General features: G+C 66.2%; 49 protein-coding genes (1 of these 49 running past the window's edge). 21 read left to right on the top strand and 28 right to left on the bottom strand.

Going from position 1 to position 57,671, the window contains the following annotated elements; genetic code table 11:
- On the top strand, positions 1-2,333 hold the 3' portion of the coding sequence (locus ACP7BY_RS12170; protein WP_137902835.1) for a flagellar hook-length control protein FliK. It extends 499 nt beyond the left edge of the window; only the last 2,333 of its 2,832 coding nucleotides appear in the window; its start codon lies off the left edge, out of view; its stop codon occupies positions 2,331-2,333.
- A gap of 12 nt (positions 2,334-2,345) precedes the next feature.
- Positions 2,346-3,023, top strand: a complete 678-nt coding sequence (locus tag ACP7BY_RS12165; protein ID WP_033967354.1) for a flagellar hook assembly protein FlgD — start codon at positions 2,346-2,348, stop codon at positions 3,021-3,023.
- Between the two features lie 183 nt (positions 3,024-3,206).
- On the opposite strand, the gene ACP7BY_RS12160 is transcribed toward ACP7BY_RS12165, so the two are convergent.
- Together ACP7BY_RS12160 and ACP7BY_RS12155 are read right to left on the bottom strand one after the other, a co-directional pair.
- Positions 3,207-3,548: a hypothetical protein gene (locus ACP7BY_RS12160; protein ID WP_052192563.1), complete on the bottom strand. Its 342-nt coding sequence runs from the start codon at positions 3,546-3,548 to the stop codon at positions 3,207-3,209.
- Positions 3,549-3,768: 220 nt separating this feature from the next.
- Complete coding sequence (locus ACP7BY_RS12155) at positions 3,769-5,094, bottom strand: MFS transporter (RefSeq protein ID WP_033967353.1); 1,326 nt, start codon at positions 5,092-5,094, stop codon at positions 3,769-3,771.
- 118 nt (positions 5,095-5,212) lie between these two features.
- Here ACP7BY_RS12155 and cyoA point away from each other — a divergent pair, with 118 nt between their 5' ends.
- From cyoA to ACP7BY_RS12120, 7 genes are read left to right on the top strand one after another with little or no spacing between them, the layout of a single operon-like run.
- Entirely contained in the window at positions 5,213-6,298 is a 1,086-nt protein-coding gene (gene cyoA, locus ACP7BY_RS12150; RefSeq protein WP_171010529.1) for a ubiquinol oxidase subunit II, read from the top strand.
- A 1-nt stretch (position 6,299) separates the two neighbouring features.
- Positions 6,300-8,324 carry a cytochrome o ubiquinol oxidase subunit I gene (gene cyoB / locus ACP7BY_RS12145; protein ID WP_137902834.1) on the top strand — a complete coding sequence of 675 codons (2,025 nt, stop codon included), beginning with the start codon at positions 6,300-6,302 and terminating at the stop codon, positions 8,322-8,324.
- Complete coding sequence (gene cyoC / locus ACP7BY_RS12140; protein WP_052192562.1) at positions 8,321-8,962, top strand: cytochrome o ubiquinol oxidase subunit III; 642 nt, start codon at positions 8,321-8,323, stop codon at positions 8,960-8,962. The genes cyoB and cyoC overlap by 4 nt, the downstream gene beginning before the upstream one ends.
- Positions 8,959-9,366, top strand: coding sequence for a cytochrome o ubiquinol oxidase subunit IV (gene cyoD / locus ACP7BY_RS12135; protein WP_033967352.1), 408 nt, complete (start codon positions 8,959-8,961; stop codon positions 9,364-9,366). Before cyoC ends, cyoD begins: the two co-directional genes overlap by 4 nt.
- Complete coding sequence (locus ACP7BY_RS12130) at positions 9,363-10,055, top strand: SURF1 family protein (RefSeq protein WP_137902833.1); 693 nt, start codon at positions 9,363-9,365, stop codon at positions 10,053-10,055. Before cyoD ends, ACP7BY_RS12130 begins: the two co-directional genes overlap by 4 nt.
- Positions 10,052-11,332, top strand: a complete 1,281-nt coding sequence (locus tag ACP7BY_RS12125; RefSeq protein ID WP_033967351.1) for an ATP-binding protein — start codon at positions 10,052-10,054, stop codon at positions 11,330-11,332. The genes ACP7BY_RS12130 and ACP7BY_RS12125 overlap by 4 nt, the downstream gene beginning before the upstream one ends.
- Positions 11,329-11,868 carry a response regulator transcription factor gene (locus tag ACP7BY_RS12120; RefSeq protein ID WP_033967350.1) on the top strand — a complete coding sequence of 180 codons (540 nt, stop codon included), beginning with the start codon at positions 11,329-11,331 and terminating at the stop codon, positions 11,866-11,868. Before ACP7BY_RS12125 ends, ACP7BY_RS12120 begins: the two co-directional genes overlap by 4 nt.
- 21 nt (positions 11,869-11,889) lie before the next feature.
- On the opposite strand, the gene ACP7BY_RS12115 is transcribed toward ACP7BY_RS12120, so the two are convergent.
- Positions 11,890-12,255 carry a YciI family protein gene (locus ACP7BY_RS12115; protein WP_033967349.1) on the bottom strand — a complete coding sequence of 122 codons (366 nt, stop codon included), beginning with the start codon at positions 12,253-12,255 and terminating at the stop codon, positions 11,890-11,892.
- Between the two features lie 240 nt (positions 12,256-12,495).
- On the opposite strand from ACP7BY_RS12115, the gene ACP7BY_RS12110 reads away from it, so the two are divergent.
- On the top strand, positions 12,496-14,010 hold the full coding sequence (locus tag ACP7BY_RS12110) for an acetyl-CoA hydrolase/transferase family protein (protein ID WP_033967348.1): 1,515 nt from the start codon (positions 12,496-12,498) through the stop codon (positions 14,008-14,010).
- A gap of 156 nt (positions 14,011-14,166) precedes the next feature.
- Here ACP7BY_RS12110 and mmsB read toward each other — a convergent pair whose 3' ends face one another.
- The 7 genes from mmsB to ACP7BY_RS12075 form a co-directional block, all read right to left on the bottom strand.
- A complete protein-coding gene (gene mmsB / locus ACP7BY_RS12105; RefSeq protein WP_033967347.1) occupies positions 14,167-15,045 on the bottom strand; it encodes a 3-hydroxyisobutyrate dehydrogenase in 879 nt (292 codons plus the stop codon).
- 137 nt (positions 15,046-15,182) lie between these two features.
- Positions 15,183-15,956 carry an enoyl-CoA hydratase gene (locus tag ACP7BY_RS12100; RefSeq protein ID WP_033967346.1) on the bottom strand — a complete coding sequence of 258 codons (774 nt, stop codon included), beginning with the start codon at positions 15,954-15,956 and terminating at the stop codon, positions 15,183-15,185.
- Between the two features lie 112 nt (positions 15,957-16,068).
- Positions 16,069-17,112, bottom strand: a complete 1,044-nt coding sequence (locus ACP7BY_RS12095; RefSeq protein ID WP_137902832.1) for an enoyl-CoA hydratase/isomerase family protein — start codon at positions 17,110-17,112, stop codon at positions 16,069-16,071.
- A gap of 72 nt (positions 17,113-17,184) precedes the next feature.
- Positions 17,185-18,330 (bottom strand): acyl-CoA dehydrogenase family protein, encoded by a 1,146-nt coding sequence (locus ACP7BY_RS12090; RefSeq protein WP_137902831.1) that lies wholly within the window; start codon positions 18,328-18,330, stop codon positions 17,185-17,187.
- Positions 18,327-19,418, bottom strand: coding sequence for a polysaccharide deacetylase family protein (locus ACP7BY_RS12085; protein WP_137902830.1), 1,092 nt, complete (start codon positions 19,416-19,418; stop codon positions 18,327-18,329). The genes ACP7BY_RS12090 and ACP7BY_RS12085 overlap by 4 nt, the downstream gene beginning before the upstream one ends.
- 114 nt (positions 19,419-19,532) lie before the next feature.
- The gene (locus ACP7BY_RS12080; RefSeq protein WP_197057906.1) at positions 19,533-19,985 is read right to left on the bottom strand and encodes a hypothetical protein; all 453 of its coding nucleotides are present in this window, start codon (positions 19,983-19,985) and stop codon (positions 19,533-19,535) included.
- A 20-nt stretch (positions 19,986-20,005) separates the two neighbouring features.
- Complete coding sequence (locus ACP7BY_RS12075; RefSeq protein WP_033967344.1) at positions 20,006-21,505, bottom strand: CoA-acylating methylmalonate-semialdehyde dehydrogenase; 1,500 nt, start codon at positions 21,503-21,505, stop codon at positions 20,006-20,008.
- Positions 21,506-21,604: 99 nt separating this feature from the next.
- Here ACP7BY_RS12075 and ACP7BY_RS12070 point away from each other — a divergent pair, with 99 nt between their 5' ends.
- Entirely contained in the window at positions 21,605-22,477 is an 873-nt protein-coding gene (locus tag ACP7BY_RS12070) for a LysR family transcriptional regulator (protein ID WP_033967356.1), read from the top strand.
- A 219-nt stretch (positions 22,478-22,696) separates the two neighbouring features.
- On the opposite strand, the gene ACP7BY_RS12065 is transcribed toward ACP7BY_RS12070, so the two are convergent.
- Together ACP7BY_RS12065 and ACP7BY_RS12060 are read right to left on the bottom strand one after the other, a co-directional pair.
- A complete protein-coding gene (locus tag ACP7BY_RS12065) occupies positions 22,697-23,365 on the bottom strand; it encodes an NAD(P)H-dependent oxidoreductase (protein WP_033967343.1) in 669 nt (222 codons plus the stop codon).
- 200 nt (positions 23,366-23,565) lie between these two features.
- On the bottom strand, positions 23,566-24,675 hold the full coding sequence (locus ACP7BY_RS12060; protein WP_209515954.1) for an Acg family FMN-binding oxidoreductase: 1,110 nt from the start codon (positions 24,673-24,675) through the stop codon (positions 23,566-23,568).
- A 246-nt stretch (positions 24,676-24,921) separates the two neighbouring features.
- On the opposite strand from ACP7BY_RS12060, the gene ACP7BY_RS12055 reads away from it, so the two are divergent.
- From ACP7BY_RS12055 to ACP7BY_RS12045, 3 genes are all read left to right on the top strand, one after another.
- The gene (locus ACP7BY_RS12055) at positions 24,922-26,229 is read left to right on the top strand and encodes a hypothetical protein (protein ID WP_033967339.1); all 1,308 of its coding nucleotides are present in this window, start codon (positions 24,922-24,924) and stop codon (positions 26,227-26,229) included.
- Positions 26,230-26,415: 186 nt separating this feature from the next.
- On the top strand, positions 26,416-28,827 hold the full coding sequence (locus tag ACP7BY_RS12050; RefSeq protein WP_033967338.1) for a phosphoketolase family protein: 2,412 nt from the start codon (positions 26,416-26,418) through the stop codon (positions 28,825-28,827).
- Positions 28,815-29,828: an acetate/propionate family kinase gene (locus ACP7BY_RS12045; protein ID WP_033967337.1), complete on the top strand. Its 1,014-nt coding sequence runs from the start codon at positions 28,815-28,817 to the stop codon at positions 29,826-29,828. Before ACP7BY_RS12050 ends, ACP7BY_RS12045 begins: the two co-directional genes overlap by 13 nt.
- A 30-nt stretch (positions 29,829-29,858) precedes the next feature.
- On the opposite strand, the gene ACP7BY_RS12040 is transcribed toward ACP7BY_RS12045, so the two are convergent.
- Positions 29,859-30,497 carry a response regulator transcription factor gene (locus ACP7BY_RS12040; RefSeq protein ID WP_033967336.1) on the bottom strand — a complete coding sequence of 213 codons (639 nt, stop codon included), beginning with the start codon at positions 30,495-30,497 and terminating at the stop codon, positions 29,859-29,861.
- A gap of 76 nt (positions 30,498-30,573) precedes the next feature.
- On the opposite strand from ACP7BY_RS12040, the gene ACP7BY_RS12035 reads away from it, so the two are divergent.
- Positions 30,574-30,762, top strand: coding sequence for a hypothetical protein (locus ACP7BY_RS12035; RefSeq protein WP_197057905.1), 189 nt, complete (start codon positions 30,574-30,576; stop codon positions 30,760-30,762).
- A 202-nt stretch (positions 30,763-30,964) separates the two neighbouring features.
- On the opposite strand, the gene ACP7BY_RS12030 is transcribed toward ACP7BY_RS12035, so the two are convergent.
- The gene (locus ACP7BY_RS12030) at positions 30,965-31,507 is read right to left on the bottom strand and encodes a GNAT family N-acetyltransferase (protein WP_033967340.1); all 543 of its coding nucleotides are present in this window, start codon (positions 31,505-31,507) and stop codon (positions 30,965-30,967) included.
- 179 nt (positions 31,508-31,686) lie between these two features.
- Between ACP7BY_RS12030 and ACP7BY_RS12025 the strand changes: the two genes are divergently transcribed.
- Positions 31,687-32,931, top strand: a complete 1,245-nt coding sequence (locus tag ACP7BY_RS12025) for an NAD(P)/FAD-dependent oxidoreductase (protein WP_033967334.1) — start codon at positions 31,687-31,689, stop codon at positions 32,929-32,931.
- 129 nt (positions 32,932-33,060) lie between these two features.
- On the opposite strand, the gene hisC is transcribed toward ACP7BY_RS12025, so the two are convergent.
- The 5 genes from hisC to ACP7BY_RS12000 form a co-directional block, all read right to left on the bottom strand.
- The gene (gene hisC, locus ACP7BY_RS12020) at positions 33,061-34,155 is read right to left on the bottom strand and encodes a histidinol-phosphate transaminase (RefSeq protein ID WP_137903349.1); all 1,095 of its coding nucleotides are present in this window, start codon (positions 34,153-34,155) and stop codon (positions 33,061-33,063) included.
- A 64-nt stretch (positions 34,156-34,219) separates the two neighbouring features.
- Entirely contained in the window at positions 34,220-35,938 is a 1,719-nt protein-coding gene (locus ACP7BY_RS12015; protein ID WP_033967333.1) for a DEAD/DEAH box helicase, read from the bottom strand.
- A 301-nt stretch (positions 35,939-36,239) separates the two neighbouring features.
- Positions 36,240-37,421: an NAD(P)/FAD-dependent oxidoreductase gene (locus ACP7BY_RS12010; RefSeq protein WP_033967400.1), complete on the bottom strand. Its 1,182-nt coding sequence runs from the start codon at positions 37,419-37,421 to the stop codon at positions 36,240-36,242.
- On the bottom strand, positions 37,418-38,986 hold the full coding sequence (locus tag ACP7BY_RS12005; RefSeq protein WP_137903357.1) for a sensor histidine kinase: 1,569 nt from the start codon (positions 38,984-38,986) through the stop codon (positions 37,418-37,420). The genes ACP7BY_RS12010 and ACP7BY_RS12005 overlap by 4 nt, the downstream gene beginning before the upstream one ends.
- Positions 38,983-39,666: a response regulator transcription factor gene (locus ACP7BY_RS12000; RefSeq protein WP_033966921.1), complete on the bottom strand. Its 684-nt coding sequence runs from the start codon at positions 39,664-39,666 to the stop codon at positions 38,983-38,985. Before ACP7BY_RS12000 ends, ACP7BY_RS12005 begins: the two co-directional genes overlap by 4 nt.
- Before the next feature lie 136 nt (positions 39,667-39,802).
- Between ACP7BY_RS12000 and ACP7BY_RS11995 the strand changes: the two genes are divergently transcribed.
- Positions 39,803-40,999 (top strand): acetyl-CoA C-acyltransferase, encoded by a 1,197-nt coding sequence (locus ACP7BY_RS11995; RefSeq protein ID WP_137903358.1) that lies wholly within the window; start codon positions 39,803-39,805, stop codon positions 40,997-40,999.
- Positions 41,000-41,008: 9 nt separating this feature from the next.
- Here ACP7BY_RS11995 and ACP7BY_RS11990 read toward each other — a convergent pair whose 3' ends face one another.
- The 7 genes from ACP7BY_RS11990 to ACP7BY_RS11960 form a co-directional block, all read right to left on the bottom strand.
- Positions 41,009-41,560 (bottom strand): rRNA large subunit pseudouridine synthase E, encoded by a 552-nt coding sequence (locus tag ACP7BY_RS11990; protein ID WP_033966923.1) that lies wholly within the window; start codon positions 41,558-41,560, stop codon positions 41,009-41,011.
- A gap of 88 nt (positions 41,561-41,648) precedes the next feature.
- Complete coding sequence (locus ACP7BY_RS11985) at positions 41,649-42,845, bottom strand: bifunctional alpha/beta hydrolase/OsmC family protein (RefSeq protein ID WP_137903359.1); 1,197 nt, start codon at positions 42,843-42,845, stop codon at positions 41,649-41,651.
- A gap of 117 nt (positions 42,846-42,962) precedes the next feature.
- The gene (locus tag ACP7BY_RS11980) at positions 42,963-43,775 is read right to left on the bottom strand and encodes an EF-hand domain-containing protein (RefSeq protein ID WP_209515957.1); all 813 of its coding nucleotides are present in this window, start codon (positions 43,773-43,775) and stop codon (positions 42,963-42,965) included.
- Positions 43,776-43,846: 71 nt separating this feature from the next.
- Complete coding sequence (locus ACP7BY_RS11975) at positions 43,847-44,668, bottom strand: protein phosphatase 2C domain-containing protein (RefSeq protein WP_137903366.1); 822 nt, start codon at positions 44,666-44,668, stop codon at positions 43,847-43,849.
- Between the two features lie 32 nt (positions 44,669-44,700).
- Positions 44,701-46,050, bottom strand: coding sequence for a dihydrolipoamide acetyltransferase family protein (locus ACP7BY_RS11970; RefSeq protein ID WP_137903365.1), 1,350 nt, complete (start codon positions 46,048-46,050; stop codon positions 44,701-44,703).
- Entirely contained in the window at positions 46,050-47,057 is a 1,008-nt protein-coding gene (locus ACP7BY_RS11965) for an alpha-ketoacid dehydrogenase subunit beta (RefSeq protein WP_033967321.1), read from the bottom strand. The genes ACP7BY_RS11970 and ACP7BY_RS11965 overlap by 1 nt, the downstream gene beginning before the upstream one ends.
- A gap of 208 nt (positions 47,058-47,265) precedes the next feature.
- Positions 47,266-48,564, bottom strand: a complete 1,299-nt coding sequence (locus ACP7BY_RS11960) for a 3-methyl-2-oxobutanoate dehydrogenase (2-methylpropanoyl-transferring) subunit alpha (RefSeq protein ID WP_137903364.1) — start codon at positions 48,562-48,564, stop codon at positions 47,266-47,268.
- Positions 48,565-48,834: 270 nt separating this feature from the next.
- Between ACP7BY_RS11960 and ACP7BY_RS11955 the strand changes: the two genes are divergently transcribed.
- Genes ACP7BY_RS11955 through ACP7BY_RS11945 form a run of 3 tightly spaced genes read left to right on the top strand, consistent with a single transcriptional unit; the run spans position 48,835 to position 54,756 of the window.
- Positions 48,835-49,554: an ImuA family protein gene (locus ACP7BY_RS11955; protein ID WP_126845601.1), complete on the top strand. Its 720-nt coding sequence runs from the start codon at positions 48,835-48,837 to the stop codon at positions 49,552-49,554.
- Positions 49,472-51,403, top strand: a complete 1,932-nt coding sequence (locus ACP7BY_RS11950; protein WP_209515960.1) for a Y-family DNA polymerase — start codon at positions 49,472-49,474, stop codon at positions 51,401-51,403. Before ACP7BY_RS11955 ends, ACP7BY_RS11950 begins: the two co-directional genes overlap by 83 nt.
- On the top strand, positions 51,400-54,756 hold the full coding sequence (locus tag ACP7BY_RS11945; protein ID WP_137903355.1) for an error-prone DNA polymerase: 3,357 nt from the start codon (positions 51,400-51,402) through the stop codon (positions 54,754-54,756). The genes ACP7BY_RS11950 and ACP7BY_RS11945 overlap by 4 nt, the downstream gene beginning before the upstream one ends.
- Positions 54,757-54,766: 10 nt before the next feature.
- On the opposite strand, the gene ACP7BY_RS11940 is transcribed toward ACP7BY_RS11945, so the two are convergent.
- Positions 54,767-55,768: a fumarylacetoacetate hydrolase family protein gene (locus tag ACP7BY_RS11940; protein ID WP_033967318.1), complete on the bottom strand. Its 1,002-nt coding sequence runs from the start codon at positions 55,766-55,768 to the stop codon at positions 54,767-54,769.
- Between the two features lie 133 nt (positions 55,769-55,901).
- Here ACP7BY_RS11940 and ACP7BY_RS11935 point away from each other — a divergent pair, with 133 nt between their 5' ends.
- Positions 55,902-57,056: an acyl-CoA dehydrogenase family protein gene (locus tag ACP7BY_RS11935; RefSeq protein ID WP_033967317.1), complete on the top strand. Its 1,155-nt coding sequence runs from the start codon at positions 55,902-55,904 to the stop codon at positions 57,054-57,056.
- A 248-nt stretch (positions 57,057-57,304) separates the two neighbouring features.
- Here ACP7BY_RS11935 and ACP7BY_RS11930 read toward each other — a convergent pair.
- Positions 57,305-57,671: hypothetical protein (locus tag ACP7BY_RS11930; RefSeq protein WP_426288150.1), on the bottom strand; the 367-nt coding region annotated here is incomplete at its 5' end.

The raw sequence follows: 57,671 nt of genomic DNA, 5'->3' as shown, positions 1-57,671 counted from the left end.
ATATTCTTGTCGCCGGGCCCGGACCCGACGCTTTGCCCGCTGTCCGGGCAGGGACGACGGCCGCGCTTCCCTCTTCGCCGGGGAGCGCTGCCGACGGCGTCGTGGCCACCGCGCCGCTACCAGAACCGCCCCTGTCCATCCCGGACGCGCCAGACATCACCGCGGCGGTGCCGGCAAACGCATCCCGTGATACGATCGCAGCGAATCCCGCTCCCTCGAACGTTGCGGCTGCCCCCGCCGCGACGAGCGTCGCCACATCCGCCGCGCCGGAAGTCAATCCGCCCGTCGTCACCGCTCCCGCCGGTCTTTCGGCCCCCGCAGCGGCTTCGCGCGCGCTGCGCACCGCCACGCCTGCACCGGCACCTGCCGTATCCGGCGGGGAAGTCCGTCTTCCCGACGCAACACCATGGTCGTCACCTGGGCCAACAATGGCCGAAGCGAGCCCCGCAATCGACCTCGCGCGCACCGCTGCCCCCATGCCCTCAGCCGCCCCGAGCATGGTTGCGCAGGCGACACTCGCATTACAACAGGCACCGACACCAGCGCCGGGCGACGCGCGGACACCTTCCGCACCAGCGACCAACGCAACCGCTGCGCCCCCACGGGCAAGCAAAGCCAAGGGCAGCGTGGCGGACGATGCGGCGCTGGACCGGGAGATGGCAACGGCTCCCGCACCGGTGCCCCTAGCAGCGACAATCGTGCCTGCCATGCCCGCTTTACCCGACCCAATGCCGGTGCCAGCGGCCCCCGTCGCAGGTGTGGAGGCATCCGCCGTACCGGTGGCACCCGTTGATGTGGCCACGCAAGGCTCAATCCCGGCCGCCACCGCACCGGCGATGCTTGCATCGTCGACGGCTGCCAGTGCCGCACCGACCGTAACTGCCCCTCCTGCCGCCTCGGCCGCGTCCAGCGGGCAGACCGACGGAGCGCAGCGCCGGTTCACGCAGGACACGGACCTGAAATCGGCCATCGCTGCATCAGCGACATTGCCGAAGACGCAGGACACCGCACCGCCGTCAGCGCAACGTCCGATTGCCCCCGTTCCGGTCGAGGCGTCGCCAGCAGCGCCCGCAGCGCCACCATCCGGGCCCGTTGCCGAGACATCGCCACAGCCTGTCGCTGCGGTCGAGCCGCCCGCAGGACCTGCCGCGACACCAGCGGACGGCCCGCCGGTGCACGCGCGACGCGATCCCGCCGACGTCAACGCGGAGACGCTGCCTGCACGCGACGGCACCCTACTGTCCCCGGTACATCCACAAGCGATGGCGGCGGATAGTCTCAGCGGGATTGCGCCCCCGACAGCGCCGCAAGCCACTGTACAAGCCACCGCAGTCCCCGCTCCGGCAGCTACCGCCACCGCGCAGGACGGGAGTAATTCCGCGATCGTTCAGCCGCAGGCAATCGCTGCGACCGGGCTACCCGCAAGACGCCCCGTCGCACCAGCGGACCGCCCGACGGTGCACGCGCGACGTGATCCTGCCGACGCCGACGGGGAGACGCCTCCTGCGCGCGACGGCACCCTACTGTCCTCGGTACATCCGCAAGCGATGGCGGCGGATAGTCTCAGCGGGCTTGCGCCCCCGGCAGCGCCGCAAGCCACCGTGCAAAACGCCACCGGGCCCGCTCCAACAGGGGTCGCCGCCGCCGCCGCGCCGGACGGGAACATTTCCGCGATCGTCCAGCCAAACGATGCCGGGCTCGGCGCGCCACAAAGCCCGGCGACCGCCAGCGCCCCGACCCCGACGCAGCCGACACCTCCGGCGCTCGCCCCCGATGCGCCGCAAACCGTGCGCAACGGCGACGCTCCGCAAGGCATGGCCCCCAGCGCGGCTGCGGCGGCGATGGTCACCGCTGCGCCCGGAGCCGCCCGCAACCCAATCGCCGCCACCGGCCCCCGCACCCTGATATCCGCCCAACCGGGCCGGATCGGTCGCGAGACCGGCGTCGCGATCGCGCATCGCATCGGCGCGGGTGGGGACGAGATGACGCTGCACCTCAGCCCCGCCAGCCTCGGCCGGATCGAGGTCAAGATCGCGTTTGAGGACGGCAGCCTGCGCGCCACGCTGCGCGCCGATAATCCCGCCGCGCTCGACCTGCTCCGCCGGGACAGCACCGATCTGTCGCGCGCGCTCGATCAGGCGGGGGTCCGCTCGGACTCGGGCAGCCTTACCTTTCAGGGGCGCGGGGCCGATGGCCAACCGGCGGGGTCGCGCCAACACTCGCCCTTCGCCGCGTTCTCGCAGCGCGGACAACCGACCGATTCCCCGACCACTCCGATCCCCGATTCCTATCAGCCGCTGCGCACCAGCGGACGTGTCGACTTTCTAGCATAAGGCACCACAGCGATGACCACGACGACCGCCACTGGCACCACCACCCCGAGCGCCGCTACGACGGCGAGCACCGCCGCGCCGACGACGGGAATCAAAGCCGACTTCAACATGTTCCTGAAGCTGCTCACCACGCAGATGCAGAATCAGGACCCGCTGAGCCCGATGGACACCTCGCAATATACCCAGCAGCTCGTGCAATATTCGCAGGTCGAGCAATCGGTGCAGCAGAACACGACGCTGAACTCGATTCTCAGCAACCTGAGCAACCAGGGCCTGACCCAGGCATCCGGCATGATCGGACGCAGTGTGACCCTCAATTCGGATGTCGCCGGCCTGGCCGCCGGAACGCCCGCGGCGTGGAGCTATTCTGCGGCCCGTCCCGTTTCCACGCTGACGTCTTCGATCACCGATGCGTCGGGAAAGGTCGTCATGACCAGTACGATGACGCCCAACGCGCAAGGCACAATGGCGTGGGATGGCACCCTCGCCGATGGATCGACCGCCCCCGCAGGCAGCTACACCCTGGCGCTCACGGCAAGCGACGCGGCGGGCAATTCCGTGCCGGTTACCATTCATGCGCAAGGCACTGTACAGGAAGTTAGCTCAGCAAACGGCGCGTTGACCCTCAAGGTAAACGGCGCAGCCTACACCACGGATAAATTGATCGGCGTTGCGGCGACAGCCAATTGAGTAAAATAAGCTGTAAATTATATTTGAAGAAGGTTGAATATATACTATATTAAAAGAGAGATCTGCCCGCGTCAGCCCCCAATGACTCCGGCAGATCTCACCCGTTTGGTACAGTTATCTGAAAAATTTTGTTGAAAATGAAAAACGTGCTTATGGCTGAGCGCGTTTTTTGCTGTGTGAGATCTAGCGGGCTGCGGACAGCCCTGTCCAAGGAAGCGATGATTCGATCACGCCGCGCGGCAAGGCAGGATCGATCGCGAAATCTTCGACCGAGCAGCCCTTCAAATCGGCCGGTAAGGCGAGCATCGCCAGACAATCGGCGATCGCGGGATCGTCACAGGGGCCAATCGTATCGACCACGTCTTCGAACGTCGCGCCCGGAGCCATCAGGCCTCGGCTCAAGGCCGCGTTCCACAAAGCCCGGGCATTGATCACATCGACGGCAATGCTGATGCGGTATCGATGCCCCTGGCTGACACCGGCATTGCTATAGGTTGACATGGCTTGATGGTCGCTCAGATCCACGCGTACTTCTCCCCCCGAACGCGATCGCCACGAACCCGCAGCGAACGATCACGATCTAGCAAGGGCGAGCGATCGACCGAATTGAGGGCAACCCCTTAGGTTGGAAACCCGGTATTTCCCTCGAAGCGATTCTGTTCTATTATAAGACGGTTCGCGTTCCGGGTAACGGAAGTGGCGCTTAAGAATGTCGGGGTGCTCCGGGCGACGCCCGGACCGGAGCTCAGGCCCGACCCGCCAGTTCCTTGTTCAACCACAAGGCCGCCAGCGTCGCGAGTGCGCCCGACAGCAGATAGCCACCGGCTGCTGCCAGCCCGAAGTGCGACGACAGGAACAGGCCGACCAGCGGCGCAAAACCGGCACCGACCAGCCACGCCAGATCCGACGTCAACGCAGCGCCAGTGTATCTGAAATCGCCCGAGAAATTGGCTGCCACTGCGCCCGACGATTGGCCAAACGACACGCCGAGCAAGACGAAGCCGAGCGCCATGAACAGCACTTCGCCAATCTCGCCCGCGCCCAGCAATTGCGGCGCGAACCCGGAGAACACCGCGATCGCCACCGCAGATGCCCCGAGCAGCGAGCGCCGCCCGAACCGATCCGCCAGATAGCCTGAGGCGACGATCGCAAGCACGCCGATCATGCCGCCCAGCACTTCGATTACCAGGAAGCGCTCGGGGCCGCCGCTGGTGTAGAGGAACACCCAGGACAACGGGAATACCGAGACCATGTGGAACAGCGCGAAGCTCGCCAGCGGCGCGAACGCGCCGATCACGATCGTGCGCCCCTGCCCGCGCACCGTTTCCAGCACCGGAGCCGGTTGCAGCGCGCGGCTTTCGAACATTTCCTGATAGGCAGCGGTGCTGACGATACGCAGCCGCGCGAACAGCGCCACGACGTTGATCGCGAACGCGACGAAGAACGGATAACGCCAGCCCCAGTCGAGGAAGTCCGCCGCCGACAGGCTGCTTGTCAGATAGGCAAACAGCGCCGCCGCCACCATAAGGCCCAGCGGCGCGCCAAGCTGCGGGATCATCGCATACCAGCCACGCCGATTCTCTGGCACGTTGAGCGCCAGCAGCGAGGGCAAACCGTCCCACGCGCCGCCGAGCGCAACGCCCTGGCCGATGCGGAACAGGCCGAGCAGGATCGCGGCATAAACGCCGACCTGCGCGTAGCCGGGCAGGAAGCCGATCGCCACGGTCGACCCGCCGAGCAGGAACAAGGCGATGGTCAGCTTCGTGCCGCGCCCAAAGGCGCGGTCGATCGCGAGGAACAGGAACGACCCGATCGGGCGTGCCACAAAGGCGAGCGCGAACAGCGCGAAGGAATAGAGCGTCCCCGTCAGACGGTCGACATAGGGGAAGACCAGCGTCGGAAACACCAGCACCGAGGCGATCGCATAGACGAAGAAGTCGAAAAACTCCGACGTGCGGCCAATGACGACGCCAATCGCAATCTCGCCCGAGGTGATTTCGCCGTGCTCGGCATTGATTCGGCCGGCATCGGCTTCGATCGCGCGCGAGGTTGGCGTGGTGGCTGCAGTCATCGGTGTTCGAACTCCCGGCATGATCGCCGAACGCCCCCTCTAAGCGTGCTGCACTGCAGCGGGGATTGGACAAAGTGTCCAATGGGAGGCCCCCTGTCCCCCGCGTATCTGCGCCCGCATGACCCGAACCCCCTTACTCCGCCCCTTGGCGCTGCTCGCGCCTGCCTTGCTCGGTGGGTGCAGCGCCGTCGTGCTGGACCCGGCGGGCGATCTTGCAGTGCAGCAAGGCAACCTCGTGATTTTCTCGACGGTGCTGATGTTGCTCATCATCGTTCCGGTGATGGCGCTGATCGCGTTGTTCGCCTGGCGCTATCGCGCAACCAATAAGGACGCGCCCTATTCGCCGGAGTGGCACCATTCCACCGCGCTGGAACTGGTGATCTGGGCGGCCCCACTGCTGATCATCATCTGCCTGGGCGCGGTGACCTGGACCAGCACGCATCTGCTCGATCCCTATCGTCCGATCGGTCGCCTCGATGCGGGTCGCGCCGTCGCTGCCACGGCCAAGCCGGTGCGGGTTCAGGTTGTCGCGCTCGATTGGAAGTGGCTGTTCATCTACCCCGATTACGGCATCGCCACCGTCAACGAGCTGGCCGCGCCGGTCGATCGGCCGCTCCAGTTCGATCTCACCGCCTCCAACGTGATGAACGCCTTCTATATTCCGGCGCTGGTCGGCCAGATCTACGCGATGCCCGGCATGACGACCAAGCTGAACGCGGTCATCAACCATCCCGGCAATTATGCGGGCTTCTCGTCCAATTTCAGCGGCGACGGCTTTTCGGGCATGCATTTCCGCTTCCATGCGGTGTCGGAAGGTGCGTTTGACCAATGGGTCGCGCGCGTCCGTGCAGGCGGCGGCAAGCTCGATCGACAGGGGTATCTCGGTCTGGCCAAGCCCAGCGCCAATACGCCGGTCATGCGCTTCGCCAGCGTCACCCCGGGCCTGTTCGACGCCGCCGCCAATCGCTGCGTCGCGCCGGGCGAGACCTGCATGAGCGCGATGATGCAGGCCGATGCCGGTGAACATCACGCCCATGTCGCCGCTGGCCGCCCCACCCAGACGATGGCGATGCCAATGGCGGCATCGGCTCCGATCCCCGCCACCACGCAACCTGGCGCACGCCTGACCGGTGCAGGGCTGCCAATGCCCGGCACCCGCGCAACAGACGTCCCGGCGACCGTCGGCGACCGAAGGACTTTCTGACATGACGTCCCCCCTTCCCCTTTCGTCGCCGTCGATCAGCCCGATCTTCGGCCGCCTGACGCTCGATGCGTTGCCGCTGCATGAAATTCCCGTGCTCGTCGCCTTTGCCGGGACCGCTGTCGGTGGCCTCGCGCTGCTCGCGGTCATCACCTATTACAAGGCATGGGGCATGTTGTGGCGCGACTGGTTCACCAGCGTCGACCACAAGAAGATCGGCATCATGTACATCATCCTCGGATTGGTGATGTTCGTGCGCGGCTTCTCCGACGCGCTGATGATGCGCGCGCAGCAGGCGATGGCCTTTAACGGCAACCCCGGCTACCTGCCGCCCGACCATTACAACCAGATCTTCACCGCGCACGGCGTGATCATGATCTTCTTCGTGGCGATGCCGCTGGTGGCGGGCCTGATGAACTTCGTCGTGCCGCTGCAGATCGGCGCGCGCGACGTGTCCTTCCCCTATCTCAACAATTTCAGCTTCTGGATGACGACGGCGGGCGCGGTGATCACCATGATCTCGCTGTTCGTCGGCAACTATGCCCGCACTGGCTGGCTCGCCATGCCGCCGCTGTCGGGCATCGCCGCCAGCCCGGACGTGGGGGTCGATTATTATATCTGGGGCTTGCAGATTGCCGGTGTCGGCACGCTGCTGTCGGGCGTCAACCTGATCGCGACCATCGTCAAGATGCGCGCGCCGGGCATGACGCTGATGAAGATGCCGGTGTTCGTGTGGACGTCGCTGTGCACCAACACCCTGATCGTCGCCGCTTTCCCGGTGCTGACCGCCGTGCTCGCACTGCTGTCGCTCGACCGCTATGTCGGCATGCAGTTCTTCACGAACGGCCTCGGCGGCAACCCGATGATGTACGTCAACCTCATCTGGATCTGGGGCCACCCGGAGGTGTACATCCTCATCCTGCCCGCTTTCGGCGTGTTCTCGGAAGTGGTCGCCACCTTCGCCAGCAAGCGCCTGTTCGGCTATACCTCGATGGTCTATGCGACGATCGTCATCACGATCCTCGCCTATCTCGTCTGGCTGCACCACTTCTTCACGATGGGCTCCGGTGCCAGCGTCAACTCATTCTTCGCGATCACCACGATGATCATCTCGATCCCGACGGGCGCGAAGATCTTCAACTGGCTGTTCACCATGTATCACGGCCGCATCCGCTATGAGCTGCCGATGATGTGGACGGTCGCGTTCATGCTCACCTTCGTCATCGGCGGCATGACCGGCGTTCTGCTCGCCGTGCCCCCGGCCGATTTCGTGCTGCACAACTCGCTGTTCCTCGTCGCCCACTTCCACAACGTCATCATCGGTGGCGTGGTGTTCGGGATGTTCGCGGGCATCAATTACTGGTGGCCCAAGGCGTTCGGTTTCAAGCTCGACCGCGTCTGGGGCAAGCGCCAGTTCTGGCTGTGGGTGCTGGGCTTCTGGTTCGCCTTCGCGCCAGTCTATGCGCTCGGCCTGATGGGCGTGACGCGTCGCCTCAGCCAGTTCGACGATGCCTCGCTGCAGCCTTACTTCCTGGTCGCGGGCTTCGGCGCGCTGCTGATCCTGGCTGGAACGGGCGCGATGTTCGTCCAGTTCTACGTCAGCTTCCGCAACCGCGAGGCACTGCGCGACGTGACCGGCGATCCCTGGGATGGCCGCACGCTCGAATGGTCGACCTCGTCGCCGCCGCCGGACTACAACTTCGCCTTCACGCCCGTCGTCTATGACAATGATGCGTGGTGGGACATGAAGCGGCGCGGCTATGTCCGCCCGACCACCGGCTTCCGCAAGATCCACATGCCCAAGAACACCGGCACCGGTGTCATCCTGGCGGGCCTGAGCGTCGCCTTCGGCTTCGGCATGATCTGGTACATGTGGTGGCTGGCGGTGGTATCGCTGGTCGGCATCTTCGCCGTCGCGATCGGCCACTCGTTCAACTACAAGCGCGATTTCTACATCCCGGTCGAGGATGTGATCCGCACCGAGGATGAACGCACCCGCCTTCTCGCCAGCGAAGGAGTTTCGGCATGAGCGCGCAGACCTTCGAAGCGACCGCCAACGGCGAGACCCCGCTGTTCTACGAAGTGGAAGAGCATCATCATCCCGAGGGCAGCAGCACGATGCTGGGCTTCTGGATGTACCTGATGAGCGACTGCCTCATCTTCGCCATCCTGTTCGCCTGCTATGCCGTGCTCGGCCATAGCTATGGCGGCGGCGAAGGGCCCAAGCAGTTGTTCGAACTGCCGCTGGTCGCGCTCAACACCGCGATGCTGCTGTTCTCGTCGCTGACCTATGGCTTTGCCATGCTGACGATGGAACGCCCCGGTGCCAGCGTCCGCGCGGTGCAGGGCTGGCTGATCGTCACCGGCCTGTTCGGCCTCGCCTTCCTGTGCATCGAGCTCTACGAATTCTCGAACCTGATCCATGAAGGTGCGGGCCCGTGGCGCAGCGCGTTCCTGTCGTCCTTCTTCACGCTGGTCGGCACGCACGGTCTGCACGTCACCGTCGGCCTGATCTGGCTGGTCACGCTGGTCACGCAGATCGGCATGCACGGCCTCGGCCAGGCCAACCGCCGTCGCCTGATGTGCCTCAGCATGTTCTGGCATTTCCTCGACGTCATCTGGATCGGCGTCTTCACCATCGTCTATCTCATGGGAGTGCTCGGATGAGCGCCGATACGCTGCACAATTCGGCCCATGGCCACGATCATGGCCATGACGATCACGCACACGGCGAGGCCCCGCACGGTTCGCTGCGCGGCTATATGATCGGCTTCATCCTGTCGGTAATCCTGACCGCGATTCCCTTCGCGCTCGTCATGACCGGCACGCTCGATACCACCACCACGGCGGTCATCGTGCTGGCGATGGCGGCGATCCAGGTCGTCGTGCACATGGTGTTCTTCCTGCACATGACCACGACGGCAGAGGGCGGCTGGTCGTTCCTCGCCTTGCTGTTCACCGTCATCGTGATCGTCATCACGCTCGCCGGATCGATCTGGGTGATGTACCATATGAACGCCAACATGATGCCGGCCCCAGCCGCTGTTACCGAGACCATGAGCCAGCAATGAGACGTTCCCCTGCGACGATCGCGTTTCTGCTGATCGTCGCGGGGGCGCTCTGCGCTGCCCTGATCGCGCTCGGCATCTGGCAAATCGAGCGCCGCAGCTGGAAACTGGCGCTGATCGCGCGCGTCGAACAGCGCATCCATGCCCCCGCCGTCCCCGCCCCCGGCCCCAACCGCTGGCCCGGCATAACCGATGCGAGCGACGGCTACCGTCACGTCACCGTCACCGGCCGCTTCCGCGACGATCGCGCGACACTGGTGCAGGCCGTCACCGAACGCGGCCCCGGCTTCTGGGTGATGACCCCGCTCGTCACCGAGCGCGGCTTTACCGTTCTCGTCAATCGCGGCTTCGTGCCCTCGCGCGACCCGGTCCCGCCCGGCGGTGCCACCACCGTCACCGGGCTTTTGCGGCTGACGGAACCGAAGGGCGCGTTCCTGCGCTATAATGATGCTGCGACGAACCGCTGGTATTCGCGCGACGTTTCGGCCATTTCTGCGGCGCGCGGGCTCGACCATGTCGCGCCCTATTTCATCGATGCCGATGCCGGGCCGGCCGCCACAGCCCCGGTGGGAGGCCTGACGGTCGTGCATTTCACCAACAACCATCTGGTCTATGCGCTGACATGGTTCGCGCTCGCTGCGATGGTGGCGGGTGCGGCGGCGCTGCTGCTCCGTCCCGTCCGCCGCGGATGAGTATTCCCGCCCCTGTCGATACCACCGAACGCGACAATATGCGTCAGCTTGTCAACCTGCGCTGGCTCGCGGTGTGCGGGCAATGCGCCACGATCCTGATCGTGCGCTTTGGCATGGGCGTTCCGCTCCCGCTGCTTCCGATGCTGTCGGTGGTCGCGGCGCTGGTCGTGCTGAACCTGGTCAGCATGGCACAATTGTCGCGCCGCGTGACCAATTCCAACAGCGCGCTGTTCGCCAGCCTGCTGCTCGATGTCGCGGCCTTGACCGCGCTGCTGTACCAGAGCGGGGGTGCGACCAACCCGTTCATCTCGCTCTATCTGCTGCAGGTGGTGATGGGCGCGGTGCTGCTGGAGGCCTGGTCGAGCTGGGTACTGGTGGCGATCACCAGCGCCGCCTTTGTCCTGCTGGCCGAAGTGCATGTCCCGCTGGCGCTGCCGCCGCGCTTCATAACCGACTGGGGCGATCTGTATATGATCGGCACGCTGATCTGCTTCGGGCTGGTGGCGGTGCTGCTGGTTGCCTTCGTCACGCGCATCAACAGCAATTTGCGCGCGCGCGACGCCCGCCTCGCGACGATGCGCCAGCAGGCGGCGGAGGAGGACCATATCGTGCGCATGGGCCTGCTCGCGACCGGTGCCGCGCATGAACTCGGAACTCCGCTCGCCTCGCTCTCGGTGATCGTCAACGACTGGCGTCACGCCCCGGCACTGATGGCGCAGGAAAGCTTCGCCGAGGAAATCGGCGAGATGCAGGTTGCGCTGGCGCGGTGCAAGGCGATCGTCACCGGCATCCTGCTGGCGGCGGGCGAAGCGCGCGGCGAGAACCCGACGATCACCAGCGTGAAGCGCTTTTTCGACGAAGTGGTCGCCGAATGGCGCGTGCAGCATTCGCCGGAAGCGATCGTCTATGACAATCGCTTCGGCGCGGACATGGCGATCGTCGCCGATACTGCGGTGAAGCAGGTAATCTGGAACGTGCTCGACAATGCCGCCGAAGCGTCGGGCCAGCCCATCGCGCTCGACGTAAGCCGCGATGGAGCTTCGCTGGTGCTTTCGGTGCGCGATACCGGCCCCGGCTTCACCCCCGAAATGCTCGCCAATCTCGGCAAACCCTATCATTCCACGCGCGAACGGCTCGGCAGTGGACTCGGCCTGTTTCTCGTGGTCAACGCCATGCGCAAGCTCGGCGGCACGGTCGACGCCCGCAATCGGGCGGAGGGCGGTGCCACGGTGACGATCACGCTGCCGCTGTCGGCGCTGGAATGGGGCGAGCGATGACCGAGAAGCACCTGTTGATCGTCGAGGATGACGCGGCGCTCGCCAAGACGCTGGGACGCTCGTTCGAACGGCGTGGCTATACCGTTGAATTGGCCTCCGATCAGGCCGGTGTCGAAGCGGTGCTCGCCAAGCGCACCCCCGATTATGCGGTGGTGGATCTGAAACTCGGTGCCACGTCGGGTCTGGTCTGCGTTCAGGCGATCCACGCGCAGGATGCACGCACCCGGATCGTGGTGCTGACCGGCTATGCCAGCATCGCCACCGCAGTGGAGGCGATCAAGCTCGGGGCCAGCAATTACCTGCCCAAGCCGTCCGACACCGACGACATCGAAGCCGCCTTCGCCAAGGCCGAGGGCGGTGGCGGTGACGTTGCCACGCCGCTCGGCAACCGCCCGACCTCGATCAAGACGCTCGAATGGGAGCGGATCAACCAGACGCTGGCGGAGAACAACTTCAACATTTCCGAAACCGCACGGCAATTGGGGATGCACCGCCGCACGCTGGCGCGGAAACTGGAAAAACAGCCGATCAAATAGTGGGGACGGCGCAATCGCGCGTTACACGAAATCCTCTTCCTCATAGAGCGGGCGAATTTCGATCTCGCTTGGCCCCGGCATCGGATTGGGGCAGCGCTTTACCCACGCCACCGCCTCCGCCATGTCCTTGACGGTCCACAGCCAGAAACCGGCGACCAGTTCCTCCGGCTGCGCAAATGGCCCGTCAATGACCGTGCGGCTGGCCCCATCGAAGGCGATGCGTTTTCCCTGCGCCGACGGCTTCAGGCCATAGCCGCCGCCCGGCTGCAGGATTTCGGCCTCGACCAGAGCCTGGTTGAACCTGTCCATGTCCTCCATCGCCGCCCTGGTCGGCAGGAGGCCGGATTCGCTGTCTTCGGTCGCCTTGACCAACACCATCACGCGCATCGTCTCTCTCTCCTTGCCCGAGCCCCGCGCCCGGCTGCCCGGTGCAAGTGTCGCGCAACCGGGCGAACCGTTAAAGCCCCGGCGCGCGGACCGCTGTTCCATCGGCTGAAGCGCGCGATGGCGCGGCCCTGATCGACAGTTGCAAAAATTGCATGTGGGAGCCAATGCGAGGCGCTTGCGCTACCCCGACTTTACGCGTGTAGCCGACGGCGTAACAACAATCGTTGAAATGGGGATGGAATGACGACCAGCCGCATCGCCTGCGACGCCCTCCGCTCGCGCCTGATGAGCGCCGATCAGGCCGCCGCCTTCATCACCTCGGGCAGCACGGTCGGGATGAGCGGCTTTACCGGCTCGGGCTATCCCAAGGCGGTCCCGCTGGCGCTCGCCGCGCGGATCGAGGCAGAACATGCCGCCGGCAACGCATTCCGCGTGCGAATCTGGACCGGTGCCTCGACCGGCCCCGAACTCGACGGCGCACTGGCCAAGGCCGATGGCATCGAATTCCGCCTCCCCTATAATTCCGATCCCATCGCCCGGGAGAAGATCAATCGCGGCGAAATGGAATATTTCGACATGCATTTGAGCCAGGTCGCGCCAATGGCGTGGCAGGGCTTTCTCGGGCCGCTCGACACTGCGGTGATCGAAGTGTCGGGCATCCGCGCCGATGGATCGCTGATCCCCTCCTCCTCGATCGGCAACAACAAGACCTGGCTCGACCGCGCGAGCAAGGTCATCCTCGAGGTCAATAGCTGGCAGAACCCCGCTTTGGAGGGGATGCACGACATCTATTACGGCACCGCGCTGCCGCCGCACCGCGTGCCGATCCCGCTCGTCCGCGCCGACGATCGCATTGGCGAGCCTTATTTCCGCTGCGACCCCGACAAGATCGTCGCGATCGTCGAGACCGAAGCGCCCGACCGCAATTTGCCCTTCGCCGCGCCCGATGCAGCAGCACATGCGATTGCCGGGCATCTGATCGAATTCTTCACCCATGAAGTGGCGCGCGGACGCTTGCCCGCGTCGCTGCTGCCGCTGCAATCGGGCGTCGGCAACATCGCCAATGCGGTGCTGACCGGCCTGGTCAACGGCCCGTTCGAGGACATGACCTCGTACACCGAGGTGATCCAGGACGGGATGCTCGACCTGCTCGATTCGGGCAAATTGCGCATGGCCTCGGCCACCGCTTTCTCGCTCAGCCCGGAGGCGGCGGCGCGGCTCAATGCCGATATGGGCCGCTATCGAGATAAAATGATCCTGCGCCCGCAGGAGATCAGCAACCATCCCGAACTGATCCGCCGACTCGGCTGCCTCGCCATGAACGGGCTGATCGAGGCCGACATTTACGGCAATGTGAACTCCACGCACGTCATGGGCTCGCGCATCCAGAACGGCATTGGCGGATCGGGCGATTTCGCGCGCAACGCCTATGTCTCGATCTTCATGACGCCCTCAACCGCCAAGGGCGGCAAGATCTCGGCGATCGTACCGCAGGCAAGCCATGTCGACCATATCAGCCAGGACGTGCAGGTGATCGTCACCGAACAGGGCCTCGCCGATCTGCGGGGCTTGAGCCCCAAGCAACGCGCCGCGTTGATCATCGAGAAATGCGCGCATCCCGACTATCGCCCGATGCTGGCGGACTATTATGCGCGGGCGCGGGTGGGTTCCTACGGCCAGCAATCGCCGTCGCTGCCGGGCGAAGCGCTGTCCTGGCACCAGCGCTTCATGGACACAGGCTCGATGCGGCTCTGAGCCTGGGGTGACTCTCTTTTCCGTTCGTTTCGAGCGAAGTCGAGAAACAGCCGCAAGCGCTGTGCCTGGTTTCTCGACTTCGCTCGAAACGAACGGGAGGGGGGATTTCAGGAGAGATCGCCCGGCTCTGGCAAACCTCTCCTGCGCGTCCTCAGCTCACCCCCGCAACGCGGTGATGATCGCCGAGAAATCGAGCCCGCCATGCCCGGCCTCGGCAAAGCGCTGGTAGAGTTCCGCCGCCTTCGCCCCCATCGGCGTGTCGGCACCCGTGTCGCTCGCGGCGGCTGCGGCGAGCTTCAAATCCTTCAGCATCAGCGCTGTCGCAAAGCCGCCCTGATAGCCATGATCGGCGGGGGTATCCGGTCCGACCCCCGGCACCGGGCAATAGCTCGTCATCGACCAGCTCTGCCCTGACGACACGCTCGAAATGTCGAAAAAGGTCTGGGGCGCGAGCCCCAATTTCTCCGCCAGCAGAAACGCCTCGCACGTCGCCACCATCGTCGCGCCGAGCAGCATGTTGTTGGCGATCTTGGCGGCCTGCCCCGTCCCATTCGCCCCGGCATGGATCACCGCCTTGCCCATGCTGCTGAGGATCGGTTGCGCGCGCGCGAACGCATCGTCGCTGCCGCCGACCATGAAGGTCAGCGTGCCCGCATTGGCCGCACCGATCCCGCCCGACACCGGCGCATCGACCGCCGTGATGCCCTTGGCACGCGCCGCCTCAGCCACGCGCTTGGCGGTGGCGACGTCGATCGTCGAGCAATCGATCAGGATCGCGGCAGGCGACAGGCTGGCGGCGAACAGATCGCCATAGACCGCCTCGACATGCGTGCCTGCCGGCAGCATCGTCACCACCGCCTCTGCCCCATCAGCCGCTTCCGCGACGCTCGCCATCGGCAGGCACCCAGCCGCCTTGGCGCGATCGAGCGCATCTGCCGACAGATCGAACGCGCGGACATCATGCCCCGCTTTGGCGAGGTTCGCAGCCATCCCGCCGCCCATATTGCCAAGCCCGATAAAGGCGATCCGAGTCATCTCTCTCTCCTATTTTTTCTCACTCCCCTCCCGCACAGCGGGAGGGGCTGGGGGAGGGCAGTCACGCCGCTAGCCGAGTGCTTATCACCCGGACCCCCCTCCCCTAACCCCTCCCGTAAACGGGAGGGGAATTGGTGCTACTTCCCCGTCCACACCCCCTGCCGCTTCTCGACAAAGGCGGTCATGCCCTCGCTCTGGTCGTCGGTGCCGAACAGAGCATGGAACAGCCGCCGCTCGAACTGCACGCCCATCGCGAGCGTGGTGTCGAATGCGGCATTGACCATTTCCTTGTTCGCCTTGACCGCCAGCGGCGCCATCGAAGCGATCGTCGCGGCGGTCTTCACCGCTTCCTCGACCAGATCGGCGGCGGGCACCACGCGGCTGACAAGCCCGGCGCGCTCGGCCTCAGCCGCATCCATCATGCGGCCGGTCAGGCACATTTCCATCGCCTTGGCCTTGCCGACCGCGCGCGTCAGCCGCTGCGATCCGCCCATGCCGGGGGAAACCGCCAGCTTGATTTCGGGCTGGCCGAATTTGGCGGTATCAGCGGCGAGGATGAAGTCGCACATCATCGCCAGCTCACACCCGCCGCCCAGCGCATAGCCCGCCACCGCCGCGATGATCGGCTTGCGCGTGCGCGTGAAGCGGTCCCATCCCGCGAAGAAATCATGGGCATACATGTCGGCAAAGCCCTGTGCCTGCATCTCCTTGATGTCGGCACCCGCCGCGAACGCCTTCTCGCTGCCGGTGATGACCGCGCAGCCCTGCGACGGATCGGCATCGAACGCCGCCATCGCCGCTAGCATATCGGCAAGGATCTGGCTGTTGAGCGCGTTCAGCGCCTGCGGGCGGTTGAGCGTAACGAGCGTAACGCCGCCGCGCTGTTCGACGAGGATGGTTTCGTAGGTCATAGGCACCTTCTTTCAATCGTCACCCCGGCCCTGTGCCGGGGTCCACCGTGCCGCAAACCGCCGGCCCGGTGGAGGGGTGGACCCCGGCACAGGGCCGGGGTGACGGAAAACTCTAGGCGGGCGTCCACGCCTCCGCATCGGGCAGCGGCGCGAAAATCTGGTCGAGCACGTGATCCGTCACGCCCGCGGGCGTCGCCGGGTCCCAGCGCGGCGCATTGTCCTTGTCGACGATCACCGCGCGCACGCCTTCCAGGAAATCATGCCGCTGCACGACGCGCGCGCCGACCGCATATTCCTGGCGCATTTCATCCTCGAAGGTCGGCATCATCGCGCCTTCGTGCAGCAGCCGCAGCGACACCTTCATCGTCTGCGGCGATTTGGTGGCGAGCGTGGCAAGCGTCTGCGTCGCCCACTCCCCGCCATCGGCGGCGAGCGCGGCGAAAATGCCCTCCAACACGTCCGACGCGAACAAGCGGTCGATCGCCTCGCGCTGATCGAGCAGCCGCGCAGGCAGCGCTGCGACCGACAGATCGGCAAGGATCTCGGCAATCGCCTGCGGGTCCGCCGTGATCCGCGCCTTCGCTTCTTCCAGCGCGGCGCTCGGCAAATAGTGCGTCGCAAGCCCCAGCGCATGGCATTCCGCGCCATCGAGCCGGTGTCCGGTCAGCGCCAGATACTGCCCGATCCGCCCCGGCAGTCGCGACAGATACCAGCCACCGCCGACATCGGGGAACAGGCCGATCCCCGTCTCGGGCATGGCGAATTTGGTGTTCTCGGTCGCGATACGGAAATCGCAGGGGCAGGCCAGGCCCACCCCGCCGCCCATCGTGATGCCGTCCATGAACGCGACCGTCGGCTTGGCATAGGCGAACAGCCGGTGGTTGAGCCGATATTCGGTGTGGAAAAACGCCCGCGCCTCGACCCCGTCCTTCGCCCCGCTTTCGGCGAGCATCCGAATGTCGCCGCCCGCGCAAAACCCACGGCCTTCGGCGTGGTCAATCAAGACCGCTTCAACAGCCGGATCGGTCCGCCACGCATCGAGCGCCGCCAGCATGGCGACGCACATATCGGTGGTCAGCGCATGCAGCGCCTTGGGCCGGTTCAGCCGAATCCGGCCGACAGGCCCTTCCCTCTCAATCACAACATCATCGGTCATGCGTCGTGCTCCCGCGCAGGCAGGAGCCCAGGGTTACGGGTGCCCCACCTGTTGCTCGGGGTTTGCTAGGGCTCATTGCCGTGTCAGCTCCCGGCCGATGATCATCCGCATCACCTGGTTGGTCCCCTCCAGGATCGAATGCACGCGCAAGTCACGCCAGAAGCGTTCGATCGGGTAATCCATCAGATAGCCGTAGCCGCCATGCAGCTGCAGCGCGCGGTCGGCGACGGCCGATCCAGTGTCGGTCGCCAGCCGCTTCGCCATTGCGGCGAACTTGGTCTTGTCGGGCGCGTTGGCCGTCACCTTGGCCGCCGCCATGTAGAGCAGCGCGCGCGCCGCCTCGAGATCGGTCGCCATATCGGCCAGCATGAACTGCGTGTTCTGGAAATCGGCGATCGCGGTGCCGAACTGCTTGCGGTCGCGGGTGTAACCGATCGCTTCGTCGAGGCAGCGCTGCGCGCCCCCGAGCGAGCAGGCGCCGATGTTCAACCGCCCGCCATCGAGCCCCATCATCGCGATGCGGAAGCCCTCGCCCTCGCCGCCCACAAGGTTATCCACAGGGATACGCACATCCTCGAAGATCACTTGGCGCGTCGGCTGCGAATGCCAACCGAGCTTTCGCTCGTTCGCGCCGAAGCTGACGCCGGGCATATCCTTTTCGATCACCAGGCACGAAATGCCCTTGGGCCCCTCCGCCCCGGTGCGCACCATGGTGACATAGACCTCATTCTCGCCGCCGCCCGAGATGAACTGCTTGGTGCCGTTGACGATATAGTGATCGCCATCCCGCACCGCGCGCGTCTTCAGCGCCGCGGCATCCGAGCCCGAGCCCGGTTCGGTCAGGCAATAGCTGGCGATGCGGTCCATCGTGACGAGCGAGGGGAGATATCTGTCCTTCACCGCCTGCCCGCCGAAGCGATCGATCATCCAACTCGCCATATTGTGAATCGAGATGAACGCGCTGGTCGAGGGGCAGCCATAGGCCATCGCCTCCATGATCAGCGCCGCCTCCAGCCGCCCGAGGTTGATGCCGCCCGATTCCTCGCTGACATAGATCGACGCAAAGCCAAGCTCGGCCGCGGCCTTGATGGTGTCGCGCGGGAAGATGTGCTTCTCGTCCCATTCCGCCGCAAACGGCGTGATGCGGTCGGCGGTGAAGCGCCGGGCGAGTTCCTGAATCTCGCGCTGGTCGTCGGTAAGGTCGAACTGGTCGGTCATGCGGCAATCCCTAGGGGTAAAGGTCGGCGCGGCGCAAAGGCCGCCTGGGAACAGACGCGCCGCCACGGATGGCGTTTCACCTGGCAGCGCAGCGCGGCAACGGGCGTGCGGTGCAACACCCGCTCGGCGAACAAACGGTCGGCAACCGGCTTGTCGTTGCGCGCATAATAAAGCGGGCCGGGCAGGCGCTGCTGCCAGGCGATCGCCTCGGGCAAGGTGCCGTTGGCGCTGTCGAAATCGCCACTCTGGCGATAGACCGGGTCGGCATAGGCCGCATCCGCCGTCACGATCGTCCAGCCATCACGGCGGAGTGCAGCGACCAGATCGCCGATATAGCGCGCCGCGACATCGGTTTCGTGCAGCAACAGCATCTGCGGCGGGCTGCGTCCGGTCACGCGGCGCAACAGCGCGTCGGAGAAATCGGCCGATTGCACCATCGTCTCGACATAGAGATCCCGCAGAGCGGCCTCGTCGATCGCCTGGCCTGCCTTGCGCGCGGCGATCGTCTGCCCCTCGATATTCCAGTCGGAGCCGTCCGCCGTTACCCACGCGACGCTCAAACCCCGCGCGGCAAGCCCGTCCAGCACCGCGCGCCGTTTGGCATGATCGCGCCCACCTTGGTTGAGGCCGGGAAAGCGGAACCACGGCCGATAGCCTGGCTTGCCCTTCAGCCAGCCCTCGGCGCGGTCGACATCGGCGAGAAACGCCGCCGCCGAAACCGCGCGCAAATCGCGGTGCGCAAAGCTGTGGTCGCCCACCACATGCCCCGCCGCGGCATAGGCCGCCAGCCGCGCCGCGCCATCATTGGACGCGCCGATCCGCCCGGGATTGGCAAAGAACGCCGCCTGCTCCACCCCGCTCGCGCGCAGCGCGGCGATCAGCCGCGCGGTGCGCTCGGACGGGGTGTAGAAAGCGCCGGGCCCGCGCGGGACATCATCGAAACTCAAGGCAATGCGCTTGCCAACCGGTGCCACAACCGGCTGCGCCACCGCCCCCGGCACCGTGCCCCGTGGCAAAAACGCCCAGGCCAGCGGCAACGCGACCAGCACGATCCCGCCCACCAACATGGCTTGGCGCAAGAGGTTCATCGGGCAGCGCTCATTGTGCGGCCGTACTACACCAATTGCAGACGCACGTCCGCATTCCACGAGGTACGCCAAGCGGCGCGCAGGAATTCCGGTGCAAGGTCATTCCCCTGCTTTTCACTCCCAGGAAAACACGGTCCGAAGGTTGCATTTGCCAGGATCTTCTCCTTCCTGGAAAAGCGCAACGCGGTCGATTGCCGCCATTTGCGCCGCCGTAAAGGGCGTTGGCGAAGAGAAATAGGCAGCGCCCTGCCTGCCGTTCCAGATCGCCGCCTGATAGAGCCCGTCAACTAGGCGCGGACGAAAAACCGTCGCCCCCGTACGAGAAGGATGGCGCAGCCTCGGCCCCTTGGGGCGAGCGGCCCATCCAATTCCACGCACTTCAAGCGTCCCGAAGCTGCCCTCCCAGCGAAAGCTGCCGCCGTGAATGCCGCCTTCCAGAGGCGTGATTCGCTCACCCTTTTCAAGGTCGATGATCGGAGAATAGCCGCAGAAGCGGCCCGGCCCCACCAATTCACTCGCGGATGCAGCACCCACGCCGTAGCACAGGGCGATCGACAGGAAGGGCAAGGCCGCAAGCCGCACCCGCCTCACCCCATCGTCGGAATGACGAAGGCGTTCGCGCCATCGCCAACGCCGCCATCGGGCCAGCGCTGCGTCACGGTCTTGACCTTGGTCCAGAACTTCACGCCTTCCATGCCGTGCTGGTTGGTATCGCCAAAGGCCGAGCGCTTCCACCCGCCAAAGGTGTGATAGGCGACCGGCACCGGGATCGGCACGTTGATGCCGACCATGCCGACATTCACCCGCGCCGCGAATTCGCGCGCGGCATGGCCGTTGCGGGTGAAGATCGCGACGCCATTGCCGTACTGATGCTCGCTCGGCAGCCGCAGCGCATGTTCAAAATCGTCGGCGCGGACGATTTGCAGCACGGGGCCGAAAATCTCTTCCTTGTATGCCGACATGTCGGGCGTGACATGGTCGAACAGCGTTGGGCCAATGAAGAAGCCCTTCTCATGCCCCTGCAGCTCGAACCCGCGCCCGTCTACGACCAGCTCCGCGCCCTCGTCGACGCCGGTCTGGATCCAGTTTTCGATGCGCGTGCGGTGCGCGGCGTTCACCACCGGGCCGTAATGCGCCTCGGCATCGGTCGACACGCCGACGCGCAGGGCGGCGATCGCCGGGATCAGTTTCTCGCGCAGCGCAACCGCGGTCTTCTCGCCCACCGGCACTACCACCGGCAGCGCCATGCAACGCTCGCCCGCCGAACCGAATGCCGCGCCCGAGAGATCGGCGACGACCTGGTCGAGATCGGCATCGGGCATGACGATGCCGTGATTCTTGGCCCCACCCATCGCCTGCACGCGCTTGCCCGCCGCGACACCGCGCTTGTAGACATAGTGCGCAATGTCGGACGATCCGACGAAGCTGACCGCGCTGATCGCGGGATGATCGAGGATCGCGTCGACCATGTCCTTGTCGCCGTGGACGACTTGCAAAATGCCCTCGGGCAGCCCCGCCTCAAGGAACAATTCGGCCAGCCGCACCGGCACCGACGGATCGCGCTCGCTGGGCTTCAGGATGAAAGCATTGCCCGTGGCGATGGCGACGCCGCTCATCCACAAGGGGATCATCGCCGGGAAATTGAACGGCGTGATGCCAGCGCCAATGCCGAGCGGCTGGCGCATCGAATACACGTCGATCCCCGGCCCGGCTCCTTGCGTAAACTCACCCTTCAGCACATGCGGAATGCCGCAGCAAAATTCGATCACTTCCAGCCCGCGCTGAATGTCGCCCTTGGAATCGGCGATCACCTTGCCGTGTTCGGATGACAGCAAGTGTGCGAGTTCGTCGATATGCGCTTCGACCAGCGCCTTGAAATTGAACATCACGCGCGCCCGGCGCTGGGGGTTGGTTGCGGCCCAACCCGGCTGCGCTTTTTGCGCAGCGGCGACGGCGGCGTCGAGATCGGCCTGCGTGCCGAACTTGACCTGGGCCTGCACCGCACCGGTGTTGGGATCGAACACCTCGCCCGTCCGCGCGGCAGTGCCGCTCGCTAGACCCATGATATGGTGGTCGATGATCCGCATGGCGCTCTCCTAAAGCTTATACCCCCCTATCCCACCCAGCATTTTTGCATTCAACCCTCCATCTTTGCTGCTAGGCAGTGCATTTTTGCAGGAGTGGCCGTGGCAAACTGGGATGACCTGCGCATCTTCCTCGCCGTCGCGCGCGCGCAGCGCATGGCGGGTGCGGCGCGTGCGCTGGGCGTCGACGTCACCACCGTCGGCCGTCGCCTCGCCCGGCTGGAGCAGCGCCTTGGCACCGCGATCTTCGAGACGATCGGCGGCGAACGCCGCCTGACCGAGACCGGCCAGGCGCTGCTCATCCATAGCGAGACGATCGAAGCCGCCGTGCTCGCCGCGACCGAGGTCGATCCCAGCAGCGCCGCGCTGGCGGGCCAGGTGCGCCTCAGCATCGCCGAGGGCCTCGCCACGCATGTCGTCGCGCCCGCCCTACCCGCCTTCCGCCGCGACCAGCCCAATTTGCGGATCGACCTGATCACCGCCTCGGGCTTCCTCAACCCGTCCAGGCGCGAGGCCGATATGGCGGTGATGCTCGCGCGCCCGCGCAACCGCCAATTGCGCGCGACCAAACTCTCCGATTACCGGCTGCGGCTCTATGCCACGCCCGGCTTCCTCGCCGATCATGCGCGAGTCGCCAGCGCCGCCGATCTGCACGGCCACGCGCTGATCAGCTATGTCCCCGAACACGTCCACGCGCCCGAGCTCAATTATCTGTCGGAAATTCAGGACGGCCTCGTCGCGCGGGCGCGCAGCACCAGCATCACCGTGCAGCACGCCATGATCCGCGCCGGTGCCGGCATTGGCGTGCTGCCCGATTTCATCGCCGCGCGCGATGCAGCCCTTGTGCCCGTGCTCGGCGACAGCGTGCACCTGACCCGCACCTTCTGGCTGGTGACGCATCAGGACACCCACGCCACCCCCCGCATCCAGGCGGTCGGTGACTGGCTGCGCGGTTTGGCCGAAACGCTCGCTTAGAGTCTGATGACGTTTGACGGACTCCCCCTCCCCTTCGGGAGGGGCTGGGGGTGGGGCGTATCCGTCTCACCGAGACCGACGCACGTGGGGAGAGGCCCCACCCCAACCCAGCATCAGGTCGGTCAGGCCCCCGGCCTGACCTAGACCGCGCGGGGCGCGGTTTGCCTGATGCTCCTAAAGGGGAGGGGCTTGCCAGATCAACGTAACGTGATCCCGCTCTTAGTCGCCGGTGAACGCCGCGACCGCCTCATGCGCGTGCGCTGCATGGCGCGCCGCCGCCACCGCGCTGCAGATCTTGCGCGCCTGCGTTTCCACCTCGAGCAGGCATTCGGCGACGAAGCGCGGCTCCATATGCTCGACAATCGCGCCAAAATGAACGTGGCCCGCATCGCGCAACCCGAAAATGCCCATCAGATAGCGGTCGAACGCCTGGCGGATCGATTCCATCTGGCCCTGTTCGTCCAGCCAGATCCGCGTCGTTGCCGAGCTGGAAAAGGTCGCGAAGGATTTGCCGACCAGCACCGAATCCGGGCGATGGTCGCGGATCGAGGACGGCGTCTGCGCCACGCCCAGCACCCGGTCGACATAGCCCTTGATGATCGCGGGCGGCATCCCGAACCAGATCGGATAGACGAACACGATCACCTGCGCCTGCCGCAACAGGCCCAGCTCATGCGCGACATCGGCGGACATGCCGCTGGCATGGCCGGGCAGGCGGTCGGCGCGCAGGCACGGGTCGAAATCGAGCGCATAGAGATCGCGCACCACCGCTTCCTGCCCGTTTTCGTGGACCGTCGTGCAGTAACGCTGGACGACTTCGTGGTTGAAGCTGCCGGGCGACGGATGCCCGAGCACGACGACATGGCGGATCGGTTGGTTCGCAGGCATGATCGTTCTCCGGCTGACGATTTGGACACAAGGATACCATCCGTCGCCCGACCCCGGCAGAATCGGGAATTACCTACAAGCCACCGCTATCAACCACGCGCTCCCCCCGCAAAAAAAGCGGAGGCCCAGGGTTGCCGGCGCGCGCTGTGTCGCGCTGGGCTCCTGCTTCCGCAGGAGAAGCGGCGGCACATGCGGCCACCTCAGGCCAGCACCGCCTCCACCGGCCGCCGCGCCGAAAAGGGCAGCCCCGCGCCATAGCCAAAGCGCATCGCCAGATCGGGCCGCACGCCGGGCGTGCCGATCAGCCGTGCCAGTTCGGGCCGCAACCGCGCCACTTCGACCGGCTGGTTGATCATCGCATGGCGCAACCCCAGCGCCGTCGCCTGCAGCGCAAAACGCTGGCACGCCCGCCCGACGCGCACCCAATGCTCGGGATCGGCGCGGTCCCCGACAAACACCGCAACCCCCGCCGTCGATGCCATCTGCCGCGCATATTTGGCGTTTTCGGATTGGGCGGTGAAGAAACGGTCGAACAGCAAGGGGGCGATCCATTCGGGCAGCACCGGCGCGCCCGATGTCGCGCTGAACAGCCCGTCGCCGGTCGCCAGGGCCTGATGCGGGGTAAAGCGCATCCACTGCTTCAATTCGCGCACGAACGCGGCATCGGCCAGTTGCGCGCTGTTCCCCGCCACCACCAGATCGCGCATTTGGTTGAGGCGCGGGCGATCGGTCAGCAGCACCAGCGACACCCCCGGCTCCGCCGCCACCTCAGCCAATTGCCGCAGCAGCTCCGGCGCAACCGCGCGCCCATCGTACACGGCGCGCGTCGATTGGCGGTGCGGGATCGCGGCGAACAGCGGCGAGGCGACCGCCGCGCCACGCTGCTGCCGCAGCGACACCACGCCATTTGCGGGATCGAAGCCAACGTCGCACGGCAACCCCGCCGCCGCCGAGGCCAGCGCCAGATTTTCCGCCGCACAGCCAAGACTTACGAACAGATGATGGTCGTCGGGGTCCACCACCGGCGTCCGGCGCGATCGATCGGGCAGGATGTCGATGCGGTTCTCGCCAATGCGGAACAGCCACGGCTGGCTATTGTGCCCATTGGCGGCAAGCGTCGCAAACCGCACCAGATCGCGCGCCGCAGGCTGCGCCGCCAGCGCAGCGCGGCTCTCCGCCACGGCGGCATCATAGCCCTCCAGCGACGCGAGTTCGCGATAGCCGAGCCCGGCCGCCCCCACCCCGGCGAGCACCACCGCCCCGCCCCCGATCAAGGTGGCCCGGCGACTGAAGCGGCGTTCGACGGTCATCGGCTTGGCTCCCCGGTCTGCGCTTGCGGGGGATGCGACGGCGCGACGGCGGGGTCGAGGGGCGGGAAGTACGTAGGGGGTGTGTGTGGCGGCTATGCGCTCCAAATTTCGATCATAGGAACTGTGTTTCGTCTACCCGAAAGCGGACACCTAACGGGTTCGTAGGTGCCTATTCCCGCGCGCAATACCCCCCAACTGGTGATAACTAGAAAAGAAGACACTTGGCATTCGCGAAAGGGTGCAGGGATGAAGATTATCAAGGCGGATGATCTGGGCAATCTCAAAGAATGCCTCGCCGACTTCGGCGATAACGTTCTTTATCGCGGCCAAACAGAACATTTCGGCACGCCTGAACAGCCATCCGCAACGACATCGTTCGACCGTAATGGCTGCATCCCTCCTGAGATGCTCCGGTGGGGCCGCTATGCCGATGAGATACTCGGGGCCTTCACGGGCCAACATTCCAACCTGGCGCTGAACCAGGCAATCCTCCAGCACTACGGATTTCGGTCATTCTATGTCGACTGCTCGGACCACGCGGCCGTGTCGGCATGGTTCGCGGGTAACCAGTATTCTGACAAGCAAACCGTGGAACTCTGCGAGGACTGCGATGAAAGCCCCATGTTCCTGCGCAAGAAAATGGCGAGCTACGATGCCGCCGAGGGCGTCGGCCATCTCTACGTGCTCAACCGGACAGCCTGCGAGAAAGTAGGCATCACCGACCTGACTGCGATCGCAATCGAGGGGGCCCGAACGCGCGCCAGCGTGCAAAGCGCCCTCCTCCTCGGACCCCTTCGGAACACGCCGTTGCCCGCCGAGTGTTTCCTGGCGCATATTGAGGCGGATTGCGCCGTCTTCCGCGAACTCGCGGCTGAAGCTGGCCTAGTCTCGACGAACGATGTTTTTCCGTCGCCCCCCGAGGATCCGATCCTGGATGCTTTGCTCAGCCTGCCTTGGATTCCGATACCGGGTATAGCCAATCCTGTGGGCGACATCCCCGCTTTCCGCCGAGGGATCGAACTACCCGAGTATGATGATAGCTTCGTCAAAATCGCCTCCCCGACGGTTGCCTTCTACCGTGGCGGGAAGATCGAGGACCTCTTCGACGAGGTAGACGGATTCCCCGGCGGTATCGCGGTCCAAGTTCCGGAGATCACGATGTTCGGGTCGCCAGACCGCGGCTTTCCCGGAGTCTATCCTAAGGTCTTAGCCATGCTTAAAAAGCACGGTGGGGTCGTCTTCGAGGCACCTACGCTGGTTAAGTTTCCCCAACACATAGGCGGCCTTTTCTACCAGAAAGGCATCGCAGTCGACCTGGTCGAGCCGGACCTTGTCCACCTTGGCGCTCTGATGGTGAGGCACCCGGGCCAAGAGATCGATGCCGTTGGCGTAAATCGTGGCTGGTTCCACCGTATTAGCGAGGATGGAGTCTGGCGTCGCGAAACACGAGAGGACGATTGCCCATGTGGGGTCGATTGGCCGCACGAGCGGCATCTCGCGTCGCTATACATCGTCGAGCACTTTCTCGCCGACCCGACCGACTTCGGCGAATGAAAGGTCCGAGCGTCAAATAGTCCAAAAGATCACCAAGTGCATATTCACCTGATGGCGGCTTTAGCGATTTTCCGCCTAGAACCAGACTGACCACCCGCCCCCCCACCCCCGTATTTCCCGAAGCTGCCGCCGCACGCCCCCCGCAGGCATAACCGCCCCCAGACCGCGCGCAGCACAGGAATGCCCATGACCGATCCGCTCCCCGCCCCGCTTGGCTCCGGCGCGCCCATTCCCGGTGCCCCCATCTCCGGCCCGCTGTCGCCCGATCTGCTGCGGCGGATGCACGGCTATTGGCGCGCCGCCAATTATCTGTCGGTCGGGCAGATTTACCTGCGCGCCAACCCGTTGCTCGATCGCCCGCTGGCGCTGGCCGACGTCAAGACGCGGCTGCTCGGCCATTGGGGCACCACGCCGGGGCTCAACTTGCTCTACGTCCATCTCAACCGGCTGATCGTCGAACACGATCTCAACATGATCGCGGTGATCGGGCCGGGGCATGGCGGGCCGGGGCTGGTCGCCAACACCTATCTCGAAGGCTCCTATACCGAGCGCTATCCCGCGATCGAGCGCAGCTGCGGCGGCATGGACCGGCTGTTCCGCCAATTCTCCTGGCCGGGCGGCATCCCGAGCCATGTCGCGCCGGAGACGCCGGGGTCGATCCATGAAGGCGGCGAACTCGGCTATTCGCTGGCGCATGCGTATGGCGCAGTGTTCGACAATCCCGATCTGATCGTCGCCTGCGTCGTCGGCGATGGCGAGGCCGAAACCGGCGCGCTGGCGACGAGCTGGCATTCGAACAAGTTCCTCAACCCCGCGCGCGATGGCGCGGTGCTGCCGATCCTGCACCTTAACGGCTTCAAGATCGCCAACCCCACGCTGCTGGCGCGGATCGGTCGCGCGGAGCTGACCGAGCTGCTGCGCGGCTATGGCTATGATCCGCATTTCGTGGTGGGGGACGATCCCGAGGCGGTCCATCAGGCGCTGGCAGCAACGCTCGACGCGGTGCTGGCGCAAATCCAGGATATTCAGGCGCAGGCGCGGTACGGTGCGCCGGATGGCGAGCGCCCGCGCTGGCCGATGATTGTGCTGCAAACCCCCAAGGGCTGGACCGGGCCGAAATTCGTCGATGGCAAGCCGGTCGAGGGCACCTGGCGCGCGCATCAGGTGCCGATCGCCGATTTCAAGGACCCCGAGCATCTCCGCCAACTCGAAGAGTGGCTGCTGAGCTACCGCCCCGCCGAATTGTTCGACGAGACCGGCAAGTTTCTTGAGGACTATGCCTCGCTTGCGCCGACCGGGCACCGCCGCATGGGGGCCAACCCGCACGCGAATGGCGGGGAATTGCTCGTGCCGCTGATCCTCCCCGATTTCCGCGAACACGCCATCGCGCAAAGCGGGCATGGCACGGTCAAGGCGGCGGCGACTGCGGTGCTCGGCGGCTTCCTGCGCGATGTCATGGCGCTTAATTTGGACGCCGCCAATTTCCGCCTGTTCGGCCCGGACGAGACCGCCTCCAACCGGTTGCAGGCGGTGTATGACGTTACCGGCAAGGCATGGATGGGCGAGGTCGAGCCGGTCGACGAGCACCTCGCGCGCGACGGGCGCGTGATGGAAGTGCTGAGCGAGCATCTCTGCGAGGGCTGGCTCGAAGGCTATCTGCTCACCGGGCGGCACGGGCTGTTCTCATGCTACGAAGCCTTCATCCACATCGTGGATTCGATGTTCAACCAGCACGCCAAATGGCTGAAGGTCACGCGCGGCATCCCGTGGCGGCGGCCGATCGCCTCGCTCAATTACCTGCTGACCTCGCATGTCTGGCGGCAGGACCATAATGGCCTGTCGCACCAGGACCCCGGCTTCCTCGATCATGTCGCCAACAAACGCGCCGAGGTGGTCCGCATCTATCTGCCCGCCGATGCCAATTGCCTGTTGTCGGTCGCCGATCACTGCCTGCGCAGTCGCAATTATGTGAATGTCATCGTCGCGGGCAAGCAGCCCGAATGGCAATGGCTCGGCATAGAGGAGGCCGTGCGCCACTGCACCACGGGTGCGGGCGTGTGGGAATGGGCGAGCGATTCCGGCGAGCCCGATGTGGTGATGGCCTGCGCCGGCGACGTGCCGACGCTGGAGACGATGGCGGCGGTGCAGTTGCTCCGCCAATTCGTGCCCGACATCCGCATCCGCGTCGTCAACGTCGTCGATCTGATGGTGCTGCAACCGCAATCGGAGCACCCCCACGGCCTTGACGAGCGCGCCTTCGATGCGCTGTTCACCACCGACAAGCCGGTGATCTTCGCCTTTCACGGCTATCCGTCGCTGATCCACAAGCTCGCCTACCGCCGCACCAACCACCGCAATTTCCATGTGCGCGGCTATAAGGACGAAGGCACCACGACGACGCCGTTCGACATGGTCGTGCTCAACGATCTCGACCGCTATCGCCTGGCGCTCGACGCGATCGAGCGCATCCCGCGCCTGCGGGACCGCGTGGCCGCCGAGACCGAACGCTATTGGACGATGATCGAGCGCCACAAGCTCTACATCGCCGAACAGGGCGAGGATCTGCCCGAAGTGCGCGACTGGCAATGGGCGCGGTGAGCGGCAAGCGCGTCCTCACGCTCAACGGCGGCTCGTCCTCGGTCAAATACGGCCTTTATGCGGTCGGCGATGCGGTGGTCGAACTGTCCACGGGCGAGGTCGAACATGCCGATGTCGATGCGGGCGTGTTCGCGGACGTCGGCGGCGGCCAGCCCGATGCGATCGGCCACCGCATCGTGCATGGCGGCATCGACCTGTTCGCACCGGTGCGGATCGATGCAGACGTACTCGCGCGGTTGCAGGCGGCAACCGCCTTCGCGCCGCTGCACGGCCCGGCGTCGCTACGGATGATCGCGCTGGCGCAGGCGCGCTATCCCGGCGTGCCGCAGATCGCGTGCTTCGACACCGGCTTCCACGCGAGCTTGCCCGCCATCGCCGCCACGCTGCCGATCCCCAAGGCGCTGCGCGACGCAGGCGTGCGGCGCTACGGTTTCCACGGCCTGTCGTGCGAATCGATCCTCGCGCAACTGGGCGATGCGGTGCCGCACCGCCTCATCATCGCGCATCTCGGCAATGGCGCGAGCGTGACGGCAGTGCTGGGCGGGCAATCGGTCGATACCAGCATGGGGCTCACCCCCTCGGGCGGCGTGGTAATGGGCACGCGCGCCGGCGATATCGATCCCGGCCTGTTGCTCTATCTGATGCGCGAGCGCGGCCTGGATGCGGCGGAAATCGAAACGCTGATCGATCGCCAATCCGGCCTGCTCGGCCTGTCGGGGCGCTCGAGCGACCTGCGCGTGCTGCACGCAGCGGGCGATGCCGCCGCGACGCTCGCTCTTGCCATTTTCTGCCGCTCGGTCGCCAAGCAGATGGCGGGGATGCTGGTGGTGCTGGGCGGAGCCGACCTGATCGTGTTCACCGGCGGCATTGGCGAACATGATGCCGCGGTGCGCGCCGCCATCTCCGCCGATCTCGCTTTTGCCGGGCCGATCGCGCAGCGCGTGCTGCCCTCGCAGGAAAATGCGCAGATCGCGCGGCATGTCGGCCGGCTTCTGGGCTGACGTGCGCGGCGGTCGCAGGAACGTCGGCTTTCATTCGCCCGATGATGTGTGGAGCCGTGCGGCAAAGGCCAGCCGCAGCACGTCGGACATCGAGCGCACGCCGAGCTTATGCGTCAGGTTGGCGCGGTGAGCCTCCACGGTACGCGTCGAAATGCCGAGCTTGTAAGCAGTGATCTTATTGGGTTGCCCGTTGACCAGGCCATCCAGCACATCGCGCTCGCGCGGCGTCAGCGCGGCGAGGCGGACGCTCGCCTCGATCGCGCTCAATTGCTCGGCCTGCGTACTCGCCAGACGATCAAAAGCTTCGTCGATCGCGTGCAGCAACGCAGTCTTCTCGAACGGCTTTTCCAGAAAATCGACCGCACCCGCCTTGATCGCCCGCACTGCCAGCGAAATATCGCCATGCCCGGTCAGCACAATCACCGGAAAAGCGATCCCGCGCTCGTTGAGCAGGCGCTGGACCTCAAGCCCGTCTACCCCCGGCATACGCACGTCCAGCAACACGCACCCCGGCAGGGCATGGCCTACCGCGGCGAGGAAAGCTGTGCCCGACTCATAGGTTTGCACCTCGAATCCGGCTGTTCGCAGCAAAAACCCGGTGGAGCGCCGAATCGCGTCGTCATCGTCGACGAGGTGGATGATGCGCTTGTCCGGGAGCCTATCGGGCATGGGACACGCTCCGCATGAAGGTGGAATGAAACGCCGTACCGCCCCCCGCTAATGGATCCGTCTCACCAGGTTCGCCATGCGCCCCAACGATCGTCTGACAGATCGACCGACCCTGCCTCATACCATCCTGCTTGATCGAGGCGAAAGCCTTGAAGAGCCGACACATCCTTTCTGGGGAAAGCTCTACACCCGTATCGGCGACGGTCACTTCACGCAAATCATTCAAGGCCATCGCCGTCATGATGGCCGTTATGCGGGGCAGTAAATCTGCCATTGCCTGAAATGTATTGCTGACATCGTTGCCCACCCGCGCTGGATCCCGACGCACCCGCCAACGGGAGTCCGGGCACGGCCTGCCGGGGATCGCATGGTTCAGGCGCGCCAAGGCGATTGCGGCTATGCCGTCGCGCCAAACCGTCACGCCTGCAGCGGCAGACCACGGGACCCTTTGCGCCCTCACCCATCCCTTACATCGGGCGGTTGGGCATCCCCGCCCGTGGCACGTCGTGCGCGAGCTTGCGGCTGACGAGCAACAGGCTCGAATCCCCGGGATAGGATTCGACGGTGAAGCCCATTTCGCGCTCCAGCTCGATCGCCGCGTGATTTTCGCGGCTTTCGATCGCCTCGAGCACTTTCACGCCCTTGGTCTCGGCAAACCGCGCGACATAAGCGAGCAATTCCCAGCCCACGCCCTTGTTCTTGAAGTCCTTGCGGATCGCGATCGCGACCTCGCCGCGCTCGAAGGTCGCGTCGCACGCGAGCATCGCGGTGGCGATCATCATCGACCCATCCTTGGTGAAGGCGAGAAAATTCTCCGACCAGCGATGGTCGATATGCGTCAACGCAGCGATCTGGTCGGGGCGCACTTCATTGAGACCGGTCAGGAACCGAAAGCGCAAATCCTCATGGGTTACGTGCGTGAAAAATTCCGCAACCGTGCCGTCATCCTCGGGCCGCGCGGGGCGAACGTGAAATTCAAAGCCCGTCCGGGTTGTGAGATGCTCAATCATCGGGCCACCTTTCGCAACAGCGGCGGTTGATCGACGCCGCATTTCGCTGGCTGGAAATAGGATTGCGAAGCCCGCCCGGGTAGCTGCGGAAACTACCTATTGGCGCGCGGGGGTTGATCCGCGCCAGTCGCGCTTTCATGAGGGCCCAAAGAACACTGCCCTGCCGGAGAGGATCTGCAATGACCGACACCAACCCGACGCCCTTCGATGTCCTGATCGTTGGGGCCGGGCATGGCGGCGCGCAGGCGGCGATTGCGCTGCGCCAGCGCAAGTTCGAGGGCACGATCGCCTTGCTCGGCGACGAACCCGAACTGCCCTATGAACGCCCGCCGCTGTCAAAGGAATATCTGGCCGGGGACAAGCCGTTCGAGCGCCTGCTGATCCGTCCGGCAGCTTTCTGGGTCGATCGCGACATCACACTCCTCCCCGGGCGGCTTGTCGTATCGGTCGACGCCGCCGCGCATCAGGTCAGCACCGCGGATGGCAGCACGATCGGCTATCGCACGCTGATCTGGGCGACCGGTGGCACCCCGCGCCGCCTGACCTGTGCGGGCCATGATCTGAGCGGCGTCCACGGCGTGCGCACCCGCGCCGATGTCGACCGGATGATCGCCGAACTGCCCGCCGTCACCCACGCGATCGTCATCGGTGGTGGCTATATCGGGTTAGAGGCCGCCGCCGTGCTGACCAAGCTCGGCAAACCCGTCACCGTGCTGGAGGCGGCCCCGCGCGTGCTGGCGCGCGTCGCGGGCGAACCGCTGTCGCATTTCTATGAGGCCGAGCACCGCGCGCACGGCGTCGATCTGCGCACCGGCGTGACCGTCGACTCGATCGTGGGCGAGAACGGGGCTGCCAGCGGCGTGCGTCTGGCCGACGGGACGGTGCTGCCCGGCAATCTCGTCATCGTCGGCATCGGCATCATCCCCGCCGTCGCCCCGCTGCTGGCGGCGGGCGCGGACGGCGGCAATGGCGTGAACGTGGACGCGCTGTGCCGCACCAGCCTGCCCGACATTTTCGCGATCGGCGACTGCGCCGCACACCCAAATCCCTATGCCGATGGCGCGGTGATCCGGCTCGAATCGGTGCAGAATGCGAACGACCAGGCGACCACCGTCGCCAAGCTGCTGACCGGCGAGGAAACGCCCTATGACGCGGTGCCGTGGTTCTGGTCGAACCAATATGATTTGAAGCTGCAGACGGTCGGCCTGTCGATCGGCCATGATGCGGTGGTGTTGCGCGGCGATGTGGCCGCGCGCAGCTTCTCGGTGATCTATCTCAAGCACGGCCATGTCATCGCGCTCGACTGCGTCAACGCCACGCGCGATTATGTGCAGGGCCGCACGCTGGTGGTGGCGCGCGCCGTGGTCGATCCCGCGCGGCTGGCCGACGCAGCAGTGCCGCTGAAGGAGTTGCTGCCCGCTTGAGCGAGGGCGGCATCTCGCCCCCAAACCCGTTCGTTTCGAGCGTGGTCGAGAAACCTGGCACAGCGCGTGGGGCCGTTTCTCGACTGCGCTCGAAACGAACGGGGGTGAGGACTCGGGCGTGGCTCGCCCTTACGCGCCCACGATCTCGCGCAGCGCCTCGGCCAGCCCGCGCGTTTCCGCCTCGGTGCCGATCGTCATGCGCAGGCCGTTCGCCAGCCCCTGCCCCGGCAGCCAGCGCACGATATAGCCGCGCTCGAGCAGCGCCTTATACGCCGTCTCGGCGGTGACTGCGCCTTCGAACAGGACGAGCAGGAAATTGGCCTCGCTCGGCACCGCGCGCAGGCCCACATTGCCGAGCTTGGCGATCTCGTCCTTGAACCAGGCGCGCCACACGCGGTTATGCTCGCGCGAGGCAGCGATGAAGTCGGCCGCGCCCAAAGCCGCAATCGCCGCTTCCTGGCCCGCCGTGGTGCAGCAGAACGGCGCGCGGATGCGGTGCATCGCGGCAATCGCCTCGGCCGAGCCATAGCCCCAGCCAATGCGTTCGGCGGCAAGCCCGTGGATCTTGGAGAAGGTGCGCGTGACGATCACATTGGGCGCAGTACGGGCGAGCTCCAGCCCGCCATCGTCATCCTCGGGCGTCAGATATTCGGCATAGGCCTGGTCGAGCACCAGCATCACCTGCGGCGGCAGGCCTGCGTGCAGCCGTGCGATCTCTGCCTTGGCGGTGAAGGTGCCGGTCGGGTTGTTGGGGTTGGCAACGAACACCACGCGCGTCCGCTCGGTCACCGCCGCCAGGATCGCATCGACATCGGTCGCATAATCGCGGTCGTCCGCCACCACCAGCGTCGCGCCGACCCGGCGCGTCGCAATTTCATAGACCGCAAAGCCATAACGGACCTGGATCACTTCATCGCCCGGCCCGGCATAGGCCCCGGCGACGAGATGCAGCACTTCGTCCGAACCCGTGCCGTAAATCACCCGCGCCGGATCGAGATCATGATGCGCCGCAATCGCCTCGCGCAGCACCGCCGCCCCCGCATCGGGATAGCGCGCCAGGTCGCCCGCATGGCGCGCAAATGCCTCGACCGCCTGCGCGCTGGTGCCAAGCGGATTCTCGTTCGACGACAGCTTGATGACCGGCGTGTCGCCTTCGACCGTCGAGCGACCCGGAACATAAGGAGCGATAGCCATGACCCATGGCTTGGGCTGAGGTGCGTTCATGCCCCGCGCGTTAGCGGGGAACCAGCAGAACATCAAATCCTCCCCAGTACGGGGAGGATGAGAATTACCGCTGCGGGCGCTTGTTCGGGCCACCCGGGCGCAGCGTCGGGCGCGGATTGTGGCGCACCGGTGCCGGGCCGTTCGCGCGGCGCGGACCGCGCTCGGCTTCGACCGGGCCACCCTGCACCGCTTCGAACTGCACGCCGCCCTCGGCCTCTTCGCCCGCGGTGCGCTTCACCGCTGCCATGAACTTTGCCGCGATCGCGCTCGGCACCTGGAACATCGTCTCATTGGCGGCAATGCGGATCGCGCCGACTTCGTTCTTGGTGATGTGCCCGCGACGGCAGATCAGCGGCAGGATCCAGCGCGGATCGGCATTCTGCCGCCGACCGATGTCCATGCGGAACCATTTGACGTCGTCAAAGCCCTCGCGGTGATGCTCCTTGCCGGGTTCGCGCTGGTTCGCCCCGCTTTGTTCGATCATCTCCTCGGGCGCGGGCATCCGCGCGCGATAGCTGCGCACCAGCGCCGCCGCGATATCCTCGGGGCTCTTCTTCTCGAGCAACTGTGCGCCGAGCGCGCGATCGTCCTCGTCGACTTCGACGTCTTCCATCAGCATCGTCATCAGCCGCGACTTGTCGGCCTTGCGGATGTCGTCGACGGTCGGCGCGTTCATCCATTCGACCGCGATCCGCGCGCCGCGCAGCATCATCTCGACGCGGCGCTTGCGCTGATACGGCACGATCAGGATGGCCGTGCCCTTCTTGCCCGCGCGGCCGGTGCGGCCCGAACGGTGCTGCAGCGTCTCGGCATCGCGCGGCAGTTCGACGTGAATGACGAGGCTCAGCGACGGCAAATCGAGCCCGCGCGCGGCAACGTCGGTCGCCACGCACACCCGCGCGCGCTTGTCGCGCAGCGCCTGCATCGCGGCATTGCGCTCATTCTGGCTATGCTCGCCCGAGAGCGCGACCGCGGCAAAGCCCCGCTCGATCAAGCCGGCATGCAAATGCCGCACATTGTCGCGCGTCGCGCAGAACAGGATTGCGGTTTCCGCCTCATGCAGCCGCAGCAAATTGACGACGGCATTCTCGATATCGGCCGGCGCGACGGTCACCGCCTGATAGCTGATGTCGCCATGCCCGCGATCCTCGCCCACGGTCGAGATGCGCAACGCATCCTTCTGGTAGCGCTTGGCCAGCGCCACGATCGACTTGGGCATCGTCGCCGAGAACAAAAGCGTGCGGCGCTCGGACGGCGAGGCGTCGAGGATCAGCTCGAGATCCTCGCGGAAGCCCATGTCGAGCATCTCGTCGGCTTCGTCGAGAATGACCGCCTTGAGGTTGGACAGGTCGAGCGCACCGCGTTCGATATGGTCGCGCAAACGCCCCGGCGTGCCGACGACGATATGCGCGCCATGGCTGAGCGAACGGCGTTCGCGGCTGGCGTCCATGCCGCCGACGCAGGTCGAAATGCGCGCACCGGCCTTGGCGTACAGCCATTCCAGCTCGCGGCTCACCTGCAGCGCCAGTTCGCGCGTCGGCGCGATGGCGAGCGCCAGCGGCGCGCGCGGCGGCGGCAAGCGGCCTTCGTCCTCGGTCAGCAATTGCGGCGCGATGGCAAGGCCGAACGCGACGGTCTTGCCCGAGCCGGTCTGCGCCGAAACGATGAGATCGCGGCCTTCGGCCTCGGGTTCGATAACCGAAGCCTGGACAGGCGTTGGGGCGGCATAGCCACGGGCGGAAAGCGCTTCGGCAAGAAGCGTGGGGAGGTGTGAAAAGGGCATGGTATTCCGGATATGGGGGCGGCGGGGGCGCGCGCCAAAGCGAGCGCTTAGCACAGGCCTGCAGGAAAAGCACGGGGGGGGTGTGCAATTGGTATCATGGGGGTGGGGTTTTGGAGGGCTGAGGTGCCGGGATACGGCGGGCCGACCCACCCCCGCCCCCTCCCTTCCAGGGAGGGGAGCCCCCCTATTCCTCCTCCACTCCCTGGAAAGGCGGGAGCCTACTTCTTCCTCCCCTCCCTGGAAGGGAGGGGCTGGGGGTCGGCCGGCCCACAGCGGAGCGCAAGGCCGATGAAACGCCCCCTTAAACCACCATCCCAGCCGCCCAGCCGCTCGCCCAGGCCCATTGGAAATTATACCCGCCAAGCCACCCGGTCACATCGACCGCCTCGCCGATCGCATAGAGCCCCGGCACCTTGCGCGCTTCCATCGTCTGCGACGAAAGCTCCGCAGTCGAAATGCCGCCCGCCGTCACTTCGGCCTTGGCGAAACCCTCGGTGCCATTGGGGGTGAACGCCCAGTCCGCCAAGTGCCGCGCCGCCGCCTCGACCGCTTTGTCGGTCGCCGCGCCCAATTCGCCCTCGATGCCGAGCCGGTCGGCCAGCGTCTCGGCCAGCCGTCCCGGCAAATGGTTGGACAGAGCCGAGGCCAGCGACACGCGCGGCCGCGCATGTTTGGCCGCCACCAGCCAGCCCGGTTTCAGCGCGGGCAGAAAATCGATCGCGACCGGCTCGCCATGCCGCCAGTAAGACGAGACTTGCAGGATCGCCGGGCCGCTCAGCCCCTTGTGGGTGAACAACGCCGCCTCGCGAAAGCGCGTCTTGCCAACGCGCGCGACCACCTCCGCCGCCACCCCCGAAAGCGCGCGGAACAGAGTCTCCTCGCCCCCCAGCGTCAGCGGCACCAACGCCGGGCGCGGTTCGACCACTTTCAGCCCGAAGCGCCGCGCCAGATCATAGGCAAAGCCGGTCGCACCCATTTGCGGGATGGACGGGCCGCCCGTCGCGATCACCAAAGCGGGCGCGCTGGCGGTGCGATTGCCGAAGCTGACGCGATACTGCCCGTCGGCGTGCGCGACGTCGCTGATCCCTGCCCCCAGCGCGATCTCCACCGCACCCCGATCGCATTCGTCCTGCAGCATCGCGACGATCTGTTTGGCCGAGCCATCGCAGAACAATTGCCCCAGCGTCTTTTCGTGCCAGGCGATGCCGTGCTTATCGACCAAAGCGATGAAATCGGCAGCGGTGTAGCGTCCCAGCGCCGATTTGGCGAAATGCGGGTTGGCCGAGAGATAGCGATCGGCGGCGGTATGCACGTTGGTGAAATTGCAGCGCCCGCCGCCCGAGATCAGGATCTTTTTGCCGATCGCCTCGGCATGATCGATCAGCAGCACGCGGCGTCCGCGTTGCCCGGCAGTGGCGGCGCACATCAGGCCCGCCGCGCCCGCGCCTAGGATGATGGTGTCATAAGAAGAAAGTACGGTCATGCCGCCGCCAAGAGCGCAATTCGGAAGCGAGCGCCAGCGGCAACGCGTTCGGCGACGATCGTACCCCCGCTCGCCGCCAGCAGCGACCGCGCGATAGCGAGCCCCAGGCCCGCCCCGCCCGCTTCCCGCCGCCCGGTGAAGAACGGCTCGAAAATCCGCTCCAGATCCGCCACCGCCACACCCGGCCCATCGTCGACGATCGAAATCTCGACCCCCGCCTGCCCCGCCACCACAATCGTCACCCGCGCCGCGCCCGCTTGCCGCGCATTTTCGACCACGGTTTCCAGGATCGTCTCGATCGCGGCACTGGTCACCCGTGCGGGCGGTACATCGCCCGCGTCGATCACCACCGTAAAATGCTCCGAGCGCAGCGAATCCGCCACCCGTCGCGCCGCCGCGACGACATCGGCCTGCGCGCCCGCCTCGATCGTCGTCATGTCGGCACGCGCCAGATCGAGCAGCCGCTGCACCAGCCGCGCCAGCCGGTCGGCATCGGCGGCGGCATTGCCGAGGAAACGCTGCCGCTCCTCCGCACGCATCGTCCCGCCATGCTCGTCGAGCAATTCCAGCGCCCCGCGAATCCCGGCGATCGGCGTCTTGAACTCATGCGCCACCGCCGCCGCGACATCGCGCAAATAGCGTTGGCGGCGTTCGATCCGCTCGGCCATCGCGCGGAAATTGTCGTAGAGCTGCGCGATCTCGATCGCGGCCGTCACCGGCGTTTCGGGCACGACCGGCACACCGCGCGCGACCTCCTCGCTGGCGCGCGCCAGCGCCATGATCGGCCGCGCAATGCCGCGTGACAACAGCCCGGCCAGCACCAGCAGCGTCAGGAAAATCAGCCCGGCGCCCAGCAGAATCGCGAACCGGTCCTGCCAGATACCGATGAACAGCCCGCGCGGCGAGCGCGTCACCATCACCACGCCGATCACCTTGCCATCGGCGATCACCGGGCGGGCGTGATGGACGCGGATTGCATAAGCGCGGCTGAGCGCGGCGCGCCAATCGGCCATTTCGGCGGCACTGCGTTCGCGCAACACGGTCGCACTATGCCCGGCCAGCGCCGCGCGGACTTCGGTCAGCCCGGCAAGACTCTGTCCGGCATCGCCGCGCCCCAGCACGACAACGCCCTGCGCATCCAACAACCGCGTTCCGGTCAGCGTCACCGCCACCGCATCCCCGACCATCGGCCGCAACCGCGCCGCCACCTGCAGCGCGCGCGCATCCGCCGCGCCTGCCCGCACCCCAGCCGACGCGCGCGGCAGCACCGGCATGGTACGCAAATCGATCGCGGGCGCTTCGGGCGCGAGCGGGCGTGCCGATGGATCGGGCTGCGGCGCGTGCGCCGCGTCATACCACGCCGCCTTATACGCCGCCGCCAGCACCACGCTTTGCGCGATCAGTTCGGACTCGGTCTGCTGAACAAGCGTATTTTCATACACGCGCAGCGACAGCGCGGCGACACCGGGCAGCGACGCCACGAACAGCAAGGTGCCAAACAGGATCGCGCTCAAATGCAGGCGCGGCCAATGCGCCTTGGCCAGCGCCTTCAGCCAGCCGATCACGCACAGCGACCGATGCGATAGCCGATCCCGGCGCGCGTCTCGACCAGATCGACGCCCGGAAACTTGCCGCGCAAATTGCGCACATGGCTATCGATCGTGCGATCGGTGATGGCAAAGCCCGGCCCGTGCAGCCGATCGATGATCGCATCGCGTGTGAACACCTTGGCCGGGCTGGTCGCGAACAGCAGCAGCAACTGGAATTCGGTCGCGGTGAGCGGAACCGGCGTCGCGTCCCAGCGCGCCTCCCAGCCATCGGTGTCGAGCGTCAACCGGTTGTGCGTGACCGTCGTCGCCCCCACCGCTGCGCGCGTACCGCGTTTCAAAATCGCGCCGACGCGCGCCACCACTTCGCGCGGCGAGAACGGCTTCACCACATAATCGTCGCCGCCAATCTCGATCCCGACGATGCGGTCGATCTCGTCATCGCGCGAGGACAGGAACAGGATCGGCAGCGCCGCCGCCGCCCCACCCTCGGCGCGCAGCATCCGGCACAGATCGAGCCCGTTCAGCCGCGGCATGTTGATGTCGAGCACCATCAGATCGGGCATGCGCCGCGCGATCGCGGCTTGCGCATCCTCGCCGTCGCTCGCTTCGGCGACGCTCATCCCCGCCTTGCCCAGCGCGAAGGCGAGCAAGTCGCGGATATGCGGGTCGTCATCGACAATCAGGATATGGCTCATGCGTGTCATTGTGGCTCCGGGATGCGACCGGTCAACCGTGTAGCGCGCAGCGCATCCACGGATGATCCGGCGCTTGTGGAGAAAGCGTGCAGGCTCTACACCCCTTTTCCATACCCAAAGCTCGAAAGCATCTGCCATGCGTGAAGCCGCGATCGTCTCCACCGCCCGTACCCCGATCGGCAAGGCCTATCGTGGCGCGTTCAACGCGACCGAGGCGCCGGTGCTCGCGGCGCATGTGATGAACGCCGCGGTCGAGCGTGCAGGCATCGATCCGGTACGCATCGACGAGATTTTCTGGGGCGTCGGCAATCAGTGGGGCAGCCAGGGCGGCAATGCCGGGCGCATGGCGACCTTCGCGGCGGGCTTGCCCGAGAGCGTCCCCGCTTTCACGCTCGATCGCAAATGCGGCTCGGGGTTGACCGCGATCGCGCTGGCCGCGCGCAGCATTATTTGCAACGAAATCGACGTGGCACTGGCGGGTGGCATGGAGTCGGTCAGCCTCACCGTCACCAAGGATGCGCCGCGCTATGTCAACCAGTCGGTGATCGCGCGCAAACCGGCAGCCTATGTGCCGATGATCGAAACCGCCGAGATCGTCGCCGAGCGTTATGGCATCAGCCGCGCTGCGCAGGACGCCTATGCCGCGCAAAGCCAGCAGCGCGCGGCGCGCGGGCTCGAAACCGGGGCGTTTCGCGAGGAAATCGCGCCCATCACCGTCGAAAAGGCGCTGTTCGACAAGGAGGGCAACCGCACCGGCAGCGAGACCGTGACGCTCGTACAGGACGAGGGCATTCGCGCGGGCACGACGGCGGAAGCGCTGGCAGGGTTGAAGACGGTGTGGCCGGGCGGCGACTTTTCCGGCCCCGGCCAGCATGTGACGGCGGGCAATGCCAGCCAATTGTCCGACGGTGCCTCCGCGCAGATCGTGATGGACCATGCGACGGCCCTCGCCGAAGGGCGCGAGGTGCTTGGCCTGTATCGCGGTTTCCAGGCGGCCGGCTGCGCGCCCGATGAAATGGGCATCGGCCCGGTCTTCGCCATTCCCAAATTGCTCGCCCGTGCCGGGCTGTCGGTCGACGACATCGGCCTTTGGGAACTCAACGAAGCCTTCGCCTCGCAATGCCTCTATTGCCGCGACATGTTCGGCATCGATCCCGATCGCTACAACGTCAATGGCGGCGCCATCGCGATCGGCCATCCCTTCGGCATGACCGGATCGCGCCTTGTCGGCCACGCGCTGATCGAAGGCCGCAAGCGCGGCGTGCGCTGGGTGGTGGTGTCGATGTGCACCGCAGGCGGCATGGGCGCGGCGGGCCTGTTCGAGATCGTGTAAGCGCCCGGCTTACCCCACCGGCGCTTCGCGCCACGTCCCCGGTGCCAAGCCGTCGAGCGTCCACGCGCCAATGCCCCAGCGCACCAGCCGCAAGGTGGGGAAGCCCACCGCCGCCGTCATCCGCCGCACCTGGCGGTTGCGCCCCTCGCGGATCGTCAGCCGGATCCAGCAATCGGGCACACTCTTGCGGAACCGCACCGGCGGATCGCGCGGCCACAGTTCGGGCGGGTCGATCCGCTCGACCTCGGCCGGGCGGGTGATGCCATCCTTCAACTCCACCCCCTGCCGCAGGCGATCAAGGCTGGCGGCATCGGGTTCCCCTTCGACCTGGACGAGATAGGTCTTGGGCAGTTTGAAGTGCGGATCGGCGATGCGCGCTTGCAAGCGCCCGTCATCGGTCAGCAGCAACAGCCCCTCGCTATCGCGGTCGAGCCGCCCGGCCGGATAAACCCCCGGCACCGCGATGAAGTCCGACAGCGTCGCGCGCGCCGCGCCGATGCTGCTATCGGTGAATTGCGACAGCACGTCATACGGCTTGTTGAACAGGATCAGCCGCGCCATCGCCTCGTGTCTTTCCACCCCGGAGCCCAGATGCCCGCCCCCCCCGGCTTTGCGCAGCAGCACGCGCGCTGTCCAGCGGCGACGTCCGTCAGACCAGCCGCGTCTCGATCACCGGTGCGCTCTCCAGCGTGCGGTGCACCGGGCATTTGTCGGCGATGACCAGCATCCGCATCCGCTGTGCCTCGGTCAGATCGCCCTGCAAGGTGATGCGCCGCTCGATCACCTCGATCTGCGGTCGCCCACCGGCGGCGGCGGCGCAATCGTCGGCATGGCGGCGGCTGTGATGGAGCACGACCGAGACGCCCGTCAGCGGGATTCCCTCTTTCTCGGCGATCAGCTTGATCGTCATCGCGGTACAGGTGCCGAGCGCCGACAACAGCAGATCATAGGGCGTTGGCCCGTAATCGCTGCCGCCCATCGCCAATGGCTCGTCAGCGATAAAACTGTGGCCCGAGGATTCGACGATCTGGACGAACTTGGCATCGGTCGAACTCACCCGCACATGCCCCTCGGGCACCGCGTCGATCGCCATTGCCGGCCCCAGGAAAGGCTGCACCCAGGCGGCGATGATCTGTGCGACATATTGTGCCTGTTCGGCATCGGTCAGCAAATGGTCCGCCCCGTCGAGCGCGACGAAGCTCTTGGGGTGTTTCGCCGCCTCAAAAATCGCGCGGGCATTTTCGACACCGACGGTCGCGTCGGTGGCCGAATGCAGCACCAGCAGCGCGCGCTTCAATCGCGCCAGCCGCGCCGCCTGATCCTGCCCTTCAACCGACGTGAGGAACTCGCGCCCGATGCGAAACGGTCGCCCGCCGATCGACACATCGCGCGGCGTGTCGGCAATGTCGTGCGCGCCCTGGATCAAATGCAGCACATGGCGTGGATCGAACGGCGCGGCGATCGTCACCACCGCTTTGGCCGAGGGGATGCGTTCGGCGGCGGCGATCACCGCTGCCCCGCCTAGCGAATGGCCGATCAGGATCGCCGGCGCGCCCACATCCCCTGCCAGAAACGCCGCCGCCGCCACCAGATCATCGACATTCGCGCCGAAATGGCTGTCGGCGAACGCGCCCTCGCTTTGGCCAAGCCCGGTAAAATCGAAGCGCAGCGTGGCGATGCCCTGTTCGGCGAGCGCGAGACTGACACGCCGCGCCGCATGGCTTTGCGCGGTGCACGTGAAGCAATGCGCGAACAGCGCCACTGCGCGAATCCGCCCGGGCGGGACTTCCAGCGACCCGGCCAGCTGAACCCCGGCCGCATTGGGAAACCGTACGTCGCGCTTCATCACCCTCTCCTGCCCGGTCCGGCCGACCGGCCAAACCCGCGACGCGCTATAGCATCGCGCGATCGGGGACTGGCAAGCCGAACCTCGGCTGCCATCGCGGGAGCGGGGTTGACGAGATCATTGCTCGGGTGGGGCCTGCTCGATCGGCTCGGGGCCGCCGCCTGCGGTACGGCGCTTGCCGCCATACCAGCCCTGACGGCCGCCACGTCCCGGCGGTGGCGACAATTTGGGCAGCTCCTCACGCGTCAACCGCCCGTCGCCCTTCTTGTCCAGCATCGCGAAGCGCTCTGCCGCCGCCTTGCGGAACTCGGTGATGTCGACCCCGCGGTTCAGATTGGCGTCGGCCGCCGTGATCGGCTCGGGATAGGCAAAGAAACCAAAACGGGCCGCGCCGCGCGCAACGTCGTCATACGCCGGACCGGATTTGCCCGACTCGCCGCCACCCTCGGGCGCGCCGCCACCACGACGACCACCACGGCCCCCGCCGCCGCCGCCACCCGGGGGTGGGCCACCCTCGCCGCCTGGGCGCCCGCCATGGCCGCCGCCGCGACGCCCCCCGCCGCCGCCGCCCGGACCGCCCGGCTCGCCGCCGCCATAGCGGATTTCGGGGACAAGGACGGTTTCATAATAATCGATGTCCTGGGGATCGATCTCGCCATCATGCTCGCGATCGAGCAGCAGAAACACACGGTCGGCATCGGCAATGAATTCGGCCTCGGTCACCACGCCGTCATGATTGGCGTCGGCACCGGCGAACCAGGCACCAATCGGATCTTCGCCACGGAACGGTTCGCCCATCGGGCTGATGAACAAGCGACCGTGCGGGGGGCGGGGACCGCCCGGCGGCGGGGGCGGCGGGGGTCCGTCAGGACCGGGTCCCCCTTGCTGCACACCGGCCATCAGTGCCAGCCCAAGCCAAAAACCCACCATCTTGCCCTCCGGATGCGTCGAACCGGCGTGCTACGCGGGAAATGTCTCTCAAATGTGTCTGGCGACCGGGTTCAGGCGGCGATCCGCAGCCACAAAGCGGTGGCATCGTCCGACCCCTTGAAGCGCGGGAAGCGGCCGAAATCGCCATCCTCCTGCTCGATTGCGCGCAATTGCAGCGCGAGCCCGGTCAAGCCGCTGGTGGCGAGTTCCGCGAACAGACCCGCCTCGTCGTGCAGGCCATAGACGTCGATCAGCGCCGCAAAACCGTCGCTCATCAGCAGCAGCTCGTCTCCCACGTTGCACGGCAAGACCGCCCCGCCGAGATGCGCCGCCGCCGCTGGATCGACCCCGAGGATATAGCGGTCGGGACGTTCACGCGCAGCGCGCAGCACTTCGAGGATCGGCTGCGGTCGCTGCTTCAGGCCAAGCCCATGCTCGGCCAGCGCGGCCGCACTGGCATTTTCGTCGTCCTTGCTGGCGGGCGGCCCGATCCGCTCGACGGTATCGCCGCGCTTGAGCAACCCCGCACAATCGCCCAGCCAGCGGCACGCCAGCCCCTCCTTGCCGACGCGTGCCGCCAGGAAGGACGCGCTGGGCAATTCCCAGGCGGAGATGGGCGCGCGCGTCCGCTGCGCCGCAAACCGCCGCGCAAGCCTGGCGAACACGCCCTTGCAAATCGCATCGATCGAGGCGTCGCCCGCAGCCGCAAAGGCGGCGTCCGCCTCCAACGCCAGCCACGCCGCCCCGCCGCGCGACCCGACCAGCCCCGGCTCGCCCAAATCGGTCGCGCCGTCGATCACCCAGGCGAGCGCGTCGCTCGACCCCGCGCGATCGTCATTGGCGACCGCGATATCTCCGGCAAGACTGATCGACTGGAGCAAATCAAAGCGCATACAGGTGCCCTATCAGCCGATCATGACGGATTTCAGTCGGCGAACAACAATACCGGCGTTTCGAGATAGCGCTTGAGCGCCTGCACGAAGCTCGCCGCATCCCAGCCATCGACCACGCGGTGATCGCAACTGATCGACAGGTTCATCAGCTTGGCACGCACGATCTCGTCGCCGACAAAGACAGGCCGCTCGACAATCTTGTTGGGTCCAATGATCGCCACTTCGGGCCGGTTGATCACCGGCGTCGTGGCGATCCCGCCAAGCGGCCCGAGCGAGGTGACCGTCAGCGTGCCGCCGCCCATTTCATCGGGCTTCAGCTTATTGGCGCGCGCCGCCTCGGCCAGGCGCAGGATCTCGGCGGCCAATTGCCAGACATTGCGGTCCTGCGCATCGCGGATCACGGGGACGGTCAGCCCGGCATCGGTCTGCGTCGCCATGCCGAGATGCACCGCGCCATGCCGCGTGACCACACCGGCTTCATCGTCATAGCGCGCGTTGATCATCGGGAAGGCGGGCACGGTCTTGCAGATCGCCGCGATCAGCAGCGGCAGCATCGTCAATTTGGGCCTCGACCCACGCGCACCATTCAGATCGGCGCGCATCGCCTCCAGCGCGGTGACGTCGATTTCCTCGACATAGGTGAAATGCGGGATCGCGCGCTTCGACGCCGCCATATTCTCGGCGATGCGGCGGCGCATGCCGATCACCTTGATCGCCTCATCGGCGCGGGCGTGGCTGACGTGCGGGGCGTGATAGCCCTGCCCCTGGCCATAGCGCAGGAACGCATCGAGATCGGCATGGCGCACGCGGTCGCCCTCGGTCTTCACTTGGGCGAGATCGATGCCGAGATCGGCGGCGCGTGCGCGCACGGCGGGAGAGGCGAGGACCACTTTCTCCCTCTCCCCTTCAGGGGAGAGGGTCGGGGAGAGGGGCTGTGCTGGAACGCTGGGGGCACCGCCCGTTGCGGACGTCCCCTCTCCCCGGCCCTCTCCCCGGAGGGGAGAGGGAGAAGCTGCCTCCACTCCCGGATTTTCGGCCTCATATTGCTCGGCCACCTCAACTTGCTCGGCGCTGGCCGGCGCGATGTTGACCGTATCGGTCACCGGCTCCAGCGCAGGCGCTTCCGCTGCCGAGAAATCGCCCTCGGTCTCGATCACCACCAGCGCCGCGCCGATCGACACCTGGTCGCCGACCTCGCCCGCCAGTTCGATCACAATGCCCGACACGGGCGATTCCATCTCGACCGTCGCCTTGTCGGTCATCATGTCGGCAATCTGCTGGTCTTCCTCGATCCGGTCGCCGACCTTCACATGCCAGGCGACGATTTCGGCCTCGGAAATGCCTTCGCCGATATCGGGGAGTTTGAACGTAAAACGCGCCATTATGCGTCCTTCATGATTTTCTTGAGCGCCTCGCCGATACGGACGGGGCCCGGGAAATACGCCCATTCCAGGCTGTGCGGGTACGGCGTGTCGAAGCCGGTGACGCGCTCGATCGGCGCTTCGAGATGGTAGAAGCAGCGCTCCTGCACCAACGCCGACAGCTCCGCGCCAAAGCCGCCAGTGCGCGTCGCTTCATGCACGATCATGCAGCGCCCGGTCTTCTGGACCGACGCCTCGATCGTCTCGATGTCGAGCGGCACCAGCGTGCGCAGATCGATCACCTCGGCATCGACCCCCGCTTCGACGATTACCGACAGCGCGACGTGGACCATCGTGCCATAAGCCAGCACCGTCAGCGCCTCGCCCGGCCGCACCACCTTGGCCTTGCCCAGTTCGATCTTGTAATAGCCGGTCGGCACGTCGCCCGCCGGATGCTGCGACCAATTCTGCGTGGGCCGGTCCCAATGGCCGTCGAACGGGCCGTTATAGATGCGCTTTGGCTCGAAGAAGAGCGTCGGATCATTGTCCTCGATCGCCGCGATCAGCAGGCCCTTGGCGTCGTACGGCGTCGACGGGATTACCGTCTTGATGCCCGAGACATGGGTGAAGATCCCCTCGGGGCTCTGGCTGTGCGTCTGCCCGCCGAAAATGCCGCCGCCGAACGGGGAGCGCACCGTGATCGGCGCGGTGAATTCCCCGGCCGAGCGATAGCGCAAGCGCGCCGCCTCGCTCACCAACTGGTCGAGCGCAGGATAGATATAATCGGCGAACTGGATTTCGGGCACCGGCCGCAAGCCATAGGCCCCCATCCCCACCGCGACGCCGATGATGCCGCATTCGGTGATCGGCGTATCGAACACGCGGGTCTTGCCATATTTGGACTGCAAGCCCGCGGTCGCGCGGAACACGCCGCCGAAATAGCCGACATCCTCGCCCATCACGACGATATCGGGGTCACGGTCCATCATCACGTCCATGGCGGAATTGATCGCCTGGATCATGTTCATGCGGGTGGAGGTCGGGGTTTCGGAAGCGGTTTCGGTTTCTGGCATGATGTCGCTCATAATCCCTCTCCCATCGGGAGAGGGAGGGAGGCGCGAAGCGCCGGAAGGGTGAGGGTGACCGGGCGCGGGGCATCGCCCTCACCCTTCCCATCGCTGACGCGATGGGCCCCTTCCCTCTCCCAATGGGAGAGGGAGATTTTGCGCGCACCCATCACTTGCGCGCCCATGGGCGGCCGCTGGCGGTTTCTTCGGCGATCATTTGCGCCTGCTGCTCGCGCAAATGCCACGGCATTTCCTCGAACACGCCATCGAACAGACTGTCGAGCGGCTGGTGCAGGCCGTGGCCGAGCACGCCGTTCGCCTCGGCTTCCTTCTGCGCGGCCTTCACTTGCTCCGCCAACTCCTTGTCCTGCGCTGCATGGCGTTCCTCGTCCCATTCGCCGATCGCGATGAGATGATCCTTCAACCGCGCGATCGGATCGCCCAGCGGCCAGGCCGTCGGCTCACCCGCCGAGCGATATTGCCCCGGATCGTCCGAAGTCGAATGGCCTTCGGCGCGATAGGTGAAATGCTCGATCAGCGTCGGCCCCTGGTTGGTGCGCGCGCGCTCCGCCGCCCAGGCGGTGGCGGCATAGACCGCCAGCGCGTCATTGCCGTCGACGCGAAGCCCGGCGATCCCATAGCCGACCGCGCGCGCCGCGAAGGTCGTCGATTCCGCGCCCGCAAACCCGGAGAAGCTCGAAATCGCCCATTGATTGTTGACGACGTTGAAGATCACCGGCGCGCGGTAGACGCTGGCAAAGGTGCAGGCCGAATGGAAATCGCCCTCGGCGGTCGATCCCTCGCCGCACCAGGTCGCCGCGATGCGCGTATCGCCCTTGGCAGCACTCGCCATCGCCCAGCCGACCGCCTGCGGATATTGCGTCGCCAGATTGCCCGAGATCGAAAAGAACCCCGCTTCCTTGACCGAATACATGATCGGCAATTGCTTGCCGTGCAACCGGTCGGCGGTGTTCGAATAGATCTGGTTCATCATGTCGACCATCGACCAGCCGCGCGCGATCAGCAGGCCCTGTTGGCGATAGGAGGGGAAGCACATGTCTTCATAATCGAGCGCAAAGGCGGCGGCGACCGCGACCGCCTCCTCGCCGGTGCACTTCATGTAGAAGCTGGTCTTGCCCTGGCGCTGCGCGCGGAACATGCGCTCGTCGAACGCGCGCACCAGCGCCATGCTGCGCAACATGCCCCGCAGCATATCGGGCGACAGCCGCGGGTTCCACGCGCCGACCGCCTGGCCGTTCTCATCGAGCACGCGCACCAGTTGATAGGCGAGATCGGTGAAGCTCTCGGCATGGTCGGCAGTGTCGGGCCGCCGCGTTTCGCCTGCGGGTGGAATCGCCACCTGCGTAAAATCGACCGTGTCGCCGGGCCGGAATTTGGGTTCGGGCACATAGAGCGACAAAGGCGGCAAATTGGGCTTCAAATGCGCAGGAACGCGGTCGCTTGCCATGATCTCTCCAAACGGGGCGTGCGCTGTACCAACGCTCGGGCACGCAGAAACGCTCTTTCGAATCGTTGTTATAAAATTTCGTGAGCTTTGGCGAGAGGGGCGAACGCGGGGAAACGACGGACCGTCCCAATTGCGATAAGGGGCCGCTTGACTCGGGTCACACAAACAGAACAAAATAGGAACGAACCTATTGTGCGAGTCGTGGCCGTGTCCTGTCCTGCCATCCCCTCCTCGGCCATCATAGCCGAGCTTCGCGAAAGCCTGAAGAAGGTGGAACGTGACGGGCTGCGTCGTCGCCCGGTGCTGCCCTTCGGGATCGGCGCGATCGACGAGAAGCTGGCGCCCGGCGGGCTCCGGCTCGATTCGCTGCATGAGATCGCCGCCGCCAGCGCCGCCCCGTCGGACGATGCCGCCGCGACGCTGTTCATGGCCGGAATCGCGGCGCGCGCCTGGGGCCCGGTGCTGTGGGTGGTGCGGCGGCGCGATCTGTTCGCGCCAGGGCTGTACCAGGCCGGGCTCGCCCCCGAACGGCTGATCTATGCCGAGGCGGCCGACGATGCCGAATTGCTCGCCTTGATGGAGGAGGGGCTCCGCCACCGTGGCCTTGGCGCGGTGGTCGGCGAAGTGAAGCGCGCGGCGATGCCCAATACGCGGCGGCTGCAACTGGCGGCGGAGGGCGGCAAGACGATTGCCTTGCTGCTCAAGCGCCATGCCCGCGCGGCGACGGATAAAGGCGGTGGCAATCCGCTCGCGGTGCCGTCCGCCGCCGTGACGCGCTGGCGCATCGCCGCCGCGCCGTCCGCCCCGTTGCCGGTCGGCGCTAACGGAGTCGGGCGGGCACGCTGGCGGGTGGAGCTGGTCCGCCAACGCGGCGGCGAACCCGCCGACTGGACGATGGAGGCATGCGATGAAACGGGTCGCCTCGCTCTACCTGCCCGACTGGCCGATCGAACGGCTGGCGCAGGCCGAGCGTATCGCCACGCCGCCTGAGCGCGCGTCAGTCGATACCGCCCCGCTGAACGCGATCGCCGCGCAGGAACAGGCCGTCGCCTGTTCGGTGCCGCGCGGTGGTGGCTGGCGTCCCGGCGCGCGCTGGGCACGGACCGAAGCGCCACCCCGCGACCGTCGCGCCGGGCGCGTGAGCGAGGCGGCGGCGCATCCGTTCAAGGCGATGCCGCCCGATGAAGGGCGCACGCCGGTGCGCGATCCGCGCAAGGGTGCCGCTTCTGCCTCCCCTCCCTGGAAGGGAGGGGCCGGGGGTGGGTCGGCTGATGACAGCCCGTCCGCCCGCTTACGGGCCGACCCACCCCCTACCCCCTCCCTTCCAGGGAGGGGAGGAAAAGCGGCAGCACCCGCCCCCTGCATCACCAGCCTCCAATCCGGCAATGCTCTGGTCATCGCCGCCGCCTGCCCCGCCGCGCGCGCGCTCGGGCTCGCGCCCGGCATGGCGGTGACGCAGTCGCGTGCGCTGGTGCCCGGGCTCGACATCCGCCCCGCCGACCCGGAGGGCGACCGCGCCGCCTTGCTGCGCCTCGCCCTGCTCGCGGCCAGGCGTTGGTGCCCGGTGGTGATGCCGTCGGGCGAGGACGGGCTGTTCCTCGATATCACCGGCACCGCGCATCTGTTCGGCGGGGAGGCGCGGATGGCGCGGCGGATCGTGGCGTTGCTAAAGCGGCACGGCTTCACCGCGCGCGTCGCCGTGGCGGATACGCCGGGCGCGGCGTGGGCGCTGGCGCGCTACGCCCCGCAAATCTGCCCGCCCGGCGCACACCTCGACGCCCTCGCCCCGCTGCCGACCGCTGCGCTGCGGCTCGAACCGCGCGCGCGCGACTTGCTCAAACGGCTGGGGATCGAGACGATCGGCCAGCTCGCCGCCTTGCCCCGCGCCCCGCTCGCGCGCCGGTTCGGCGGCACGCTCATCGCGCGGCTGGATCAAGCATCGGGGCGGCTGGCGGAACCGCTCGCCCCCGTCATCCCGCCCGAAGCGATCGCCGTCGTGCAACGCTTCGCCGAGCCGATCGCCACCGCCGAAGCGATCGCGCATTGGCTCGGGGTGTTGATGCCGCGCCTCGTCACCGCACTGGCCGAAGCGGGGCTCGGCGCGCGCCTGATCGATCTGGTCGCCGATCGCATCGACGGCGTGCCGCAGCGCCTGCGCATCGGCCTCGCCCGCCCGACTCGCGACGGCGCGCATCTGCTGCGGCTGATCGTGCGCCGGATCGAGGAAATCGCGCCGGGCTATGGCATCGATGCGCTCGCGCTCCACGTCCGCCGCGCCGATCCGCTCGGCGCCGAGCCCTTTGCCGAAACGCTCGAAGACCGCGCGCCCGATCTTGCGCCGCTGATCGACACGCTCGCCAACCGCATTGGCATAAGCGCGCTGTGGCGCAGCGTGGCGGTCGAAAGCGACGTGCCCGAACGCTCGGTCGCCACCGCCCCGCCGCTCGACCCACCGGCACGCGCCGCACCCAAGATCAAGCCCGACGATGTCCGCCAGCTCGATCGCTCGCGCCCGCTGCATCCCTGGGATCCGCGCTGGCCGCGCCCGGTGCGGCTGTTGCGGCGGCCCGAACTGCTCGACCATGTCCTCGCCGAATTGCCCGACCAGCCGCCCAAGCGCTTCACCTGGCGCGGCATGGCGCACCGCGTGGTCCGCGCCGACGGCCCCGAACGCATTCTCGGTGAATGGTGGAAGCGCGGCACCGAGCGGCACAGCGTGCGCGACTATTTCCAGGTCGAGGATGAAGCCGGGCAGCGTTTCTGGCTGTTCCGTCGCGGCGATGGCGAACGCGGCGAGACGGGCGATCTTGCCTGGTTCATGCACGGAGCGTTCGGGTGACGTGGTGCGAGCTTCAGGTGACGACGCATTACAGCTTCCTGCGCGGCGCGTCCTCGCCCGAGCATCTGTTCCAGGCCGCCGCCATCGCCGGGATGCCCGCGCTCGGCATTACCGATCGCAATTCGGTCGGCGGGGTGGTGCGCGGGCTGGTCGCGGCCGAGCAAATGTCGGCGATCCGCCCGATCCGGCTGGTCGCGGGCTGTCGGCTCGATCTGGTCGATGGCACATCGGTGCTGGTCTGGCCCGAGGATCGCGTCGGCTGGAGCCGCCTCACCCGGCTGCTGACGCTCGGCAAGGGCCGCGCCGCTCCGCAAAAGGGCGAAAAAGGCCAGTGCTTCCTGCATTGGGAGGATGTCGCGGCGCATGCCGAGGGGCTGGTCGCAGCGCTCGTCCCCGGCCTCACCGAAACCTTCGCTGAAGACGATCAGGCGTTGCGCTGGATGGCGGATGTGTTCGGCACGCGCGGTCACCTCTGCCTGACCCAGCACCGCCGCCCCGGCGATGCGCAGCGGCTCCACACGCTCGACGCGCACGCCCGGCACTTCGGCCTGACCCCGCTCGCCACGGGCGACGTGCTCTATGACGTGCCCGAGCGGCGGATGCTGCAGGACGTCGTCACCGCGATCCGCCACCGCTGCACGATCGACGCGCTCGGCCATTCTCGCGAACGCAGCGCCGACCGCCATCTCAAAGGCCCCATGGAAATGGCGCGCCGTTTCAGGCTGCACCCGCACGCGCTCGCCGCCGCCGCCGCGATCGTCGAACGCTGCACCTTCAGCTTGCGCGAATTGAAGGACCAGTATCGCTATCCCGACGAGATCGTGATGACCCAGCGCACCCCGCAGGAAGCGCTGGCGGCGATGGCGCGCACCGCGCTGGCCGATCGCTTCGACGGCACGCCCCCGCCCGCTTATACCAGCTTGCTCGAACACGAACTCGGCCTGGTCGCGCATATGGGCTATGCGCCCTATTTCCTGACGGTGAATTCGATCGTGCGCTATGCCCGCAGCCAGGGCATTTTGTGCCAGGGGCGCGGATCGGCGGCGAATTCGGTGATTTGCTTCGTGCTCGGCATCACCTCGATCGATCCGGTCAAGCACAAGCTGCTGTTCGAACGCTTCATCTCCACCGAACGCCACGAACCGCCCGACATCGACGTCGATTTCGAACACGAACGGCGCGAGGAAGTGATCCAGTGGATCTACGACACCTATGGGCAGAACCACGCCGCGCTCACCGCCGTCGTCAGCCGCTATCGCTCGCGCGGCGCAGTGCGCGAAGTCGGCAAGGCGCTGGGCCTGCCCGAGGACATGACCGCCGCGCTCGCCTCGCAAATCTGGGGCTGGTCGAATGACGGCGTGCCCGAGGAGCATGTCGCCGCGCTCAACCTCGATGCCAGCGAGCCGCGCCTCGCGCTGACGCTCGACCTCGCCACGCAATTGATCGGCACGCCGCGCCATTTGTCGCAGCATCCCGGCGGCTTCGTGCTCGCGCATGACCGGCTCGACGATCTGGTGCCGGTCGAACCCGCCGCGATGGCCGATCGCCGTGTGGTCGAATGGGAAAAGCTCGATGTCGAGGAAATCGGGTTGATGAAGGTCGATATCCTGGGGCTCGGGATGCTCGGCTGCCTGCGCCGCTGTTTCGATCTGCTGCGCGATCATAAGGGCATCGACCTGCGGCTCGACAGTGCCGAGTTGCAGGAGGACGACCCCGCCACTTTTGCGATGATTCAAGAGGCCGACACGCTGGGCACCTTCCAGATCGAAAGCCGCGCGCAAATGTCGATGCTGCCGCGCATGCGCCCCGAAAATTTCTACGACATCGCGATCCAGGTGGCGATCGTCCGCCCCGGCCCAATCCAAGGCGACATGGTCCACCCCTATCTCAAACGCCGCGAACAACGCCGCATCGGCAAGGTTGAGATCCAATATCCCAGCCCGAAGCTGCGCGAGGTGCTGGAGAAGACGCTGGGCGTGCCGCTGTTCCAGGAACAGGCGATGCAGGTTGCCATCCTCGGTGCCGGGTTCAGCGCGGGCGAGGCCGACCGGCTGCGCCGCGCGATGGCGACCTTCAAGATGACCGGCGGCGTCGGCAAATTCCGCGATCCGCTGATCGAAGGGATGCGCGCCAACGGCATCAGCCAGGATTTCGCGGAGCGGCTGGTCAAGCAGATCGAGGGCTTTGGCAGCTATGGCTTCCCCGAAAGCCACGCGGCGAGCTTCGCCAAGATCGCTTACGCCTCGGCCTGGCTGAAATGCCACCACCCCGACATCTTCTGCGCGGCGCTGCTCAACGCCCAGCCGATGGGCTTTTACGCCCCCGCGCAAATCGTCCGCGACGCGCGCGAACATGGCGTGCGGGTGGTGCCGGTGTGCGTCAACCGGAGTGATTGGGACACCATCCTTCTCCCTCTCCCCTCCGGGGAGAGGGCCGGGGAGAGGGGCAGTGCGGGACGTAACACTTGCGTACTGCCCCTCTCCCGACCTCGCTTCGCTCGGCCACCCTCTCCCCGCCAGCGGGGAGAGGGAGATCCCCTCCGCCTGGGCTTGCGCATCGTGCTCGGCCTGTCGGGCGAGGATGCCGGCCGCATCCTCATCGCCCGCGCAACGCGCCCGTTCAGCTCGATCGAGGATGTCTGGCGGCGCGCGGGCGTCTCGCTGCTGACGCTCGAAAAACTCGCCCAGGCCGATGCGTTCCACGGCTTCGGCCTCGACCGCCGCCAGGCCTTATGGGCGGTAAAGGCTTTGGGACAGAAACCGCTACCCTTGTTCGCCGCGATCGAATCCCCCAGCGAACCCAGCGTCACGCTCGCCGCGCTCACCGCCGGGCGCGAAGTGGTCGAGGATTACCGCGCGACGCAATTGTCGCTGCGCGCGCATCCGGTCAGCTTCCTGCGCGGCGCACTCGACCGCCGCCGCATCACCCGCTGCGGCGATCTCAAAAGGTTGAAGGACGGCACCCGCGTCGAAGTGGCGGGGCTCATCCTGGTGCGGCAACGCCCCGGCAGCGCCAAGGGCGTGGTGTTCGTCACGCTGGAAGACGAGACCGGCATCGCCAACGCGATCCTGTGGCCCGACCGCTTCGAGGCGCAGCGCCGCACGGTGATGGCGGCGGCGATGCTCAGCGTACAAGGCCGCGTGCAAAGCGAAAGCGGCACGATCCACGTCATCGCCGACCGCATCACCGATCTCACCGGGCTGCTGCGCCAGATCGGCGAGATCGACCTGCCCCGCCTGACCATGCCCGGCGACGGTGCCACGCATGGCGGCACGATCGACCCGCGCGAACGGCGCATGGTGGGGCACGACCTCGAACCGGTCATCCCGATCCGCAGCCACGATTTCCACTGAGCCTATTTGTTCACCCCACCGTCTGTTCGATCACCCCGAAGATCGGGTGATGCTTGTCATCCTCCGCCCAGATCCGCACCGTATCGCCGCTTTTAAGGAACGGCGTCTCCGCCGCGCCGCGCAGGATCGTCTCGACCGTGCGCAGCTCGGCGAGGCACGCATAGCCGACGCCGCCCTCGGCGATCGGCTTGCCCGGGCCGCCATCCGCATCGCGGTTGGAAACGGTGCCCGAACCGACGATCGTCCCCGCGCCCAGCGCGCGCGTCTTGGCGGCATGGGCGATCAACGTGCCGAAATCGAAGGTCATGTCGACCCCGCACGCGACCCGCCCGAACGGCTTGCCGTTGAGATCGACCATCAGCGTGCGGTGCAATTTGCCGTCCTGCCACCACTCGCCGAGCGTATCGGGCGTGACGAACACCGGCGAGAAAGCACTGGCGGGCTTGGACTGGAAGAAGCCGAAGCCCTTGGCGAGTTCGCCCGGAATCAGGTTGCGCAAGCTCACATCGTTGGTCAGCCCGACCAGCCGCACCGCCGCCAGCGCCGCTTCGCGACTCGCGCCCTGCGGCACGTCGCCGGTCACCACCACCACTTCGCCCTCGAAATCGCAGCCCCAGCTTTCGTCCGCCAGCGGGATCGGCGCGCGCGGGCCGAGGAACCCGTCCGAACCACCCTGGTACATCAGCGGATCGTGCCAGAAGCTGTCGGGCAGCTCCGCCGCGCGCGCCTGCCGCACCAAAGCGACATGGTTCACATAAGCCGATCCGTCCGCCCATTGATACGCGCGCGGCAGCGGCGACGCCGCCTGATGCTCGTGAAAGCGCCGCATCGGGATCATTTCATGTTCCAGATCGGTGCTGAGATTCTGCAAATCGGGCAGCAGCCGGTCCCAATCGTCGAGGGCGGCCTGCAGCGTCGGCGCGATATGCGCGGCATCGGCATACCAGGCGAGATCGTTGGAAACCACGACGAGCTTGCCGTCGCGACCCGATGTGAGGCTGGCCAGTTTCATACACTCTCCTGTTTCGCCCAATCATAGCCCTCCCATAGGGCGTGTCGAGCGCAACCCGCTTGACGAAAGCGTCACCTCACCGCACACCCGGCAAAAGAGTTGCAGACGACAACTGTTATTGGAGAGACCTGACATGACGCTCGATTCCGTCGCCGGCCGCTTTGCCTATACCGAGGATCACGAGGCCTTCCGCCAGACCGTACGCCAGTTCCTGCAAAAGGAAGGCGTGCCGCACGTCGCCAAATGGGAGGAAGACAAGCTCGTCCCCAAGGATTTCTGGATCAAGGCCGGGGCGATCGGCATGCTCTGCCCGACCGCGCCCGAGGCTTACGGCGGGCTCGGCCTCGATTTCGGCTATAACGCGATCGTCGATGAGGAGATGGCCTATAACGGCGTGCCCGCCGGCTTCTCGCTCCAGTCGGATATCGTCGCGGGCTATATCGAAACCTATGGCTCGGAAGAGCAGAAGAAACAGTGGCTGCCCAAGATGGTGTCGGGCGAGGTCATCACCGCCATCGCCATGACCGAACCCGGCACCGGCAGCGACCTGCAGGCGATCCGCACCACGGCCAGGAAGGATGGCAATCACTATGTCATCAACGGCTCCAAAACCTATATCACCAACGGCCAGAATACCGATCTGACGCTGGTCGTCGCCAAGACCGATCCCGATGCCAAGCCCGCCTGGAAGGGCATGTCGATCATCCTGGTCGAGAGCGAGCGCGAGGGTTTCCAGAAGGGCCGCAAGCTCGACAAGATCGGGCAGGATGCCGCCGATACGTCGGAATTGTTCTTCAACGACGTGCGCGTGCCGATGACCAATTGCCTGGGCGAGGAAGGCAAGGGTTTCATCTATTTGATGAGCCAATTGCCGCAGGAACGCCTCTCCATCGCCGTCTCGGTCCAGGCCTCGGCGCAAAAGGCGTTCGACGAGACGGTCGAGTTCACCAAGACGCGCAAGGCCTTTGCCGGGATGGTGTTCGATTTCCAGAACACCCGCTTCGTCCTCGCCGACCTCAAGGCCAAATTGCAAGTCGGCTGGGCGCATCTCGACTGGGCGATCGCGCGCCATTTGAAGGGCGAGCTGACCAACGAAGAAGGCGCCGCCGCCAAATTGTGGCACACCGATCTGCAATGGGAAGTGATGGACGCCTGCCTGCAACTCCATGGCGGGGCCGGCTATATGAACGAATACCCCATCGCCCGCGCCTGGCGCGCGGCGCGCGTAACGCGCATTTTCGGGGGGACGAACGAGATCATGAAGGAACTGATTGGGCGGTCGCTGTAGGGGGACGCGGGCGTCACCCCGGCCTTGTGCCGGGGTCCACCGCGCGGCTGGCCTAACCGCTTGTTCGACAGAGGTCAGCTATGGGCCCTAACTTTGGTCGTCCAGCGACCGGGGCGGAAAGCCAAAAAGCCACCGCAGAAGTTCCAATGCCTCCCGTTCCGCCATTACCATTGGAAATTATTGAATAATTTTTCCAATTGAAGTCGCCTTCCGCCCTAATGCACGCCATCGGTTCGGCGCTTGTGGGGTTAGCCGTGGCCACCACCGATAATGTTTTTGCCCACTTCGATGATTTCTTTCATATGTTCAGGCATCGGCAAACCGGCGTTGCGATCCGCCATCGTCGCGAAAGCGCCTTTAGTGACGGCTATGGTTACAACAACGCAACCCGTGACTGTCGCGACAATTAACGCAGTTAGCGCGTGCGGCTGGTCGGCTCCGAATCTATCTGAGCGACAGAGCGAAACAACAAGAACTGTGGCTAGAAACAAAACTAATACCAACCTCCGATGATACTGACTCACGGGGGGATTCCCAAAGCGGCGAAACTCTGACTCTATGGCTGTCGATTGGAGGGCATGGCCATGGGTGCAGCGATCGGAATGCGGAACGACT

The organism is Sphingomonas sp. PSPC2-2, from assembly GCF_049897725.1.
GTDB lineage: Bacteria > Pseudomonadota > Alphaproteobacteria > Sphingomonadales > Sphingomonadaceae > Sphingomonas.
This window is presented reverse-complemented; position numbering and strand designations above follow the sequence as displayed.

Bases quoted from the DNA above. Each gene is read 5' to 3' on its own strand.
- ACP7BY_RS12165 (WP_033967354.1), top strand. From the start codon at position 2,346: ATGACCACGACGACCGCCACTGGCACCACCACCCCGAGCGCCGCTACG.
- ACP7BY_RS12155 (WP_033967353.1), bottom strand. From the start codon at position 5,094: ATGACTGCAGCCACCACGCCAACCTCGCGCGCGATCGAAGCCGATGCC.
- cyoA (WP_171010529.1), top strand. From the start codon at position 5,213: ATGACCCGAACCCCCTTACTCCGCCCCTTGGCGCTGCTCGCGCCTGCC.
- cyoB (WP_137902834.1), top strand. From the start codon at position 6,300: ATGACGTCCCCCCTTCCCCTTTCGTCGCCGTCGATCAGCCCGATCTTC.
- cyoC (WP_052192562.1), top strand. From the start codon at position 8,321: ATGAGCGCGCAGACCTTCGAAGCGACCGCCAACGGCGAGACCCCGCTG.
- cyoD (WP_033967352.1), top strand. From the start codon at position 8,959: ATGAGCGCCGATACGCTGCACAATTCGGCCCATGGCCACGATCATGGC.
- ACP7BY_RS12130 (WP_137902833.1), top strand. From the start codon at position 9,363: ATGAGACGTTCCCCTGCGACGATCGCGTTTCTGCTGATCGTCGCGGGG.
- ACP7BY_RS12125 (WP_033967351.1), top strand. From the start codon at position 10,052: ATGAGTATTCCCGCCCCTGTCGATACCACCGAACGCGACAATATGCGT.
- ACP7BY_RS12120 (WP_033967350.1), top strand. From the start codon at position 11,329: ATGACCGAGAAGCACCTGTTGATCGTCGAGGATGACGCGGCGCTCGCC.
- ACP7BY_RS12115 (WP_033967349.1), bottom strand. From the start codon at position 12,255: ATGCGCGTGATGGTGTTGGTCAAGGCGACCGAAGACAGCGAATCCGGC.
- ACP7BY_RS12110 (WP_033967348.1), top strand. From the start codon at position 12,496: ATGACGACCAGCCGCATCGCCTGCGACGCCCTCCGCTCGCGCCTGATG.
- mmsB (WP_033967347.1), bottom strand. From the start codon at position 15,045: ATGACTCGGATCGCCTTTATCGGGCTTGGCAATATGGGCGGCGGGATG.
- ACP7BY_RS12100 (WP_033967346.1), bottom strand. From the start codon at position 15,956: ATGACCTACGAAACCATCCTCGTCGAACAGCGCGGCGGCGTTACGCTC.
- ACP7BY_RS12095 (WP_137902832.1), bottom strand. From the start codon at position 17,112: ATGACCGATGATGTTGTGATTGAGAGGGAAGGGCCTGTCGGCCGGATT.
- ACP7BY_RS12090 (WP_137902831.1), bottom strand. From the start codon at position 18,330: ATGACCGACCAGTTCGACCTTACCGACGACCAGCGCGAGATTCAGGAA.
- ACP7BY_RS12085 (WP_137902830.1), bottom strand. From the start codon at position 19,418: ATGAACCTCTTGCGCCAAGCCATGTTGGTGGGCGGGATCGTGCTGGTC.
- ACP7BY_RS12075 (WP_033967344.1), bottom strand. From the start codon at position 21,505: ATGCGGATCATCGACCACCATATCATGGGTCTAGCGAGCGGCACTGCC.
- ACP7BY_RS12065 (WP_033967343.1), bottom strand. From the start codon at position 23,365: ATGCCTGCGAACCAACCGATCCGCCATGTCGTCGTGCTCGGGCATCCG.
- ACP7BY_RS12060 (WP_209515954.1), bottom strand. From the start codon at position 24,675: ATGACCGTCGAACGCCGCTTCAGTCGCCGGGCCACCTTGATCGGGGGC.
- ACP7BY_RS12055 (WP_033967339.1), top strand. From the start codon at position 24,922: ATGAAGATTATCAAGGCGGATGATCTGGGCAATCTCAAAGAATGCCTC.
- ACP7BY_RS12050 (WP_033967338.1), top strand. From the start codon at position 26,416: ATGACCGATCCGCTCCCCGCCCCGCTTGGCTCCGGCGCGCCCATTCCC.
- ACP7BY_RS12045 (WP_033967337.1), top strand. From the start codon at position 28,815: ATGGGCGCGGTGAGCGGCAAGCGCGTCCTCACGCTCAACGGCGGCTCG.
- ACP7BY_RS12040 (WP_033967336.1), bottom strand. From the start codon at position 30,497: ATGCCCGATAGGCTCCCGGACAAGCGCATCATCCACCTCGTCGACGAT.
- ACP7BY_RS12035 (WP_197057905.1), top strand. From the start codon at position 30,574: ATGCGCCCCAACGATCGTCTGACAGATCGACCGACCCTGCCTCATACC.
- ACP7BY_RS12030 (WP_033967340.1), bottom strand. From the start codon at position 31,507: ATGATTGAGCATCTCACAACCCGGACGGGCTTTGAATTTCACGTTCGC.
- ACP7BY_RS12025 (WP_033967334.1), top strand. From the start codon at position 31,687: ATGACCGACACCAACCCGACGCCCTTCGATGTCCTGATCGTTGGGGCC.
- hisC (WP_137903349.1), bottom strand. From the start codon at position 34,155: ATGAACGCACCTCAGCCCAAGCCATGGGTCATGGCTATCGCTCCTTAT.
- ACP7BY_RS12015 (WP_033967333.1), bottom strand. From the start codon at position 35,938: ATGCCCTTTTCACACCTCCCCACGCTTCTTGCCGAAGCGCTTTCCGCC.
- ACP7BY_RS12010 (WP_033967400.1), bottom strand. From the start codon at position 37,421: ATGACCGTACTTTCTTCTTATGACACCATCATCCTAGGCGCGGGCGCG.
- ACP7BY_RS12000 (WP_033966921.1), bottom strand. From the start codon at position 39,666: ATGAGCCATATCCTGATTGTCGATGACGACCCGCATATCCGCGACTTG.
- ACP7BY_RS11995 (WP_137903358.1), top strand. From the start codon at position 39,803: ATGCGTGAAGCCGCGATCGTCTCCACCGCCCGTACCCCGATCGGCAAG.
- ACP7BY_RS11990 (WP_033966923.1), bottom strand. From the start codon at position 41,560: ATGGCGCGGCTGATCCTGTTCAACAAGCCGTATGACGTGCTGTCGCAA.
- ACP7BY_RS11985 (WP_137903359.1), bottom strand. From the start codon at position 42,845: ATGAAGCGCGACGTACGGTTTCCCAATGCGGCCGGGGTTCAGCTGGCC.
- ACP7BY_RS11980 (WP_209515957.1), bottom strand. From the start codon at position 43,775: ATGGTGGGTTTTTGGCTTGGGCTGGCACTGATGGCCGGTGTGCAGCAA.
- ACP7BY_RS11975 (WP_137903366.1), bottom strand. From the start codon at position 44,668: ATGCGCTTTGATTTGCTCCAGTCGATCAGTCTTGCCGGAGATATCGCG.
- ACP7BY_RS11970 (WP_137903365.1), bottom strand. From the start codon at position 46,050: ATGGCGCGTTTTACGTTCAAACTCCCCGATATCGGCGAAGGCATTTCC.
- ACP7BY_RS11965 (WP_033967321.1), bottom strand. From the start codon at position 47,057: ATGAACATGATCCAGGCGATCAATTCCGCCATGGACGTGATGATGGAC.
- ACP7BY_RS11960 (WP_137903364.1), bottom strand. From the start codon at position 48,564: ATGGCAAGCGACCGCGTTCCTGCGCATTTGAAGCCCAATTTGCCGCCT.
- ACP7BY_RS11950 (WP_209515960.1), top strand. From the start codon at position 49,472: ATGAAACGGGTCGCCTCGCTCTACCTGCCCGACTGGCCGATCGAACGG.
- ACP7BY_RS11940 (WP_033967318.1), bottom strand. From the start codon at position 55,768: ATGAAACTGGCCAGCCTCACATCGGGTCGCGACGGCAAGCTCGTCGTG.
- ACP7BY_RS11935 (WP_033967317.1), top strand. From the start codon at position 55,902: ATGACGCTCGATTCCGTCGCCGGCCGCTTTGCCTATACCGAGGATCAC.